Below are 55,607 nucleotides of genomic sequence, written 5' to 3' on the forward strand. Positions count from 1 at the left end.
CCAGGCTGATGCTCGTCGGCGCCAGCAACTGGTTGCCGGCCTTGTCCAGCACGCGGAAATTGATCGAATAGCCGAGCTGGTACTCTTGTACGCGGCCGCTGCTGTTCAGGGACAAAATGGTCTTGGTACGATTCCTCTCCGGATCGGTGAGCACCTCAAGGACGGCGTCGGCGCCATCCTTGGTATTGACCACCTCCGTGCTGCCGATGGCGCGGATATAGCGTTTCAGGCCGATCGCCAGCGGCGACGTGTCGGGCAAGCCGATGTACATCGTCGCGAACGGCAGCATGAAACTGCCGTTCGAACCGCGCAAATGAAAGCCGCAGGCCGACAGCAGGCCGGTCAGGCCCAACGCCAGCACGGCGCGGCGGCCCAACAGCGATATTTGAGAGGAAGTCGTCATGATTACACCACGATGCTGATTAACTTGCCTGGCACGACGATGATCTTCTTCGGCGTGGTCTCGACGTACTTCTGCACACTTTCGCACGCCAGCGCAGCCGCTTCGATGCTGGCCTTGTCCGCATCCTTGGCCACCGTGATCGAGCCGCGCAGCTTGCCGTTCACCTGGATCATCATCTCGATCTCGGACTGCTCCAGCGCTTGCGGGTCGACTTGCGGCCATGCCACGTTCAGCAGGTCGCCATGCACGCCTGCATAGCCCAGCTCTTCCCACAGCACATGGGTGATGTGCGGCGCGACGGGATTGAGCAGGCGCAGGAAGATGGAGAAGCCTTCGGCGATCAGGGCCTTCGACTGCGCGCTATCGTCCAGCTTGGCCGATTCCAGCGTGTTGAGCATCTTCATGCAGGCCGACACCACGGTGTTGTACTGGATGCGCTTCAAGTCGTAATCGGCTTGCTGCAGCAGCTTGTGCAATTCGCGGCGCAGGTTTTTCTGCGCGTCGCCCGTGGCAGGTGCGGCGCCGCCAGCCAGTGCGGCCTGGATCGTTGCCGACTGGGCGTAGCCGAAGTTCCACACGCGGCGCAGGAAGCGGTTCGCGCCTTCGACGCCGCTGCCCGACCATTCCAGCGTCTGTTCCGGCGGCGAAGCGAACATGGTGAACAGGCGGGCCGTGTCGGCGCCATACTGCTCGATCTGCGCTTGCGGGTCGATACCGTTGTTCTTCGACTTCGACATTTTTTCCGTGCCGCCGATTTCCACAGGCTGGCCGTCGGCCACCAGGACGGCGGACTGCGGACGGCCCTTGTCGTCGAGAGAAAGGCGCACGTCGTCCGGGTTGAACCAGGTGGTCTTGCCCGCGGCGTCCTTGCGGAAGTACGTTTCGTTGAGCACCATGCCCTGCGTCAGCAGGTTGACGAATGGCTCGTCGAACTTGACCAGGCCGAAGTCGCGCATGATCTTGGTCCAGAAGCGCGCGTACAGCAAGTGCATGACGGCGTGTTCGATGCCGCCGATGTACTGGTCCATCGGCATCCAGTAATCGTTGCGCGCGTCGACCATGGCGTCGTTCGAGCCTGGCGAGGTATAGCGCATGTAGTACCACGACGAATCGACGAAGGTGTCCATGGTGTCCGTCTCGCGGCGCGCCGGCTTGCCGCACTGCGGGCAGTCGCACTGGAGGAAGGCTTCATATTTGTTCAGCGGGTTGCCCGTGCCGTCCGGCACGCAGTCTTCCGGCAGCACCACCGGCAAGTCTTTTTCCGGCACCGGCACCACGCCGCAATCGGCGCAATGGATCATCGGGATCGGCGTGCCCCAGTAGCGCTGGCGCGAAATGCCCCAGTCGCGCAGGCGGAACGTGGTTTTCTTTTCGCCCAGGCCCAGCTCCGCCAGGTCGGCGGCCACCGCATCGACGGCGGACGCGAAATGCAGGCCGTCATATTTGCCGGAGGCGATGCAGACGCCGTCCTTGCTGCCATACGATTCCTGCCAGGCATCCGTCGAGAATTCCTGGCCCTTGACTTCGATCACTTGCTTGATCGGCAGATTGTATTTCTTGGCAAAGCCGAAATCGCGTTCGTCGTGCGCCGGCACGCCCATCACGGCGCCGTCGCCGTAGGTGATCAGCACGTAGTTGCCGACCCACACTTCCACCTGCGCGCCCGTCAGCGGATGCGTGACGAACAGGCCGGTCGGCATGCCCTTCTTCTCCATCGTCGCCATGTCCGCTTCGATCACGGAACCGAGCTTGCATTCGGCGTTGAACGCGGCCAGTGCAGGATTGGTTTGCGCGGCGTGGATGGCCAGCGGGTGTTCGGCGGCCACGGCGCAGAAGGTCACGCCCATGACGGTGTCCGGACGGGTGGTGAACACATACAGCTTGCCGTCGCCGATCAGGGCGCCGTTCGCGTCCTTGATCTCATGCGGGAAGGCGAAGCGCACGCCCGTCGACTTGCCGATCCAGTTGGTCTGCATGATGCGCACGCGCTCGGGCCAGCCCGGCAGCTTGTCATCGACATAGGCCAGCAGCTCTTCCGCGTAATCGGTGATGCGCGCGTAATACATGGGGATTTCGCGCTTTTCGATCAGCGCGCCGGAACGCCAGCCCTTGCCGTCGACCACTTGTTCGTTGGCCAGCACGGTCTGGTCGATCGGGTCCCAGTTCACGGTACCGGTCTTCTTGTAGATGATGCCTTTTTCCAGCATCTTGAGGAACATCCACTGGTTCCATTTGTAGTATTCGGGCTTGCAGGCGGTCATTTCGCGCGACCAGTCGATGGCCAGGCCCATCGATTCCATCTGCTGCTTCATGTGGGCGATGTTCGAATACGTCCATTGTGCGGGCGGCACGTTGTTGGCCATGGCCGCGTTTTCCGCCGGCATGCCGAACGCATCCCAGCCCATCGGCATGAGCACGTTGTAGCCGTTCATGCGCAGGTAGCGGTACATCACGTCATTGATCGTATAGTTGCGCACGTGACCCATGTGCAGCTTGCCCGAAGGGTAAGGCAGCATCGAGCAGGCAAAATACTTGCCTTTTGGGAAACGCGGGTCGTGTTCGACGGCTTTATAGGCGTCGATCGCCTTCCAGTGCGATTGGGCGGCTTGTTCGACGTCGGCGGGACTATATTTATCTTGCATGATGTGCGGCCAATAGTGGATATGAACCGAGCATTATACTGGTTGTCGCCGCCCGATAGCGCGGCGCGCTGGCAGCCCGGGCCGGCAAATTTTGGCAAGCGCACAATTATGCTGTGTAATATATGGGCAATCTTGTTCTTTGCATCAAAGCCGGCCATGATCGTCTATCAGGAATATCCGCCCCTCCCTGCCCTGCGGCCCTGGCTGGACTGCGTCTGGACCTGCCGCGTGCAGACGGGCGCCACGCCCCTGACGCACCAGGTCTTGCCCGACAATTGCATCGATATTTTGTGCCAGGACCAGCAGGACGCCAGCTTTGCCGTCGGCATGATGACGGCGCCGATTGCCGTCGTCAGCCGGGGCCTCGTGCAGACGGTGGCGGCGCGCTTCAAGCCGGGCGCGGCGGCCCGTTTCTTCCAGCTGCCCCTGTGCGAACTCAATGATGGACGTGCCGATCTGCGGCAGCTGTGGGGCCGCGAGCTGGCGGCACGCCTCGGCGACGCGCTGTGGAGCGAACCCCTGTCCAACGCGCAAAGAATTGCCATTTTGCAAGACTATCTGCTGCTGCGCCTGCGCGCCGCCCCGCCACGGCGCCAGGCCGGCGCGGCCGACCATGCCATCGCGGCCATCGAGGCAGCATCGGGCCAGGTGCGCGTGGATGGCCTGGCGCAGCAGCTGGGCGTGTCGCGCCAGCACCTGGCGCTGCAATTTCGCCAGCACGTGGGCATCAGCCCGAAACTGTTTGCCCGCATCTGCCGTTTCCGGGCCGCCAGCGCTGGCTTGAAAAGCCTGCCACAGCAGCCGGATTGGGCGCAAGTGGCCTTGCAATATGGTTATTTCGACCAGTCGCACCTGATCCACGACTTCCAGGATTTCGCCCGCAGCTCGCCCGAGGCATGGCTGACGGGCCGGCGCGCGTGAGCACCTTCCATTTTTCCAATCGCGCGGCGCGCGCCGGTGGCATGATGACGTTATTCTTCATTCACCAGGAGCAGAACATGATCAAGGGCTTGCGCACCGTCACCTATCCCGTCCCCGACCTGGACAAGGCCAAGGCCTGGTACAGCCAGGTGTTCGGCACGGCGCCGTATTTCGACCAGCCGTTTTATGTGGGGTTTGCCATCGGCGGCTTCGAGCTGGGCTTGCTGCCGGGCGGCGAGCCGGGCACGCAGGGCAGCGTGACGTACTGGGGCGTGGACGGCATCGAACAGGAAGTCGAGCGCATCATCAAGCTGGGCGGCACCCTGCACCACCCGATCACGGACGTGGGCGACGGCATCCGCACGGTGGAATTGCTCGACCCGTTCGGCAACCAGATCGGCCTGATCGACAATCCCCACTTCGATACGGCCAAGGTCGTCTAGGCCGCCTCGCCTTGCAGCCATAGCCGGAACTGCTGCAAGGCCAGCTTTTCATGCGCCGCCTCGGGCGTGATCAGGTAATACGCCCGCTGGCCGCGCAGTGGGCGCTCGCACACAATACATAGCTCGCCACGCGCCAGTTCCGCCTCCACCAGCATACGGGGCAGCAAGACCACGCCCTGCCCCTGCACGGCCGCCATGGCCAGCATGGAAAACAGTTCATAGCGGGCGCCGTAGCGCGCCAGCTCCCCGTCGACCTGCATGGCGTCAAACCACTGGCGCCAGGCGCCCGGGCGCGTACTTTGCTGCAACAAGGTCAGTTCCAGCAAATCCTGCGGCTGCCAGGCGCTGCGCGCCGCCAGCAGGCGCGGACTGGCGACGGGCACGATTTCTTCATGCATGAGCAAGGTGGCGCGCGTGCCGGGCCAGCGCGCCAGCTGCTCGGGCGTGCCCGCGTACAGGGCGCCATCGTATTCCGTATCGGCAAACATGAACGGTTTCGTGTAGGCATCGATATGCACGACGATGTCCGGGTGCAAGCCCGCCAGCGACGACAGCCGCGGCATCAGCCAGCGCGTGGCAAACGTGGGCACGGAAGCGAGCTGCAAGGCGCCGCCACCACCCTGGCGCGCCATGGTGTCGAGCGTGTCGCGCTCCAGGCCGTCGAGGCGGGCTGCGATCTGCCGCGCATACGCGGCGCCGGCGCTGGTCAGCAGCACGCCATGGCGCGTGCGCTGGAACAGTTGCACGCCGAGAAAGCTTTCCAGCGAAGATATCTGCCGCGACACGGCGCTTTGCGTCAGCGACAGTTCGCGCGCCGCATGCGTGTAGCTCTGGTGGCGCGCCGCCGCCTCGAAACAATTTAACGCTTGCAGCATGGGAATTTTGCGTGACATGGGGTATCCGGCCGGTGAAATGCCCCTAGTATGCCGCAAGATATGCGTCACACGCATGTCTGGGTGCGAAAAAATCGTTTGCGCAAGGCTAGGCAAGAACCTACCATGAGCCATATTCAATCTTGCGCCGATCACCGGCGCTCACCTGCGAGGCCTGTGATGAGCAAAACCGTATTCGACTGGAATTCCCCCCTGCTGCTGGAAGAACAACTGACGGGCGACGAACGCGCCGTGCTGGAAGCGGCCCGCGACTATTGCCAGGGCAGCCTGGTGCCGCGCGTGCTCGAATCGTTCCGCCATGGCCGCACGGATGCCGCCATCTTCCGCGAAATGGGCGAGCTGGGCTTGCTGGGCACGACCATTCCCGAAGCATACGGCGGCGCCGGCCTGAACTACGTCTGCTACGGCCTGGCCGCGCGCGAAGTCGAGCGCGTCGATTCGGGCTACCGCTCGATGATGAGCGTGCAATCGTCGCTGGTGATGGTGCCGATCAATGCCTTCGGCAACGAAGAAACCAAACAGAAGTACCTGCCGAAACTGGCGACGGGCGAATTCATCGGCTGCTTCGGCCTGACGGAACCGAACCACGGCTCCGATCCTGGCAGCATGGTCACGCGTGCGCGCAAGGTCCCGGGCGGCTATAGCTTGTCCGGCGCCAAGATGTGGATCACCAACAGCCCGATTGCCGACGTGTTCGTCGTCTGGGCCAAGGACGATGAAGGCGCGATCCGCGGCTTCGTGCTGGAAAAAGGCTGGAAAGGCCTGTCGGCGCCCGAGATCCACGGCAAGGTGGGCTTGCGCACCAGCATCACCGGCGAAATCGTCATGGATGAAGTGTTTTGCCCGGAAGAAAATGCCTTCCCCGACGTGCGCGGCCTGAAGGGTCCATTTACCTGCCTGAACAGCGCCCGCTATGGCATCGCCTGGGGCGCGCTGGGCGCGGCCGAAGACTGCTACCTGAAGGCACGCCAGTACACGATGGACCGCCAGCAATTCGGCCGCCCGCTGGCTGCAAACCAGCTGGTGCAAAAGAAACTGGCCGACATGCTGACGGAAATCACCATGGGCTTGCAAGGCTGTTTGCGCCTGGGCCGCATGAAGGATGAGGGTTCGCCGGCCGTGGAAATCACCTCCATCATGAAACGCAACAGCTGCGGCAAGGCGCTGGACATCGCCCGCATGGCGCGCGACATGATGGGCGGCAACGGCATTTCCGACGAGTTCGGCGTCATCCGCCACCTGGTCAACCTGGAAGTGGTCAACACCTATGAAGGCACGCACGATGTGCACGCGCTGATCATCGGCCGCGCCATCACCGGCATCGCCGCCTTCAGCAACTGATGGACGCCCTGGCTTCCACCCTGCGGCCCGCGCCGTTGAGCGGCTTGCGCGTGCTGGACCTGTCGCGCGTGCTGGCCGGCCCGTGGGCCGGGCAAATGCTGGCCGACCTCGGTGCCGACGTCGTCAAGGTCGAGCAGCCGGGCCGCGGCGACGACACGCGCTCCTGGGGTCCGCCGTATCTGAAGGACGAGGACGGCCGCGATACGGCCGAGGCCGCCTATTTCCAGTGCGCCAACCGCAACAAGCGCTCCTTGTGCATCGACCTGGCCGCCCCGGAAGGGCAAGCCCTGGTGCGCCAGCTGGCGCAAGAGGCAGACGTGCTGCTGGAAAATTTCAAGCTCGATGGTTTGAAGCAATATGGCCTGGACTCAGCCAGCTTGCTGGCGCTCAATCCGCGCCTCGTCTACTGCTCCATCACGGGTTTCGGCCAGGATGGGCCGTATGCGGCGCGCGCCGGCTACGACTTCCTGATCCAGGGTATGGGCGGCTTGATGAGCATCACGGGCGTGCCCGATGGCCAGCCTGGCGCCGGGCCGCAAAAAGTGGGCGTGGCGCAGACGGACATCATGACGGGCCTGTACGCCACCATCGCCGTGCAGGCGGCGCTGGCCGAACGGGAACGCTCGGGCCTGGGCCAGCATATCGACCTGGCCCTGCTCGACGTGCAAGTGGCGGCGCTGGGCAACCAGGCGGCGAACTACTTGTGCGGCGGCAAAGTGCCGCAGCGCATGGGCAATGCGCATCCGAACATTGTTCCCTACCAGGACTTTCCCACGGCCGATGGCGACATGATTCTGGCGATCGGCAACGACGGACAGTTTTCGCGTTTTTGCGCCGTCGCCGGCCACCCGGAATGGGCGCAGGATGAACGCTTCGCCACCAACCCGCAGCGCGTGGCGCACCGGGCAGTGTTGATACCGTTGATGCGCCAGACCACGGTCATGCGCACGACGGCAGAGTGGATCAGCGCGTTCGAGGCGCAAGCCGTGCCATGCGGCCCCGTCAACCGCATCGACCAGGTCTTTGCCGATCCGCAAGTGGTGGCGCGTGGCTTGAAAGTGGAGATGCCGCACCCGACGGCGGGCACGGTGGCGCTGGTGGCCAATCCCGTGCGCCTGTCCGGCTCGCCGGTGCAATACCGCTTGCCGCCGCCCTTGCTGGGGCAGCATACGGACGAGGTGTTGCAGCAATGGCTGGGCCTTGATGGCGGCCAGATCGACGGTTTGCGCGAACGCAAGGTCGTCTAAAGAAAAACGCCGGGCAGTGGCAACACTGTCCGGCGTTTTTTTATATCTTCAGCGTTACTTCAGCGTCAATTTCAGCGCCGGCTTTTCGCCATAGTCTTCATAGCGTTCATTGATGCCGGCGATGCAAAACGTGATTTCTTCCAGTAAATCAGGCACTTGCGCCTTCATCGCGTCAGCGTCCTGCACCACGATTTCCAGCACTTCGTTCGGTTTCAAACGGAACTGCGTCATGTTTTCATCGTCGCGCAGGTAGCTGAGGCAATCGACCCAGGCATCCATGCTGTTGCCATAGAACTCGGGGAAACCGAAGGCTTGCACGCATTGCGCGTGAAAACTCGCTGCGTCGGTGATGTCTTTTCCATTCAGGATGGCTGTGGCCATGGTCTTCCTCAGTTCTTCAGCGACAGCACGTCCTGCATGTCGAACAGGCCCGTCGGCTTGTCGGCCAGGAAACGCGCGGCGCGCAGGGCGCCGTGGGCATAGGTGACGCGGCTGCTCGACTTGTGGCTGATCTCGATGCGTTCGCCGATGCCGGCAAACAGCACCGTATGGTCGCCCACGATATCGCCGCCGCGGATGGTGGCAAAGCCGATGGTCGACGGGTCGCGTTCGCCCGTCACGCCTTCGCGGCCGTACACGGCGCATTCCTTCAGGTCGCGGCCCAGGGCGCCGGCCACCACTTCGCCCATTTGCAGGGCCGTGCCCGACGGCGCATCGACCTTGAAGCGGTGGTGCGCTTCAATGATTTCGATGTCGTAGCCTTCGGACAGGCTTTTCGCGGCCAGTTCCAGCAGCTTCATGGTGACATTCACGCCCACGCTCATGTTCGGCGCGAACATGATGGCCGTCTTTTCGGCGGCGGCGGCAATGGCGGCCTTGCCCGCGTCATCGAAACCGGTGGTGCCGATGATCATCTTGATGCCGTGCTCGGCGCAATACGCCAGGTGCTGCAAAGTGCCTTCGGGGCGCGTGAAGTCGATCAGGTAATCGGCGCCGGCCAGGCCGGTGGCCAGGTCGGACGCGATCAGCACGCCGGCAGGCTTGCCCAGGAAGGCCGCGGCATCCTGGCCGACGGACGGCGAACCGGCGCGGTCGAGGGCGCCCGCGAGAACGGCGTCGGGCGCGTTACTGACCGCTTCGATCAGGATATGGCCCATGCGGCCGCTGGCGCCAGCGATGGCAATTTTCAGTTCAGTCATTTTATTCTCTTACAGCAACTTATTTGGTGGGTTCGGCGGCAGGCGCAGGCGCTGGCTCGGCGGCAGGTGCAGGTGCAACGTCAGGCTTGCTCACAGGAATGGCAGGGGCGGCATCGGCCGGTACCGGCACGGCGCTTGGCGCCACGGGCGACGGCACGACGGCAGCAGGCACGTCGGCCTTGGCAACCTTGGCGAAGGGCGACGGACCGGCGATGCGGTCGATGTATTCTTTCTCCGTCGGCAAGTTGCCGCCTTCGAAACGGGACACTTTGCCCTCTTTGTCAAAGAACACGACCACGCGGCTGCTGGTGGTTTCGCCACTGCCCCGGGCCAGGCGGAATGGATAATCCCAGCGGTCGGCATGGAAGATATCGGTCAGCAGCGAGGTACCGAGAACGAAACGCACCTGGTCGCGGGTCATGCCTACTTTCAACTGGGCCAGCATCTCTTCGGAGACAAAGTTGCCTTGCTGAATGTCAGGACGGTAGGGCGAGAAAAACCACATGAATTTTTGCAGCGGCGTAATGGTGGTCGTTTGTGCGCCCTGTTCGGGGACCAGTTCCTTGCCTTCTTTTTGAGCAGCTGCCGGCTTTTCGCCAAGGATGCCACGGCTGGCGCAGCCGGACATGGCCAGCGCGACACACACCATGCCTGCCACGACTGGTGCTCGAAATGAAATACGGTGCCAGAGAGATGGCAATACAGCCGGTGTTACGCGCATAAATGACCTCAATTGGATGAACAAAACGCCAGGAGTGACCGGCCCGCCAAAAAAAAGCATATTTTGGCACTCCCCGACAAAACGCTATATGATAAAGCACCTGACCCACATACGAGCAACAAACATGAGTAACAATCCTAGTGATCTCAAGGCAAGCGGCCTGAAAGCCACCCTGCCACGGCTGAAGATACTCGATATCTTCCAGAGTAGCCCGGTACGCCACCTGACCGCGGAAGACGTCTACAAGATTCTGCTGGCCGACAATATGGATGTCGGCTTGGCAACTGTCTACCGCGTCCTGACGCAATTCGAACAGGCAGGCTTGCTCAACCGCAACCATTTTGAAACCGGCAAGGCGATTTTCGAACTCAACGAAGGCTCCCACCACGACCACCTGGTGTGCCTCGATTGCGGCCGGGTCGAAGAATTCTTCGACGAAGACATCGAAATCCGCCAGCAAAAAGTGGCGGAAGAGCGCGGCTTCAAGATCGCCGAACACGCGCTGGCCATCTACGGCAACTGCACCAAGACAGCTTGCCCGCACAAAACAGCCTGACCCACGCCGGCCGCTCCCGCAAGGGGCCGGCCGGCGCAGCATTGAACCGCATCAATGATGGCTGAGCGCGCTCGACAGTAATTTAGCCGTAATATCAACGATCGGAATCACGCGCTCGTACGCCATGCGCGTCGGTCCGATCACTCCCAACGTTCCCACGATCGTGCCGTTGACTTCATACGGCGCCGTCACCACGCTCATTTCATCCATCGGCACCAGGTTCGATTCGCCGCCGATAAAAATCTGCACGCCCGTCGCCTTGCTCGACACGTCGAGCAACTGCATCAAGCCCGTCTTTTGCTCGAACATGTCGAACATCTGGCGCAGCGAATGCATGTTCGATGACAGATCGCTCACGCTGAGCAAGTTGCGCTCGCCGGAAATCACCATGTCGTCGCTATGGTCGGCCATCGCTTCGCTGCCCGCTTCCACGGCCGCCTGCATCAGACTGCCCATGTCGTCGCGCAACTGGCGCAGCTCGCCCTGCAGGCGCACGCGCACGGCGTCGAAGGACAGGCCGCCATAATTCTGGTTGATATAGTTAGCCGATTGCACCAGTTGCGCCGGCGTATAGTCGGCTTCCGTCAGCAATAAACGGTTCTGCACGTCGCCGCCCGGGGCGACGATGACGAGCAGGATGCGTTTTTCGGACAGGCGCAGGAATTCGATTTGCTGGAACACGGATTCGCGGCGCGGGCTGAGCACGACGCCGGCGAATTGCGACAGCGACGACAGCATCTGCGCCGCGTTGGCGATGGTTTTTTGCGGCTGCGGCGTCTGCAGGCGCATGCGCGATTCCACCATGTGCTCGTCCAGGTGCCGGACGGTCAGCAAGGTATCGACAAAGATGCGGTAGCCGCGCGGCGTGGGGATGCGTCCGGCCGAGGTGTGCGGACTGGACACATAACCGAGCTCTTCCAGGTCGGCCATGATGTTGCGGATCGTGGCCGGCGACAGGTCGAGGCCGGAAATTTTCGACAAGGCGCGCGAACCGACCGGCAGGCCGTCGGCGATATATCGCTCGACCAGGGCTTTCAGCAGTGTTTGGGCACGTGTATCGAGTTGCATGGTGTCTTAGGTAAGCAAATATTCTTTAAACAAGCATATTGTTAAGCAAGCGGCAGCGAAAGCGGCCGAACGTGCATCAACAGCGCCTATTATGCACGTTCGCCCGGCCGGCGGCGATCAATCTTCCAGTTGCCCCTGCAGCCACAGCAGCAATTCATCAAAGTTGGCGCAGATGGCGTCGGGCCGCACGCCAGCGGCCAGGTGGGCGTCGCTGCCCTTGCGGTTCATCCACACGGCACGCATGCCCGCCCCTTGCGCTCCCGTCACATCGAAATACAGATCGTCGCCCACATACACGGCCTCATGGGGCGCCACGCCCAGCGCGGCGCAAGCGGCCAGGAAGATGCTGGCGTCGGGCTTGGCCACGCCGAAATCGCTGGCGGCAATCGACACCTTAAAATGCTGCGCCAGGCCGATAATTTCAAGGTCCGCATTGCCATTCGAGATCGAGCCGAGCAGCATGCGCTGGCCCATCCAGGCCAGGCCTGGCAAGACATCGTCATACGGCTGGACGCGATGGCGCGCGGCCAGGAACTGCGCGATGGCGCCGTCGACCAGGGCGGCATCCTCGCCAGCGGCCTCGAAGGCGGCCAGCAGGCCCGCGCGGCGCAACTCGATCAGATTGCCATGGAAATGCGGTTGTTCGTTCAGCATGGCCAGGCGGTGCTGGCGCAGCAGCTCGATGGAAAACTGCTGCGCCACCTTGGGCGCATGCGTGGCCAGCCAGTCGTGCAGCAGGGTTTCGGCGGCGGCAATCACGGGCGCGATGGGCCACAAGGTATCGTCGAGGTCGAACAGGATAGCCTTGGGCGGCACGGCAGGTTTTACAGGAGCAAGGGACATGGGACTCACGGTGGATGCCGCGCCACAGTGCGCAGCCTGCATCTATTGTCGCATTGATCGCCGCCGCCAGCATGGCTGCGCCCCCGTGAAATGGGGCCGGGCCAGCGCTTCCCGGCGAAAAATTGTTACAGGGTGATACAAGGCAAGATCATCGAGCTTGCCAGATAGACTAAAATAGGCGCCATTCCAATGCGGCGCCAGCGTCCGCGTTGCGCTACCCAACCTAATTCGTTTTGGAGAATGTATGAAAAATTTGTACCTGCGCTCGATGCTGGCGGCGGCTTGCGCCGTCACACTGGCGGCCTGCGGCGGCAGCGGCGGCAACCTGTATCTGAGCGGCCAAGTCTCCAATCTGGCAAAAAATGGCCTGATTCTGCTGAATAATGGCGAAAGCTTGCCGGTTTCCGCGGGCCAGACTTCCTTTGTTTTCACCAAGCTGGTCAGCACCGATGACCGCTACGATATCACCATCGCGCAACAGCCAAATGGCGCCGTCTGCACGATTACCAATGGCGCCGGCAAGGCATCGAGCTATACCGTGACCACGGCCTTCGTGAGCTGCGTGACCAATTCCTATCCGCTGAGCGGCGCCATCACGGGCTTGACCGCCGACGGCTTGACCCTGGCCATCGGCAATACCACCACCAGCCCGCTGAAAGGCAGCACCAGCTATACGTTCCCGAACGTCAATGACGGCATCGCTTACAACATTTCCATAGCGACGTATCCAACGGGCCAGACATGCAAGTTCGTGGGCTCTGCCAGCGCCAACGGCCGCGATGTCGTCGGCACCATGGGTTCAGCCGCCACGACCGGCGCCGCACTGAACTGCACGGCGCTGTAAGCCACGCGATTCGTCACCACTATATTGGATTGGAGAAATACATGAAGTTATCCTGCCTGCGCCCTCTCGCCGCGCTGCTGTTGACCCTGGGACTGGCTGCTTGCGGCGGCAAGGCCTCGTATGATGTCAGCGGCACCATCACCAACTTGAACACCAACGGCCTGGTCCTGGCCAACGGCGGCGTCAATCTCCCGATCAACGCGGGCCAGACCTCGTTTACCTTTGCCAAGCGCATCGACTATGGCACCGACTACAACATCACCGTGCAGACCCAGCCCGCGCACATGAATTGCACCGTCAGTGGCGGAACCGGTTCGGCCGGTCACTACCTGAGCATCCAGGCAGCGGTCATGTGCACGCAAAATACCTACACGGTAGGCGGTACGGTGACTGGCCTGACGGCCGACGGCCTGATCTTAATCTACGGCAATGCGCAAACCGCGGTGGCCAAGGACAGCACGACTTTCACTATGGGAATGCGTGTTCCCGATGGCGATACGTATGGCATCAGCGTCTTTACCCAGCCGACCGGATTGAAATGCGAAGTGTTAGGAGACACCGGCGTCGGCGTCATGGGCGAAGCGAACGTGACGACTGTAAAGATCGCCTGCAATCCGGGCTAACGCTGCGGCGCTGGCAGCCGCCGCGCGGCTGCCAGGAAGAGATATCATGGAAATCTATAGTTGATATTCCAAAGATAAATTGGAGTTATATGTGGCAATGCAGCATAATGCATCTGTCTCCTCCAACTCTTCCAAGAATTGGATTTAGCCCGCTTTCACCAGCGGGCTTTTTTTTGCCCAAAAATTCCTCAGGCGGCTTGATTCAAGCCCGGCTGCAGCATCTGCACGATGCTGGAGAAATCCTGCTGCGCATAACCGGCTTGCGCATGCATCTGGTACAACTGGCGCACCAGGCCGCCCAAGGGCGTGGGCGCGTTCGCAGACAGGGCCGACTGCTGCGCCAGGCCCAGGTCCTTCAGCATCAGCGCCGTACCGAAGCCGCCCGTGTAATTGCGCGACGCGGGCGTGCCATCCATGACGCCGGGCCACGGGTTATACACTTCCAGGGTCCAGTTGCGTCCCGAACTCTTGGCCATGATGTCGGACAACACTTTCGGATCGAGTCCATGCGCCACGCCCAGGTTCAGCGCCTCGGCCGTCCCCGCCATCAGAATGCCCAGCAGCATGTTGTTGCAAATCTTCGCTACCTGGCCCGCGCCCGCCTCGCCCGCATGGAAGATGTTCTTGCCCATCTTTTCCAGCAAGGGCCGGGCCTGCTGCAAAGCCGCTTCGCTGCCGCCGACGATGAAGGTCAGGGTGCCGGCCGCCGCGCCCGCCGTGCCGCCCGAGACGGGCGCATCGATCATGGCAAAGCCCCGCTCGCTGGCCGCCTGCGCCACCTGGCGCGCCACGTCGGCGGCGATGGTGCTGCAATCGATGAACAGGGCGCCGGGCTTGGCCGAGTCGAGCACGCCGCCGGCCGCCAGGTACAGTTCCTGCACGTGCTTGTTGGCCGGCAGCATGGTGATGACGGCGTCGGCCGTCTGCACGGCCGCGCTGGCGGACACAGCCGCCGTGGCGCCCGCCTCGACCAGCGATGCCACCGCCGCTGGCGCCAGGTCGAACACGGACACGTGGAAGCCGGCGGCGACCAGGTTGCGGGCCATCGGCGCGCCCATGTTGCCCAGGCCGATGAAAGCGATATGTTGCATAGTAAAAATCTCCTGTGGTTCTTTTAATGCAGGTCGCGCAAAGGATGGTTATCCCACGGCGCTGCAAAGTATTCATCGAGATACGCCGCGCTGACGTCGGCCAGGCTGGCCGGTTGCCACTGCGGCGCGTTGTCCTTGTCGATCAGCAAGGCACGCACGCCTTCGCTGAAGTCTGCATGGGCGCAGCATTGCACGGCCACGATCAGTTCCAGCTGGAACACTTGCGCCAGACTCATGTGGCGCGTGCGCTCGCGCATGGCCCACACCAGGGCGGCCGAGCTGGGTGCGCCCTTGTCGAGCGAGTGGGCGGCCTTTTGCAGCCAGGCCGAGTCGCCGGCATAGGCGGCAATGGCGGCCACCACTTCGGGCAGAGTGGGCGCTTGCGTCAGCGCGGCGATGGCGTCGAAGTTGGCGCGCACTTCGGAGACGGGCAGCATGGACGCCGGGGCCGAGAAACCGCGCAGCAAGCGGCTCAGCTGCTGGTGGTTCGCTTGCGGATTGGCTTGCCATTGCGCCAGCGCCAGCGCGTCGAGCACCATGGCGCGCTCTTCCTGGCGCAGGAAATAGTCGCCCAGGCCCGCGAACAGGGCGTCGGCCGCGTTCAGCGGCGCCCCCGTCAAGCCCAGGAACAGGCCGCTGCGTCCCGGCATGCGGCCCAGGAACCAGCTGCCGCCCACGTCGGGGAACAGGCCGATCGTGATTTCCGGCATGGCAATGCGCGTGCTTTCCGTCACCACGCGGTGGCTGGCGCCCGCCATCAGGCCCAGGCCGCCCCCCATGACGATGCCGCCGCCCCACACCAGCAGCGGTTTCGCATACGTATGGATGCGGTGGTCGAGCCGGTATTCCTCGGCAAAGAAGGCCAGCGCCTGCGGGTTCGGCACGACACCCGGTTGCTCGGCCACGGCCGAACGCAGGCTGCGCACGTCGCCGCCCGCGCAAAAAGCCTTGTCGGTCGACGATTGCAGCACCACGCAGGCAATCTGCGCATCACCGGCCCAGCGCACGAGGGCGCCGTCGATGGCGCGTATCATGTCCAGGGTCAGCGCGTGCAAGGACTTTGGCGCATCGAGCGTGATGACGCCCAGCTTCATGCCGCCGGGACAGTCGCGCTCCTCGATTTTCACGGTTTCAAGCAAAGTCTCAACCATTCTTCCACTCCGCCGGACGTTTTTCCAGGAAGGCCTGCACGCCCTCTTTCTGGTCTTGCGTATCGAACAAGCCGAGGAACAGGGTGCGCTCGTCGGGCAGGGAATCGACCAGCGGATGGCTGCGCGCGCCCTGGATCAGGGTCTTGCATGCCGTCACGCTGCTGGGGCTCTGGCGCGCCACTTTGGCAGCCAGTGCCAGCGCCGTGGCGGCAGCCTTGCCGGTTGGCACAACTTCCTCGACGAGGCCGATGGCCAGGGCCTTGTCCGCATCGACTCTCTCGCCACATAAAATCATGCGCTTGGCCCAGCCTTCGCCCACCAGCCACGGCAAGTGCTGCGTGCCGCCCGCGCACGGCAGCAGGCCGACCGAGGCTTCCGGCAAGGCCATCTGTGCATGCTCCTCGGCGATGCGGATGTCGCAGGCGAGCGCGCATTCGAGCCCGCCGCCCATGGCATAGCCATTGATGGCGGCGATGCTGACGCCGCGAAACGCGGACAGCGCCTCGAACGCCTCGCCAAACGCGGCGGCCATGGCGAACGCCGTGTCTTTGTTTCCGTCAGCAAACACCTTCAGATCGGCGCCGGCCGAGAAGAACTTCGCGCCGCCGCCCGTGATCACGAGCGCGTACACGTCGGCGTCCGCATTCAGGTCGGCCACCAGCTCCTTCAGGGCGTGCAGGCTGGCCAGGGTCCACGTATGGGCAGGCGGGTTGTCGAGGGTCACCAGGGCCGTGTGGCCACGGCGTTCCAGCAGCAGGTTGGTATACACTTTAGTCATCGTAAGGTCTCCGTGGCGCCGTCTTTCAGAATCGCTCGCGCGACGATCAGGCGCATGATTTCATTTGTCCCTTCCAGGATCTGGTGTACCCGCGTGTCGCGCACGTGGCGCTCGAGCGGGTATTCGCGGATGTAGCCGTAGCCGCCGTGCAACTGCAGCGCATCGTTGGCCACATTGAAACCCACATCCGTGGCGAAACGCTTTGCCATGGCGCAATATGCCGTCGCGTCCGGACTTTCCTGGTCCAGTTTCCAGGCAGCCAGGCGCACCATCTGGCGCGCCGCCACCAGCTCCGTCAGCATGTCGGCCAGCTTGAACTGCAAGGCCTGGAACTGGGCCAGCTCCCGGCCGAACTGCGTGCGCTCCTTCATGTACGCTTGCGCGCGCGTGAGGGCCGCCTGCGCCGTGCCCACCGAGCACACGGCGATATTGATGCGCCCGCCGTCGATGCCCTTCATGGCGATGGCAAAGCCTTCGCCTTCCGCGCCCAGCAAGTTACCGACAGGCACTTTCACCTGGTCAAAGCTGATGATGCGCGTGGGCTGGCTGTTCCAGCCCATCTTTTCTTCTTTCTTGCCATACACGATGCCGGGCAAATTCGCCGGCACGGCAAAGGCGGAAATACCGGCCGCGCCCTCGCCGCCCGTGCGCGCCATGACGATCAGCATATCCGTCTGGCCCGCGCCCGAGATAAACGCTTTCGTACCGTCCAACACGTAGAAATCACCGTCCTTGACGGCTTTCGTGCGCAACGATGCCGCATCCGAACCGGACTGCGGTTCCGTCAGGCAATAGCTGGCCAGCTTCTGGCCGGCGGCCAGGGCCGGCACCCACTCGTCGCACAGCGCTTCCTGCCCCCAGCGCGACAGCATCCAGGTGGCCATGTTGTGAATCGTGATATAGGCCGTGGTCGAGGTGCAGCCGCCGGCCAGTTCCTCGAAGACGATGGCCGCATCCTGACGGCTCAAGCCCAGGCCGCCCCAGCGCTGCGGCGTGTACAGGCCGCAAAAGCCCATCTCGCCCGCCTTGGCGATGGTTTCCACGGGGAAGATCGATTCCGCATCCCAGTGGGCCGCGTGCGGCGCCAGTTCGCCTTCGGCAAACGCGCGCGCCGCCTGCTGGAACTCGCGCTGTTCGTCGCTCAATTCAAAGTCCATGGCGGCTCCTTACTTGAGGCTGATGGTGGTGTTGACCTTGCCCACCGAGGCCGCATCCGTGAACCAGCGCTGGGTGATCGTCTGCGTCTGCGTGTAGAACAGCACGACCTGCTTGCCGAACGGGCCCAGGTCGCCTAGCTTGGAGCCGCGCGAACCCGTAAAGCTGAACAGGGGCACGGGCACGGGAATGGGGACGTTGATGCCCACCTGGCCCACGTCGATTTCTTCCTGGAAGTAGCGCGCGGCGGCACCGCTTTGCGTGAACAGGGCCGTGCCATTGCCGTTCGGATTCGCGTTTACCAGCGCAATCGCTTCATCGAGCGTGTCGACTTCGACGACGATCAGGACGGGGCCAAAAATTTCCTGGTCATACACGACCATGCCGGGTTTCACGCCGGACAGGATCGTCGGCCCGACGAAGTTGCCGTTCGGATAGCCATCAACCTTCACGTCGCGGCCATCGAGGGTCAGCACGGCGCCCTGCTCGATGCCCTTGGCAACCAGGCTGTGCACGCGCTCTTTTGCCGCGCACGAGATGACAGGGCCCAGGTCCGGGTTGTCCTTGCCGGCGCCCACCGTCAGGGTTTGCGCCTTGGCGGACAATTCCGGCAGCCATTCGCGCGCTTCGCCCACCAGCACGGCGACGGAAGCGGCCATGCAACGCTGGCCGGCCGCGCCGAAACCGGCGCCCAGCAGCTGGTTCAGGGTCTGTTCTTTATTTGCGTCCGGCAAAACGACGGCGTGGTTCTTGGCGCCCATCATGCATTGCGCGCGCTTGCCGTTCAGGCTGGCGCGCTGGTACACATGCGTGCCCACCTTGCTCGAGCCGACGAAGGAAATCGCCTTGATGTCCGGATGGTCGCACAGGGCGTTGACGACGTCCTCGCCGCCGTGAATGACGTTCAGCACGCCGGCCGGAATGCCCGCCTGCAAGGCCAGGCGCACGAGTTTTTCCGTCACCAGCGGGTCTTGCTCCGATGGTTTCAGCACGAAGGTATTGCCGCAGGCAATCGCCATCGGGAACATCCACAGAGGGATCATGGCGGGAAAGTTGAACGGGGTGATGCCGGCGCACACGCCCAGCGGCTGCATCACGCTGTAGGTATCGACGCCGCCGGCCACGTTTTGCGCATATTCGCCCATTTGCAGGGTGCCGATATTGGCCGCATGCTCGACCACTTCCAGGCCGCGGAACACGTCGCCTTCCGCGTCGAGCAGGGTCTTGCCCTGTTCCATCGTCAAGGTGGCGGCCAGGTCGGCCATGTTTTCGCGGATCAGCTGCTGCAGCTTGAGGAAAATGCGGGCACGGGCGCCGATCGGCGTCTTGCGCCAGGTTTTGAAGGCGCGCTGGGCCGAGGCGATGGCCGCGTTGACCTCATCGGGCGTGGCGAACGGTACCTTGGCCAGGACTTCCTGCGTGGCGGGGTTGACGACGTCGCGCCAGACGGTGGTGCGGGATTCAACCCATTCGCCGTTGATCAACAGTGAAACGGTCGGAATTGCAGTTTGCGTGGTCACTCGGTGTCTCCTCGTTGGGGTATAGGTCTGTTTGCATTATTCGCACAATCCAGCCTGCAAACAAGGCGTGAAAATGCGAGATAATGCAAAGACGAATCTGTTAATCTGCAAAGATTGTAAATTTGCAGACTCCACAAACCGGGGAAGAGGAAACGCGATGGCAAAGGTTTTCATGGGCGTGCGCCTGCAGCGGCTGCGCGAGGAACGGCGCATGACGCAGGTGGCGCTGGCCAAGGCCCTGGGCATCTCGCCCAGCTATCTGAACCAGATGGAGCGCAACCAGCGCCCGCTGACGGTGCCGATCCTGCTGCGCATCGGCAGTGTTCTCGGTGTCGATCCGCAAATCTTTTCCGAACACGACAGCGCCAGCCTGGTGGCCGACGTGCGCGACGTGTTCGGCGAATTGCCCGACGCGCCGCCCACCTCGATGGCGGAATTGAAAATGCTGGTGGAAAACATGCCGGAACTGGCACGCTCGATTTTGCTCTTGCAGCGGCGCTACCGCGTGATGGCGGAACGGGCCGATACCTTGGCCGCACGGCTCGACGACGGCAGCCGCGGCGCCAGCTCGGCGGCGCCCTCCACGGACGAGGAAGTGCGCGAATACCTGAACCGGCGGCAAAACTATATCGATGAGCTGGACCGGGCGGCCGAACGGGTGGCGGGCGAACTCGATCCGGCCCTGCGCACGCTCGACGCGCTGCAAAGCCGGCTGCTGGAGCGCCACGGCATCCAGGTGCGGCTGTCCGATGGCGACGCGGGCATGGTGCGCAAGCACCGCTTTGATGCACAACAACACATCCTGTTTCTGCCCGACACCCTGACGGGCGGCCAGCGCGCCTTCCAGATGGCGGCGCAAATCAGCCTGCTCGAGCACAGCGACCTGATCGATGCCCTGGTGCTGGCGGCGGGATTGTCCGGCGCGGCCGCGCAAACGGGCGCGCGCCTGGCCTTCTCCAATTATTTCGCGGGCGCCCTCTTGATGCCCTACCAGCGTTTTTTACAGGCGGCGGAAACGCGCGCCTACGATATCGAGCGCCTGGCGCACCAGTTCGGCGTGGGCTTCGAAGCCGTATGCCACCGTTTGAGCACCATGCAGCGCCCCGATGCGGCGGGGCTGCCCTTCTTTTTCGTGCGCGTCGACCGCGCGGGCAATGTCTCGAAGCGCCAGTCGGCCACGGATTTTCACTTTTCACGGGTGGGCGGCACCTGCCCCCTGTGGATCGTGTACGACGCCTTCAGCCATCCGGGCCAGGTGCTCACGCAAGTGGCCAGCATGCCCGACGGCTGCACCTATCTGTGGATCGCGCGCCAGGTGAGCACGGCGTCGCCCGGCTTCCGCGCGCCGGGCAAGACGTTTGCCGTGGCGCTGGGCTGCGACATCTCGCAGGCGCACCGCTTGATCTATTCGAAGGGACTCGATCTGCACGACCCTTCCAGCGCCACGCCCATCGGCACGGGCTGCAAGGTGTGCGAGCGCCAAAGCTGCCCGCAGCGGGCGTTTCCGTCGCTGCTGGCCCCACCACCGGCATCGGCCTGATTTACTCGACGACTCTTGCCCGCAGCGCGTCGAATGCGCGCGTAAATTCCGCGCGCCAGTCGCGCCGCGTGGACTCGTCTATCCAGGCCGCGTCGAGGCCATTCAACATGAAGCCGCGCATGTCGTCGAGGCCGAAGCCGAATTCGCGCATCATCATCCAGGCGCCTGTCGGCGTCACGTGGTGCAGGGTCGGATCGTCCGTATTCGGATGCAGTTTCAGGCCCAGCTTGGCCATGGCGCGGATCGGGTGATCGAGCGCCCAGCGTTCGGGCGCCAGGGTGCGCAGGTAATACGAATTGGTGGGCACGACGGTGAACACCAGGCCCCGCTCCACGCAGCGCTGCGCCAGCTCCGGGTTGTCGACGATCGTGTAACCATGGTCGACCCGGTCCACCTGCAATTCGTCTATCGCCGTCGCCACGTTCATCCACGGCATGCCGAATTCGCCCGCGTGGGCCGTGCACTTGAAACCGGCCTCGCGCGCGGCGCGGTAGGCTTCGATGAACAGTTCGGGCGGACGGTCGTTTTCGCGGTAGTCGATGCCGATGCCGATCACTTCCGGCGCGCGGTAGGCCTTCATCCATTCCACCATCTGCACGGCTTCGGCGGGAGCCGCTTCACGGTCGATGCTGGGGATCAAGCGGCCAATCACGCCGAAATCGCGCTGCGCGTCGCGGATGGCGGCCACGATGGCGTCTTGCGCCGACTCGTAGCGGATGCCCGAGACGCGCACGGTGCCGGTCGGATTCCAGAAGAACTCCGCGTAGCGCACGCCATGGCCATGCACGTCTTCCAGGTATTCGTAGGCGAGGCAATACAGGTCCGTCGGCGAGACGATCAGGTGCGCGTCGAGCGCGCGCAACACGCGCAGCACGCCGACGGGCTTGTCGCCGCGCGTGTAAAACGCGTCGATTTCCTCGGGGGTGACGACATTGCCCGTCTTGGCGGCCAGCGCGCGAAAAGTGGCCTGGCGCACCGTGCCGAACAGGTGGCAATGCAGCTCCACTTTCGGCATGGCGCGTAAAAACTGTTCGATGCTCAGGGAGGAATTAGACATGAAGCTCGTTTCGTAGTGAAGTGGGTCAGACGAGAATGGCGGCCAGGCGGCGCATCAGGCGCTCGATGGCGGCCGGGCCATCGGCCAGCATCGCCACCTGCGTGTTGATGGCGGCGCGGCGCGGCACGCGGAATTCGCACACCGTCATGCCGCGCGTCAGTTCGCCCGTCAATTCGATGGCCACGTGAGCCGGCTGGAACTGGAACAGCTGCGGCGCTTCCAGGTACAGGGCCACCACGGGATCGTACATGGGCATGGGCACGGAACCGTCGCTGCTCCGGATGCGCACATACGCTTCCAGGTAGCCGGCCAGACGCTGCGCGCGCGGCGTGCCGATGGCGCGCAGGCGTTCCACTTCCGCATTCGTCACCAGGAGCTGGCGGCACAGGTTCAAGCCGAACATGCGCAGCGGGATGCCGGCCTTGAACACTTGGGCGGCCGCTTCCGGGTCCGCATAGATATTGAATTCGGCCGCCGCCGTATGGTTGCCCTGGTCGGTCGAGCCGCCCATGAGGATGATCTCGACGATTTTCTCGGCGATATCGGGCGCGCGCGTCAAGGCCGTGGCCAGGTTCGTCATCGGCGCGATCGCCATGATGGTGATCTGGCCAGGATGCTTGCGCACGGCGGCGATCAGCGCGTCGACGGCATGGCCCGCCGCATCGCTGGCGGCGCCGGGCGGCAGGATGTCGCCCGTGGTCGGCATGCCGCTGTCGCCGAGGATGCGCTGCGCCGTTTCGATGACGCCGGCCAGCGGTTCTTCGCAGCCGCGGTAGATCGGCACCGTCAAGCCGTCATGGGCCTTGATGCGCAAGGCATTGTCGTAGGTGATGTCGACGGGCGCATTGCCGGCCACCACGCTCACACCCAGCCACTCGATATCGGGATTGCTGCCCAGCAGCAACATCGTCAGCCAGTCGTCGAAACCGGGGTCGGTGTCGAGCCATATCTTTTTCAAGGCTTGGGTCATGATGGTCTCAGGTTAAAAAATCAGGCAGCCAGCCACAGGGCGCTGTCGGACGGCAGCACGAACGAGACGGCCGTGCCTTCGCGCCAGGCGGCGCCGCCGGCCGCGCAAATGCCCTTGACCTGGCCCAGCGGCGTTTGCAGCAGGTATTCGACGGTGTCGCCCAGGAAGCCGCGTGCCAGCACGGTGCCAGGGTAGTTACCTGCCGTGTCGTCGGCGGCACAGACGCGCACCTTGTCCGGACGCCAGCCCAGCACCGTGGTGCCGGCAGCGACGGGAGACGTGTACGGCAGGCTGGCGCCGGCGTGGTGCAGCGCGCCGTCGCGGTAGTCGAACAGGTTTTCGAAGCCCATGAAGTTGGCGACGAAGCGCGTCGACGGCGTATTGAAGACGGCTTCCGGCGCGGCCAGCTGCTCGATGCGCCCGCCATTCATGACGACGATGCGGTCGGACAGGGCCAGCGCTTCTTCCTGGTCATGCGTCACGTACAGCATGGTGATGCCCAGTTCGCGCTGGATGCGGCGCAGCTCGGCGCGCATCTGCACGCGCAGCTTGGCGTCCAGGTTCGACAACGGCTCGTCCAGCAGCAGCAGGGCCGGTTCGACGACGATGGCGCGCGCCAGCGCCACGCGCTGCTGCTGGCCGCCGGACATCTGCGCCGGCAGGCGCGTCTCGAACCCCGTCAGGCCCACGGCGGCGATCACGGCTTCCACTTTCGTTTTCAGCAGGGCCGGCGCCACCTTGCGCAGGCGCAGGCCGAAGGCGATGTTGTCGTACACGTTCAGGTGCGGGAACAGCGCGTACGACTGGAAGACCATGCCGATATTGCGCTTGTTCGGCGCCAGCTTGCCGATTTCGCGGCCGTCGAGCACGATGCGGCCCGACTGCAGCGGCATCAGGCCGGCGATGGCGCGCATGGTGGTGGTCTTGCCGCAGCCGCTGGGGCCCAGCAGGGAAATCAGCTCGCCCTGCTCGACGTGCAAGTCCAGGTCTTTCACGGACGTCGTGTTCTTGGCGTAGCCGAGGTTCAGCTTGTGCAGTTCCAGATAACTCATCGTGTGTTGCCTCTTACATGTATTTAGAAATGCCCAGCACCTTCTCGGTCACCATCACGAAGGCCATGGTGAACAAGACCAGCAAGGTCGACAGGGCAGCGATCGACGGATCGAAACTGTTTTCCATATGGCCCAGCATCTCGATCGGCAAGGTGCTGATGCCGGGGCCCGTCAGGAACAGCGAGACGGGCACCTGATTGAACGAGGTGACGAAGGCGAGGAAGAAGGCGGCGATCACGGCGTTGCGGATATTCGGCAGCACGATCATGAAGAACGCGCGCAGGCGCGACGCGCCCAGGGTGATGGCGGCATCCTCGATATCCACGCGCAGGTTGACCAGGCTGGCGTACACGACGCGCACCGAGTACGGAATCAACAACGCGATATGGCCGATCAGCAGGCCCACGTACACGGGCGCATTGATCGTCAGCACCAGGTGGTGCAGCAAGCCCAAACCGACCAGGATGGCGGGAATGATCAGCGGCGACGTCAGGATCTGGCGGATGGCGCCGATGCCGGGCGGGGGCATGCGCGAAAACGCATACGCGACGGGTATGCCCAGCAACAGGGCGATGACGGTGGCGATCAGGCCGATTTCCAGGCTGGTCTGGAAGGCGCGGCGGAACTCGGGCGCAGCCCACACTTCGAGGATCCAGCGCAGCGAATACGACTCGGGCGGGAAGGCCAAGGTTTCGCCACCGGAAAAGCCGGCCAGCACGACGATGGCGAAGGGCCCCAGCAGGAACAAAAACACCAGCCATAAAACGGCACGTGAAAACAAGCTTTCTTTCATACGGAACTCCGGCTCGAGGAAATACGTTTAAGGCCGGCATTCACCAGCAGGGTCATGCAGACGAGGATGACGGCGATGACGTTGGCCGCGCCGAAATCGCTCTCCACGCTGACCTTCTGGTACAGCAGCGTTTCCAGCATCAGCACCTTGGTGCCACCCAGGAGGGCCGGCGTCACGTAGGCCGTCACGCAGCCCGTAAATACCAGGGTGCCGCCGACGACCAGGCCTTCCTGCGTCAGCGGCAGGGTGACCTTGCAAAACACTTGCCATGGATTGGCGCCGAGGGTGGCGGCGGCCGGTTCCACGTCGCGCGGCAGGTTTTCCAGCGCGCCCGCCAGCGACATCAGCATCAAGGGCAGCAGCAGTTGCAGCAGGCCGACAAACACGGCGAACTCGCTGAACAGCAGGCGCAGCGGCTCGTCCGTGAAACCCATGTTGACGAGCGCCGCGTTGAGGGCGCCGTTACGGCCCAGCAGCACGATCCACGCATAGGTACGCGCGATCGGCGAGACCATCAGCGGCAGGATCATCATGCCGACCACCAGCCCGCGCCACTTGGGCGACACGCGCGCCACGGCTTGCGCGGCCGGATAGCCGAGGATGATGGACGCCAGGGTCACCAGCGCGGCGATGCGCAAGGTGCGCCAGAAGATGGTGCGGTTGAATTCCTGCGAAAAGAATGCGACGAAGCGCTCAACACCCCACTGCATACCGTCGCCGACGCGGAAGGCGTCGACCAGCAAGGCCAGCACGGGCAGCAGGAAGCAGACGACGATAAAGATCAGCGCGGGCAGGACCAGCAGCAGTCCCAGGCGCTTTTTTGGATCAGCAAACATGGTGTTTTCTCCTCGTCACCACTATTTGCTCATGGCCTTGTTCCACTGCGTCATCCAGTTGCTGCGCTGTTTGATGATGGTTTCCGGCTTGACGAATTTCAGCGAACTGATCTGGTCGGCGCCATAGGTATTGAATTGCGCGGCGGCCACGGACAGGCGCACATCCTTGTTGACGGGCGAGTCGACCAGATTGGTCGCCAGCTGCGTCTGCACTTCCTTGGACAGCCAGAAATCCATCAGCTGGTAGGCCAGGTCCGCATTCTTCGAACCGGCGACGATGCCCATCACGTTCATGCCGGCCGCCTGGCCTTCGGCCGGGATGCTCCATTTCAGGGGCAGCCCCGTCTTGAGCATTTGCGACCAGGTAAAGCGCGCCACGGGCGCGGCCCAGATTTCATCCTGCGCGAACAATGCCGCCAGCTGCGCGCTGTTCTTCGAGAACGTGACGACGTTGCCCTTCATGCCGACGATCTTCGCAAAGCCCGTGGCGTAGTCGTCCGTCTTGCCGCCCCAGGCCGCGTCGGCCATGCGCAGCATCAAGGGGCCCTGCGTGGTGCTCACGTCGGGGAAGGCCACGCGGCCCTTCAGTTCGGGGCGCCACAGGTCCTTCCAGGACGTCAGCGGGGCAACCTTGTCGCTGCGGTACACCAGGCCCACCGAGTACAGCGTGTAACCGACGGCGAAGTTGCCGCCGATAGGGTTTTTCGCCACGTCGTACAGGGCCTTGTAATTGCTCAGCTTGGAGTAATCCATGGGCTGGATCACGCCCTTTTGCGCCGCTTCCAGCATGCCGGAATCGGACAGCAGCACCAGGTCGATGACCGGGTTCTTGGCATGTACCACCAGCTTGGCGATGCGGTCCGCGTTATTCCCCGTTTCCACCTTGATGTCGCAACCGCATTTGGCCTTGAACGGCTCGTACACATACTTCATGAACAAGGGCTGGGCAATCGGATAGGCCGAAATGACCAGCTCGCGTTTTTCCGCGTGGGCGGCGTTGGCCAGCAAGCCTAGGCTCAACGCCAACATGAGGTGCTTTTTCAAGATGCTTCCTTTCAGGGGGCGGCGCTGCGGGACAGCGCCTGTAAAGATGAATCAGACTCAGAAATAATGTCGCATGCCGACGATCAGGACACTTTGCGTCTTGCCGGCAGAGGCACCGAAACCGAACACGCGGGCGAACGTCGCATCGCCGGCCGCTTTCTGGTAGCTCCAGGTGACGGCGACATCGGTGCGCTTGGACAGGAAGTAATCGGCCTGGAAGTTGACCTGATGCCATTTCGGCGTCTTGTTGATCACATCATATTTACCGGTGGTATAGAAATACGATGCGCCCAGGTTCAGCGCTTCCGTCAGCTTGTGGTTCACGTTCAGATCCACGTTTTGCAAGGTCAGATTGCTTTGATCCAGGTAGTGGTAGCGCACGTTGGTGTACAGCGCGCCAAACTTGGTCCTGCCCACATTATAAAAGCCTCCCGTGCCGACGATGGCCTGGCTATCCACGCCGGCGCCCTTGACGGCGCTCTTGTTGAAGATCAACAGGGAACTGCCATAGTCATTGCCGATGGCGCCATTCGGCGCGTCCGGGCTGTTCGGGTGATCCATCTTGGTGTAGGCGACGGCCCAGCTGAAGGCATCGACCTTGTAGCCGGCGCCCATGCTGTAGACGCGGTTGCGGTTGGAATCCGCCGGATTTTCGCTGAAGCCATACAAACCCGTAAACGACAGGTTGCTGATGTTCGGGCTGACATACTTGACGGCATTTTGCACACGCAGGTTGTTGTAGCCATTGTCGTTGTCGCCAATGTGCACGCCGTTACTGGCGATCACTACCGGGCCCAGCAGGTCCTTGACGGCTTCGTACTGACGGCCCAGGGTCAGGGTGCCCTTGTCGTTGCTGGACAAGCCCACATACGACTGGCGGCCGAACAGGCGGCCGCTTTGCGACGCCGTGCCCGTCATCACATTAAAACCGTTTTCCAGCACGAAGACGGCCTTGGTGCCATCGCCCAGGTCTTCCTGGCCGCGGAAACCGATGCGGGGATTCTGGTTCGTGCCGCTCAGCGCATGCGTGCGGCTGCCGTTACCCTCATCCGAGACATAGCCGATACCGGCCGACAGCAAGCCGTACACTTGCACGCTGCTTTGCGCCTGCGCCGCGCCCTGCGCCGCCAGCAAGCCACCCACTACCATCGTTCCCGTCATCCATTTGTTCATCGCCGCCACCCTAAAAAGAATAAACCCTGAGTTTTTTTGGAATTATTTTATTGATGCATCCCTTGCATGGCGCGCCGCCGTACGTCCCGGCACCGCATTCCAGGCTCTTTCCCTGAAGATTGTTGCTTTCAAGGCAAGTAAGGACCAGTCCAGAATATGGTAAATTGCGGGATAAGAAAATTTGTTTATTTTTATAAATCCATTATTTTTTCTAATAAGCAAACTCATGCATGAACTGAGCAAGAAGATTTCCTTACGACATTTGCAAGCGTTTGCCACCCTAGCCCGGGTAAACAGCTTCAGCAAGGCTGCACAGGAATTGTGCGTGACCCAGCCGGCCCTCAGCGCGTCGATCAAGCTGCTGGAAAATCAGCTGGGAAAAAAGTTGTTTAACCGCACAACCCACCAGCTGGAACTGACGCGCGAAGGCAAGCTGGCGCTCGATTACGCCACGCATTTATTGAATACGGCGAGCAACACTTTTGCCGATATCCAGCGCGCCATCGGCAGCGGCCGGCACCGTATCCGCATCGGCGCCATCCCCTCTGCCATGGCGATGACGGCCGTGGTGGTGGCGCGCTACTGCGAGCAGCATGGCGATGAAGTGGAAATCGTCCTGTCGGACATGCCCAACGACGGCTTGCTGCATGCGCTGCATTCGGGCCAGCTGGACTTTTGCGTGGGCATCGAGGTGCCCGGTTCCGTGTCGCTGGAAAGCGTGGGCTTGTTCGAGGATGAGCTGGTCCTGGTGACGGCGGGACGCCATGCGCTGGCGCCGCTCAAGGAAGTGCGCTGGGAACAGCTGGCGGGCCAGGAAATCGTCGTGTTTACCAAGGGCAGCATCTGGGAATTCGCCTCGAGCGCCCTGCGCCAGCATGGCTTGAGCCCGTCGAGCCTGTACCAGATGATCCACAGCGAGTCGCTGTACGGCGTGGTGCGCGCCGGCATCGCTGTGGGCATCATGCCCAGCCTGTACACGACCTTCCTCAACGACGAGGATCTGCATGTGGCGCCGCTGCGCCAGCCCACCTGCAAGCGCAAGATCGCCTTGATGCGGCGCAATGAAATCAGCCGCAACCACCATGTGGACGACTGTTTTTCAGCGTTGCGCCAGGATTTGCAGCAGGTCGATCAGTGGTTTTAAGTTAAAACTCAAGCAGGCGCCTTCAGCAGGTTCGCCAGGGCAACATACTGCTCCAGGCCCACGGTTTCCGGACGCAGGGTCGGGTCGATGCCGGCCGCCTTGATCTGCTCTTCCGTAAACATGCCGGCCAGGCAATTGCGGATCACCTTGCGGCGCTGCGAAAACGCCTTCATGACGACGGCTTCCAGCGTGGCCTGGTCGCAGGCGAGGCGCTCGACCACGGGAATCATGCGCACGATGGCCGATTCCACTTTCGGCGGCGGATCGAAGGCCGTCGGCGGCACGATGAACAGCAAGGACATGTCATAGCGCCATTGCAGCATCACGGACAAACGGCCATACGCCTTGCTGCCCGGTTCGGCCACCATGCGTTCGACGACTTCCTTTTGCAGCATGAAATGCTGGTCTTTTACCAGCGGCGCGAAGTCCGCCAGGTGGAACAGCAGCGGGCTGGAAATGTTATATGGCAAGTTGCCCACGATGCGCAGCTTCTGGCCGGCCGGCACGGGGATTTGCGCAAAATCGAATTTCAGCGCGTCGCCCGAGTGGATCGTCAGCTTGGCTGGATTGAAGGTCTTTTCCAGGCGCACGATCAGGTCGCGGTCCAGCTCGACCACATGCATCTGTTTCAGGTGGCGCAGCAGCTGCTCCGTCATGGCGCCCAGGCCGGGGCCGATCTCGACCATGGCATCGTCCGGCTGCGGCGCGATGGCGGCCGTGATGTCGTCGAGGACGAAGCGGTCATGCAGGAAGTTCTGGCCAAAGCGTTTGCGGGCAACGTGTTTCATAATGTGTTTTCTATCAATGCGGTAAAGCCGGCACAGGCCGGCGGGATCGGTTGAGCAAGCAGCGTCGGGTTAGGCCGTGCGGGCCAACCCGACCTGCGCTCTATGCTCTGGTCGGGGTACTCGCGCGCAGCATGTCGAGCGCCGTTTGCAGCGCTTGCTCCATGCTGTGGCAATCGGCCAGGCCCAGCCCTTGCGCGGCCAGGTCCAGCGCCGTGCCATGGTCGACCGAGGTGCGTATCAGCGGCAAGCCCAGGGTGATATTGATGCCGCGCCCGAAGGTCGCGTATTTCAGCACGGGCAAGCCCTGGTCGTGGTACATGGCCAGCACGCAGTCGGCATCGGCCAGGTACTTGTGCTGGAACAAGGTGTCGGCCGGGTACGGTCCGCGCGCATCGATGCCGCGCGCTTGCGCCGCGGCAATCGCGGGGCCGATCACCTCGATTTCCTCGCGTCCCAGATAACCACCCTCGCCCGCGTGCGGGTTCAGGCCGGTGACCAGGATGCGCGGCGCGGCGATGCCGAATTTCTGTTGCAGGTCCGCCTGGATGATATCCAGGGTGACGGCCAGGCTGTCCATCGTGATGGCAGTGGACACGTCCTTCAAGGGCAGGTGCGTGGTGGCCAGCGCAACGCGCAGGGTCGGCTCACCGTGACCCGGTTCGCCGGCCAGCATCATCACCACTTGCGGCGTGCCGGTTTTTTCTGCCAGGTATTCCGTATGGCCGGAAAACGCCACGCCCGCGTCGTTGATCGTGCTCTTTTGCAAGGGCGCCGTCACCATGGCGCCAAACCAGCCGGCCTGGACACCTTCCACGGCCGCGTCCAGGGTGGCCAGCACGGAGCGGCCATTTTCCTTGTCCAGCACGCCAGGGATGACATTGTTCACAGTGGGAATGTCGATCACGGCCAGGCGGCCGGGACCGAACTGGGGCAAGCCGCTGTTGCGCACGGCTTGCAGCGACAGCGCCGCCAGGCGGATCTCCGGATCGATCAGGCTGGCCGTCAGCGCCAGGAAAGCGGCGTCGCCCAGCAAGATGCAGTTGACTTCATTGCGCATGGCCCAGGCTGCGCGTATGGAGATTTCCGGGCCGACACCGGCCGGTTCGCCACAGGTAATGGCGATGGCCGGGCGGCGTGCAACAGGCAAGTTACTCATGCGCAATGAATCAGCAGCATTACTGGTCGTCCGCGCGGAATTCGACGTAAGCACGGTCGCGCACTTCGCGCGCCCAGTTTTCCGTCGCTTCTTCCAGCTTGCGTTCGCGCAAGGCATTGCGTGCGGCGGCGCGCTGCTTCTCTTTCGAGACGTCGTCGCTCTTGCGTTCCAGCACTTCGATCAGGTGGAAGCCAAAGCTCGATTCGATCGGCTGGCTCACCTCGCCCGGTTTCAGCGCATTCATCGCCGTTTCGAATTCCGGCACGGTGTCGCCTGGATACAGCCAGCCCAGGTCGCCGCCCTTGGCCGCGGAACCGTCGTTCGAGAACAAACGGGCCAGGTCTTCGAACTTGGCGGCCTTGTTGTCGAGACGCTCTTTCAATTCCAGCAGTTTGCGCTTGGCTTCGGCCGCCGACAGGGTCGGCGTCACTTTCAGCAGGATGTGGCGGGCATGCGTTTGCTGCACGGCGGCCACGGCTTGCGCCTCGGCAGCGCTACGGCGGTCCACCAGCTTCAGGATATGGAAGCCCGTGTTGCTCTTGATGATAGGCGTGATCTGGCCTGGCTTCAATTTCAGCAACTGTTCCGTGAACAGGGGCGGCAGGCGGTCGCTCTGGCGCCAGCCGATATCACCGCCGCTCAGCGCATCGCTGGCGTCGGAATAGGTGGCGGCCATCTTGGCGAAATCGGCGCCCGTGCGCAGCTGGCGGCTGACTTCTTCGGCGCGCGCGCGGCGTGCGGCGATTTGTTCGGGGCTGGAGTTTTCCGGAATGCGCACGAGAATTTGCGCCAGGTTCATCTCCACCTGTTCGCTGGCTGCCGCTTTTTCCGCTTCCAGGAAGTTATCCACTTCGGAATCGGAAATCTGGATCTTGGCGTCGACTTCGTGCTCGCGCAGGCGCTGCATGATGATTTCATCGCGGATTTCTTCGCGGAAGGTCGCAAACGGCGTGCCTTCTTTTTCCATCTGGTTGCGCAGCTCTTGCACCGTCATCTTTTGCTGTTCAGCAATACGGCCAATCGCGCGGTCCAGGGTCAGGTCATCCACGCGCACGCCCATTTCCTTGGCCAGCTGCATTTGCGCGCGCTCGACAATCATGCGCTCGAGCAATTGGCGGCGCAGGTCGGCAGGGTCGGGAAGCGGGATATTCTGCGCCTTCATGCGCTGCTCCACGCTCTTGATACGGGCCGCCACTTCATTGCGCGTGATCACATCGTCATTGACGACGACGGCGATGGAGTCGATGGTCTGGCCACTGCTCGAGGCGGGGGGAGTGAAGCCCTTGACCGGCGCTGGAGCAGCGGCAGCGGGCTTGGCTGCAGGCGCTGGCGCAGCCTGTTGCGCCCAGACACTACTGGTCGTGGCGCCGGAAATGGCGCACAACAAGACCGTTGCAATTTTGAGTTGGTGCATACTGGCATTACGCATAATGTGTAGAGCGCTCATGAGTTCAGGTGAATAAAAAAACCGGTTTGTGCCAGCGCCGGGAACACCGGCGGCGGCAACGGTGCCTATCTTAACGGAGTGGCTGGCTCAGTGTCTGGTAACCAGGGATGGTTTTTGTAAAAGTTTCCAGGCCATTCGCGCCCAGACCCAGGCCACTCGACAAGCCCGTCAATTCCAGCTGGAAGAAGATCGGCGTCGAGACGGTCTTGTTCGTCGTCACGAAACGCTGCGCCCCCATGCGGAACACCCAGCAATCGCCCTTGTATTCCAGGCCGACCAGGCTTTCCAGCATGCTGCGATCCTTCACGGAGTAGCTGATGCGTCCCACGCCATACAGGCGGTCCGTCAACGGCCATTGGGACGACACTTCCACATTGCGCCAACCAGCAGCCCCACGCTGGAAACGATTGCCAAAATTCAATACTTTCTTGGCACCGGGCTGATATTGCAAGGTGTAGTTGTAGCTCACCAGTTGACGGTCGCTGGGATTGTACTGCACCAGGCTGTCGGCGGTCCAAGTCTCGGACACGCGGCCCGTCGCCGCCAGCAGGATGTCCGAACGCGACTGATTGACGGGCGTGCTCGAATTGAGCTGCACGCGCTGATCGGCAAAGTAGAAACGCTGGCCGAAGGTCAGGCGCATGCGCTCCGTCCCGTCCGCCTGCAGGAAACGCGATACCAGGGCGGCCGTCACCTGGTTGGCGTCGCCGATGCGGTCGCTGCCGACAAAACGGTTTTCCGTGAAGATCTGCGTCAGGTTGAACGTGCCAGCGGCCGTATCGAAGTTCGGAAACTGCGACTGGTCGCGGTACGGCGTGTAGACGTAGAACAGGCGCGGCTCCAGGGTTTGCGTGCCGCCCTTGGCGCCAAACAGATTCGTGTCGCGTTCAAACACCAGCCCGCTGTCGACCGAGAACGTCGGCACGGCGCGCGTAAACGAGGTCGACGGGAACAACGCCTTGGTCCTGGCGTCATTGTCGAGCTGATACGCGCTGGCATTGAGCATCAGCTTGGGCGTGATGAAGTAGCCAGGACGCAGGATGGGGAAACTCACTTGCGGCACGGCCACGAGGCGCGAGCCTTGCACCAGAGTCGGATGCGCGAAGCGCGTCGCTTCCGCGTCGAAGGTCCAGTCGAAGCCGCCCCAGACATCGTATTTGCCAGCATGAAAGTTCACCGCCGGCAAGCGGTCATACGGACGCGTGACGGTCAGGCCGGGATTGTTGACCGCATCGGGATCCTGCAGCACCTGGTAATTCTGCACGCGCGCCGTCAGGCTCCAGTCCTCGGTGCGGTAATCGGTACGCAATTCGCGCAGCAACTGGCGCTCGGTGGCGGTGGCGACGGTTTTCGAAAAATCGTTCGGGTAATTATTGTCGGACGCTTCGCGCAGATCCCAGCTGTAACTCCAGTCCTTGGCCAGCGCCTGCTCATGCTTGGACTTGATCATGTAGCGGTTGGTCTTGGTCTGTTTGTCGTTGGGCAAGAACTCAAACGACGTTTCGCCCTGGTACAAGCCTGCATCCGTCTCGCCCATGTAGCGGCCCGTCGCACCGAGCTGGATGCCGCGCCGCTGGATGTAACGGGGGTACAGGGTCAGGTCGCGGTTCGGCGCGATGTTCACGTAATACGGCATCAGCAGCTCGAAACCGTTCTTCGAGGCAAAGCCCGGCGTGGGCGCCAGCCAGCCCGAGCGGCGCGCACCCGACAGCGAAAACGAGATGCCCGGCGTGCCCAGGATAGGCACGTCCTTGAAATAGATGATGGTCTTGCTGCCCGTGCCCACGTCGCGGCCCGTGTCGAGGTTCAAGGTGCTCGATTTCAGGTACCAGTCCGGATTCGGTCCCTCGCAAGTACTGTAGGTGCCGTCGATAACATTGGCTTCGTCGGGATTGATGAAGTCGACGCGCTCGGCCTTGCCCTGGCCGCCGCCCACTGCGAAGCGGTAAGTCGGGTTGAGCAGGAAACCCTTGCCGGTTTCCATGTTCAGCTTCAGGACGTCGCCCGTATAGTAATCGCCGAAACGCCACATCTTGATATGGCCCTCGGCATCGAACTGATCTTCAACTTGTTTGTAACAAGCTGTATCGGCCGTCATTTTTGTGGTTTTTCCGCGCTCAATCACGACATTCTGGTCGAGATTGATCTCCCGTTCCGGGCGTCCGTTCATGCTGTTCGCCGTCATGACGGTGGGCGCGTCAGGATCTTCCACATGAACCGGACGCGGTGCTTTCTGGGCGTGGACAGGCACCGTCGTAGCGGCGACGAGCGCGCTGATGGCGAAAGCCCAGCGCTGCGAAGGGGGGGAGGCCGAAAACCAGCTCATGAATTGGAAGGGGCAAGCACCATTGACAGGCGATTTTTTGATTTGAATCCCTTATTATATGGGAATCTGTGCGACACGCCTTAAAGCTCGGGTAGCTGGCCCCGGTCGCAACGTGGCAGTAACGGCTAGCAGCGCAGGAACTGCGCAGGCAAATCCCTGGTTTACCAGTGATAAAACAGTGAGGGGCTCCCCGGAGTACCCATTCTTGGCAAGACAAGACACGCTACGAGAAGGTGCCTTGTCAGTCTTATACGTCCGCCGAATCACCGGCGAGTCGCTATTCCTTTGCCTGATTTGTTTACATAAAACATTGAAACTGTAGTTTATTTGCAAAGCTTGTGGATATTTTACATTTGCTTACAATTTTCTATATTTCAACAGTTCTCTGCAAGACTCGGTTTTCTCTCAGCTGAGTCATACCCGAGTGAAACTCTTCGATATCTTGTCATGCTTCAGTGTTGCAACTGCTGCCATGACTAGATGTACGACCATCTGTCACCTACTTGAGTGCGCGTCGCCGGTAACGGCGGGGTGCAAAGCCTCAGGGACAACGTACCCCCATTCTTTTCCGGCAGCCCGGCGTGCGAACGCCTGGCTGGAGACTGCGAGCAGCGATGCGGTCCAGGGGCTAGGTGAGTGCTGCAAGGGCAATGTGATGTGAACCATCGTTTGAACCCTCGTAAATATTAATAGGCCAAAGCTGCTGGCAGGCCTAAACCAAACGGTATGTGGCTGGTTATCTCCGTGGATTCTGGGGATACGTCGTCATTCAGCCACCGGGGGAAAGATGGGCCCTAAACAGCCAGTCGCGATGTAGCTGTCGCGTCGATATCGTTGGGAACGTGGTAAGCCCGATTCCCTGCCGCTCGATCAACGAACCGAGATAGCGGCAAGCAAACCGCAAGGCACGCCCTTGGGGGAGCGGGTAGAGGAGGATGGAGAAAGCGAATGCCGGGCTGTAATGGTCCGGATAGGGATTCAAGATTTGTCCCGGCCTGAAAGGGTGCCCACTTCCATCTGGTGTAATAGTCGTCATACGACTGTACTGGCTCCAGGCAGTCATCATTTTCAACCACCCCGAAGGGAGGCAGCTCACCCTTCGGGGTGCGCTGTGTCTCGTCGGAACAACTACACGAGGTTCAGCATGAAAGTAACCGCTAGCAGTCTTGCCGGTTCTGCGTCCTCGCACGTGCCAACTGAATGGGTCGCCATCAACTGGCGGCTCGTACAACGCAACGTGAGAGCCATGCAGCATCGATTAACGAAGGCGATACAGGAAGGCGACTGGCGCAGGGCGAAAGCGCTGCAAAGGTGGCTAACCCACTCGTTCAGCGCGAAAGCGCTGGCAGTCAAACGAGTGACAGAGAATCAAGGCAAACGAACCGCAGGCGTGGACCAGCAGTTGTGGGACTCAGCAACGCAGAAGTTCGCTGCCATTGCGCAGTTGAAGAAACAAGGCTATCGGCCCCTGCCATTACGGAGGGTCTTTATTCCCAAGTCAAATGGAAAGATGCGCCCACTGGGCATCCCTACCATGCGGGACCGGGCGATGCAGGCGCTTCACCTGCTGGCCTTGGATCCGGTCTTGGAAACGCTGAGTGATCCCAACTCATACGGGTTTCGCAAAAATCGCTCAACGGCCGATGCGATGTCGCAAATTTTTCTCCAGACCTGCCGGAAAGTGTCGGCAACCTGGGTGTTAGATGCGGATATCGAAGGTTTTTTCGACAATATCAACCATCAATGGCTGGTCGACAATGTCTTCATGGATAAGTTGATCCTATCTAAATGGCTGAAATCCGGGGTAGTTGACCGGAAGCAATTGATGGCAACCACAGCTGGAACGCCACAGGGCGGCATCATCAGCCCTGCCCTTGCGAATTGGACGTTGAACGGGCTGGAGACTGAACTGATTGCGCACCTCGGTGCGAAATTCGGCAAGTCAAAGGCAGGCAAGCTCAAAGTCGGTGTCGTGCGATATGCGGACGATTTTGTCGTTACCAGTGGATCGAAGGAACTGCTGGAGACGGAAATCAGGCCTTGGATCGAAGCATTTCTTGCAGTCAGAGGATTGCGACTGTCCAGTGTCAAAACCAAGATCGTGCACATCGATGAGGGCTTCGACTTCCTGGGGTGGAACTTCCGAAAATATTCCGGGACACTACTCATCAAGCCAAGTAAGAAGAACATGAAAGCATTCTATGAAAAGCTGAGGAAGACGATCAGCGAAAACATCGGGGCGAAGCAGGAGAATCTCATTCGATTGCTGAACCCCATGCTGCGGGGCTGGGCGCAATATCACAGCCCTGTCGTCGCCAAGGAGGCGTTTTCGACGATGGAGTCGCTGCTGTACTGGCGGCTTCGTCGCTGGGCAATGCGCAGGCATCCGAAGAAAACCGACAGTTGGATACGCGACCGATACTGGCGCCCAACCGAAAGTGGAAATCAGGTGTTTGCAGCGGACGTTGTCACAAAAAATGGCAATAAGGCCATGAAGGAACTGTACTCGTTACCAGGTACAGCGATTCTGCGTCACACGAAGATCAAGGGCGGCTATCACCCCTACGATCCGCAATGGGAACTGTACGGCGAAACCCTTCGGCAGGAACGCATGTTGAAAAACATGTCTTACCGGCGTGAGTGGGCCAAGCTCTACCTCGACCAACGTGGCTTGTGCGCTCTGTGTGGATACGAGATGAACATGGAAACCGGATGGCATGACCACCACATGGAACACCGTGTGGCAGGAGGTTCCGACGCCCTTGGAAATCGCGTATTATTGCACCCAAATTGCCATATAAATGTGCACGCAAACGATTTACACGTTGCGAAGCCGGTCCCTGCATAGGGACTTTTATTATGCTTGAGCCGTGTGCGGTGAAAGTCGCACGCACGGTTCTTAGGGGGGAGAGCTTCCAGCAATGGGGTTCTCCTACCCTCCGCACCATCAACCCGATTCCACAGGCCGCTTAATGTCATTCTCCCCCAATTCCCCTGCCGCGCCGGCATCCGCCGACGCTCGCCTGACCCTGTTGAAAGCCTGGTTGACCTCGCTTAACCTCGTTTCGCCCGATTCCGCCCGCCCCGCTTCCAGCGATGCCAGCTTCCGCCGCTACTACCGCCTCGATGTGCTGCCTGGCAATACAACATTGCCAGGAAGTACACTAATCGCCATGGATGCGCCGCCCGAGCGCGAAAACGTGCCCGCCTTTGTCAAGGTGGCCGGCTTGCTGAAAGGCGCCGGCGTGTCCGTGCCCGACATCATCGCGCAAGACCTGGAGCAGGGCTTCCTGCTGCTGTCCGACCTGGGCACGACCACCTATCTCGATGCCCTGAACCACGACAACGCCAGCGTGCTGTACGCCGAAGCGCTGGAATCCTTGATGAAAATCCAGCTGGCCAGCCAGCCCGACGTGCTGCCCGAATTCGACCGCGCCTTCATCCTGCGCGAAATGAATTTGTTCCCGGAATGGTTTATTGGCAAACACCTGGGCGCTACCTTGACGGATGTGCAACAAACCCAGCTGGACAAGGTCTTCGAAGCCATCACGGCGAATATCTTGTCGCAGCAGCAAGTATTCATGCACCGCGACTACCATTCGCGCAATTTGATGCACATCAACGATGGTTCGATCCCCAATCCCGGCATCCTCGACTTCCAGGACGCCGTCTTCGGTCCCGTCACCTACGACATCGCCTCGCTGCTGCGCGACGCCTATATCCAGTGGGACGAGGAACTGGTACTGGACTGGGTGATCCGCTACTGGCAGCGCGCCAAGCAGCTGGGCTTGCCGGTGAATCCCGACATCGACGCCTTCTACCGTGATTTCGAATTCACGGCCCTGCAGCGCCACCTGAAAATCCTCGGCCTGTTCGCGCGCCTGAACTACCGCGACGGCAAGGATCTGTACATGGGCGACCTGCCGACCGTGCTCGACTACGTGCGCAAGACGGCCAACCGCTACACGGAACTCAAGCCGCTGGTGCGTCTGCTCGATGCCCTCGAAAACAAGACGCCGCAAGTCGGCTACACTTTTTAATCGGCGCACCTGACCCGTCCGCTGCGGGGCCAAGGCCCCGCCTTTCACTTATTGCACAGAAAACGAATTCCACCATGAAAGCCATGATCTTTGCCGCAGGCCGCGGTGAACGGATGCGTCCGCTTACCGATACCTGCCCCAAACCGCTGCTGAAAGTACGCGGCCGTCCGTTGATCGTCTGGCATGTGCTGAACCTGGTGCGCGCCGGCATCACGGACATCGTCATCAACCATTCCCACCTGGGCCATCTGATCGAGGAAACCCTGGGCGACGGCAGCGCATATGGCGCGCGCATCGCGTACTCGCCCGAGACCACCCCGCTGGAAACGGCGGGCGGCATCGCCCAGGCGCGTCACTTGCTGGGCGAGGAACCGTTCCTGGCCATTTCCGGCGATATCTATTGCCCCTACTTCGATTTCAAGCAAGTGCTCGACGTGCTGGCCGACAAGGATGTGCTGGGCACGCCGTATCCGGCCGACCAGCGCGACATCGCCTGGACCTACCTGGTGCCCAATCCCGACTTCCACCCACAAGGCGACTTCGGCCTGACCCTGTTCTCGATCAGCAATACGGACGAGACCAAGTGGACCTTCGCCAATATCGGCGTGTACCGCCCTGAAATGTTCGATGGCATCACGCCGGGCAGCCACGCCAAACTGGGCGATTTGCTGCGCCGGTACGCGGACCAGGGCCGCGTGGGCGGCGAAGTCTATACTGGCGAGTGGACGAATGTGGGCACCCCAAAGCAGCTCGACGCGCTCAACGGGTTGACGGCCAAGGCCAGCGCAACATGATGGCCAATTACGCGGCACGGCGCGCGGCGCTGCTGGCACAGATGCTGCCGGGCAGCGTGGCCATCCTCGCCACGGCGCCCGAAGTGCCGCGCAACAGCGATTGCGATTATCCGTACCGCCACGACAGCTATTTCTATTACCTCAGCGGTTACACGGAACCCGACAGCGCTGTGGCGCTGGTGGCCGCCAGTGCCACGGCGCCCGCGCGCGCCATCCTGTTTTGCCGCGCCAAGAATACGGAGCGCGAAATCTGGGACGGTTTCCGCCATGGCCCCGAGGCGGCGCGCATCAGCTTCGGTTTTGACGCCGCCTTCCCCATCGAGGAACTCGACGTGGAAATGACGCGCCTGCTGGCCGACTCCCCCGCCATTTACTATGCGCTGGGCGGCAGCCTCGATGCGCAGGTGAAGCTCTGGCGGCACAATGTGCGGCAAAAGGCCCGCAGCGGCGTCACGGCACCCGCCATGGCAATTGAGCTCAACGGCATGCTCGACGCCATGCGCCTGCTGAAAGAGCCAGAAGAACAGCAGCTGATGCGCCGCGCCGCCGCCATTTCCAGCGCCGCCCACGCGCGCGCCATGCGCGCCACGCGGCCCGGCCTGCACGAATATGCGCTGGAAGCGGAACTGCTGTACGAATTCCGCCGCAGCGGCGCGCAGTTCCCCGCCTATTCCTCCATCGTGGCCGGCGGCGGCAACGCCTGCATCCTGCACTACAGCGCCAACAACGCGGTATTAAAAGACGGCGAGCTGGTCTTGATCGACGCCGGCTGCGAATTCGATGGCTACGCCTCGGACATCACGCGCACCTGGCCCGTCAACGGCCGTTTCAGCGGCCCGCAAAAGGCGCTGTACGAGCTGGTGCTGGCGGCGCAGCAGGCGGCGCTGGACATGGTGCGCCCCGGCTTGCCGCACAGCGCCATCCACGAGGCGGCCGTGCAAGTGCTGGCGCAGGGCATGCTGGACCTGGGTTTGCTGGAGCGGCAAAAAAACGGCGGCGCGCAAGACGTCATCGCCGAGAAGGCCTATATGCCCTTCTACATGCACGGCACCAGCCACTGGCTGGGCATGGACGTGCACGACGTGGGCGCCTACCGCGACACGGATGCGCCCGGCAAGCCTTGGCGCGCTTTGGAAGCGGGCATGGTGCTGACGGTGGAACCGGGCATCTACGTGCGCCCCGGCGCGGGCGTGCCGGAGCAGTTCTGGCACACGGGCATCCGCATCGAAGACGATGTGCTGGTCACGCCGCAAGGCCATGAAGTCTTCAGCTCGGCGCCCAAGAGCGTCGCTGAAATCGAACAACTGATGTCACAGGATTAACGCCGCCGCATGCATACACCGTCCACTTTCGATCTCGCCATCTGCGGCGCCGGCCCCGTCGGCATGGCGCTGGCCGCCCTGCTGGTGCAGCGTGGCAGCCGCGCCGCCGGCATCGCCCTGCTCGACGCCAAATCCATCGAACAGGCCCGGCGCGACCCGCGCACCATCGCCCTGTCGCACGGCAGCCGCCAGATACTCGAGGAGGCGGGCGCCTGGCCCGTGGAAGCGACGCCTATTCACCAGATCCACGTCTCGCGCCGCGGCCAGTTCGGGCGCAGCCTGATGGACCGCGGCGAGCATGGCGTCGAGGCGCTCGGTTACGTGGCGCGTTACGGCGCCGTCGTCAGCGCGCTGGCCGACGTGTGCGAGCGCCTGGGCGTGGCCAGCCTGCGCCCGGCCCTGGTGACGGGCAGTGAGGAAGACGCCGACGGCGTGTCCGTGCAGATCGACCAGGCGGGCGCCCCGTCGAGCTTGCGCGCCAGCCTGCTGGTGCAGGCCGAGGGCGGCCTGTTCGGCCAGCAGACGGAACGCGCCGTCAGCCGCGATTATGGCCAAAGCGCCATCATTGCCCATGTGCGCACGAGTGCTCCCATCGCGCACCGCGCGTATGAGCGCTTCACCGACGAAGGTCCGCTGGCCCTGCTGCCGCAAGACGACGGCTACGCGCTGGTGTGGTGCGTGCCGCCCACGCGCGCCGAACAATTGCTGGCCCTGGACGACGCTGCCTTCCTGGTCCGCCTGGGCGCCGCCTTCGGCAGCCGCCTGGGACGCTTTACGCACACGACGGCGCGCCTGGCCTATCCGCTGGGCCTGAACGCGCAGGCGAACGGCACGGCGCGCACGGTCGCCATCGGCAACGCCGCGCAAACCCTGCACCCGGTGGCCGGACAAGGCTTGAACCTGGGCTTGCGCGACGCCGCCGTGCTGGCCCGCGTGCTGGCGCAGGACAGCAGCCCCGCAGCGCTGGAACGCTACGCCAGCCTGCGCCAGGCGGACCGGGGCTTGACCGTGCGCGTGACCGACACCATGGCGCGCATCTTCACGGGCAGCGCCCCCGCGCAAGGCTTGCTGGGCCTGTCGCTAGGCTTGCTGGACGCCTTCCGCCCGGCGCGCAAAAGCCTGGCGGAACTGATGATGTACGGCCGCCGCTGAGCCTTAGCAATAAGCAAAGAGCACGGGCGAAAAAGAAACAGGGAACATATCCGGCATGGAGTAAACGGCCCGCGGATGCGACAATGGCTGTCACCTGGTTTTTGGCGACCGCTCCATGACAGATGCATTGCCCGCAGCACCGCCTGCAGCGCTTCCCGAAGTGCTTTTTTCCCGTCTGCTGGAAGACGCCCTCGACGCCGTCATCATCATCGATGAGCAGTGCCGCATCCGCTATATCAATGGCGCCATGCAGGCGCTGTCGGGCTATGCCAGCGGGGAACTGCTGGGCCAGACCCTGAACGGCCTGCTGCCCGATGCCGTCGGCGCGCAGCACGACAACCACGTGATCAATTACATCCGCAGCTCGCGCACGTCCAGCGTGCTGGGCAAGATACGCGAATTCGCCATCCGCCACCGCGACACGCAGATGATTCCCATCGAAATGAAGGCGCTGGACCTGGGCGTGGTCGACGGCATGCGCTATTTCGGCGCCTTCTTGCTCGACGTGCGCGAACGGCGCGAACTGGCGGCAAAGAACGCCAGCCTGCTGGCGCAGCTGGAACAGCAGGCGCTGCACGATGCGCTGACGTCGCTGCCCAACAGGCGCGCCTATGAAGCGCAAGCCACGCAGGCGATGGCGCGCGCGGCGCGCAGCGGCGCCGCCCTGACCGTGGGCGTGGCCGATCTCGACCATTTCAAGAAGATCAACGACCGCTATGGCCATGCCGTGGGCGACGCCGTGCTGCGCACGGTGGCGCAGGCGCTGCGCGACACGGGACGCATCACCGACGTGGCGGCGCGCCTCGGCGGCGAGGAGTTCGGCCTGCTGTTCCCCGACGCCAGCCTGCGGCAGGCGCACCAGGTGGCCGAACGCATCCGCGCGGCCGTGGCCGCCGCCATCACGCCTTTGCCCGATGGCGGCGAACTGCAGGTGACCATCAGCATCGGCGTGGCGTCCCTGACGGCCGGCGCCAGCCTGGACGCGGCCATGTCGGAAGCGGACAAGGCCCTGTACGCGGCCAAGCACCAGGGACGCAATAAAGTCGTGGCCGCAGCGGCCGCCCAATAAAAAACGGCCCGCGCAAGGCGGGCCGCTCCTTCGGCACCGGGAGACTTTACTCGATGGCCTTGACCATATCCTCGATCACCTTCTTGGCGTCGCCAAACACCATCATCGTGTTCGGCTGGTAGAACAGGTCGTTGTCCAGACCCGCATAGCCGGACGCCATCGAGCGCTTGTTGACGATGATGCTCTTGGCCTTATAGGCTTCCAGGATCGGCATGCCGGCGATCGGCGATTTCGGGTCCTTCGCCGCCGGGTTGACGACGTCGTTCGCGCCCAGCACCAGCACCACGTCCGTCTGGCCGAATTCGCCATTGATGTCTTCCATCTCGAAGACCTGGTCGTACGGCACCTCGGCTTCGGCCAGCAGCACGTTCATGTGGCCCGGCATACGCCCCGCCACAGGGTGGATCGCGTACTTGACGGTGATGCCCTTGTGCGTGAGCTTTTCCACCAGTTCTTTCAGCGAGTGCTGCGCGCGCGCCACGGCCAGGCCGTAGCCGGGCACGATGATGACGGTTTCCGCATTGCTCATGATGAAGGCGGCATCGTCGGCCGAACCGGATTTGACCGGACGCTGTTCCTGCGCGCCGGCTGCGCCTGCCGCCGGCGCATCGCCGCCGAAGCCGCCCAGGATGACGTTGAAGAACGAGCGGTTCATGGCCTTGCACATGATGTACGACAGGATCGCGCCGGACGAACCGACCAATGAGCCGGCGATGATCAGCATCGAGTTATTCAGCGAAAAGCCGATGCCGGCCGCGGCCCAGCCCGAGTAACTGTTGAGCATCGACACCACCACCGGCATGTCGGCGCCGCCGATGGGGATGATGATCAGCACGCCCAGCGCGAAGGCGATGAGGGTCATGATGACGAACGGCGTCCACGCCGGTTCGACGCCATCGGCGAAGCAGAACGCCAGGCCCAGGCCCACCATCACCAGCGCCAGCACCAGGTTGAGCATGTGCTGGCCCTTGAAGCTGACGGGCGCGCCCTGGAACAGGCGGAACTTGTATTTGCCCGACAGCTTGCCGAAGGCGATCACGGAACCGGAGAACGTGATGGCGCCGACGAAGGTACCGATGAACAGTTCGAAGCGGTTACCGATGGGCAGCGCCTCGCCGTGTTTCGCGATATTGAAGGCCCACGGTTCCGACACGGCCGCCACGGCGATGCAGACGGCCGCCAGGCCGATCAGCGAGTGCATGGCCGCCACCAGTTCCGGCATCTTCGTCATTTCCACGGTTTTCGCCAGGTAGGCGCCGATGGCGCCGCCCGTGACGATGCCGATGAGGACGAGGGTCAGGCCCATGCCGCCCGTCTGCTGCTCCTTCAGTTTCAGGATCAGCGCCACGGTGGTGACGGCGGCAATGGCCATGCCGCTCATGCCGAAGGCATTGCCGCGGCGCGCCGTCGATGGCGACGACAGGCCTTTCAGGGCCTGGATGAAGCACACCGAGGCGATCAGGTACATCATCGTCACCAGGTTCATGGTGACGAAGCTCATGGCGTGACTCATTCTTTTGCTCCTTGCTTGGCCTTCGGTTCTTTTTTACGGAACATCTCGAGCATGCGCTGCGTGACGAGGAAGCCGCCGAACACATTGACGGCGGCCAGCGCCACGGCCAGGGTGCCGGCCACTTGCGCCAGCGGGCCATCGGTCAGGCCGGCCGCCAGCATGGCGCCGACGATGATGATGGCGGAAATGGCGTTGGTGACGGCCATCAGCGGCGTATGCAGCGCGGGCGTGACGGTCCAGACGACGTGGTAGCCGACATAAATGGCCAGCACGAAGATGATCAGGTTGGTGATGGTGTGACTGATTTCCATGATGTTGTTTTCTCCCTGTGCCGCATTATTTTCGTAACTTATTTACGCAAGATCACGCTGTCCGCGCAAACCAGGCTGGCCTTGATGATTTCATCCTCGCGGTCGATCAGCAATTGATCGTCCTTGTCGATGATGAGCTTTAAAAAGTCCAGCACGTTGCGCGCATACAGGGCCGAGGCATCGGCCGCCACCAGGGTCGCCAGGTTCGGCTCGCCCACGATGTAGACGCCGTGCTTGACGACCGTCTTGCCCAGCTCGGACAGCGGGCAGTTGCCGCCCTGCTCCACGGCCAGGTCGACGATGACGGAACCCGGCTTCATGGCCTTCACCGTCTCTTCGGAAATGAGCACGGGCGCGGCGCGGCCGGGAATCAGTGCCGTGGTGATGATGATGTCGGCCAGTTTCGCCCGTTCGTGCACCAGTTCGGCCTGGCGGCGCATCCAGTCGGCCGGCATGGCGCGCGCATAGCCGCCCGAACCCTTGGCGATTTCCTTTTCTTCCTCCGTGAGGAAGGGCACGTCGAGGAACTTGGCGCCCAAGGATTCCACCTGCTCCTTGACGGGCGGGCGCACGTCGGACGCCTCGATGACGGCACCGAGGCGCTTGGCCGTGGCGATCGCCTGCAAACCGGCCACGCCCACGCCCATGATCAGCACGCGGGCCGCCTTGACGGTACCGGCCGCCGTCATCAGCATGGGCATGAAGCGCTGGTAGGTATTGGCCGCCACCAGCACGGCCTTGTAGCCGGCGATGTTCGCCTGCGACGACAGCACGTCCATCGACTGCGCGCGCGTGATGCGCGGCACGGCTTCCAGGGCGAAGGCGGACAGCCCGGCCGTGGCCATGGCGGCGATGTTGTCCGCGTCAAACGGGTTCAACATGCCGATCAGCACCGTGCCGCTGGCCATCAGGGTCCGTTCTTCGGCATCGGGTGCGCGCACCTTGAGCACGATGGCGCAGCCATAGGCTTCCTGGGCAGTGCCGATCTGTGCGCCGGCGGCGGCAAAGGCGTCGTCGGGAATCGAGGCTTGCAGGCCCGCTCCCGACTGCACGACGACCTGATGCTTGGCTGCCAGCTTCTTGACTGTCTCGGGCGTGGCTGCCACCCGGGTTTCACCAGGCCGTGTTTCGGCCGGTATGCCTATCCTCATGATGCCTCCGCTAATTGATAAACTGACTAGAATCTAACACGGAAAGCAGCGCGTTAAACGTTTGTGAAGCAGCAACTTTTAGTCGTACGACACTAATTTCATCCGCATCCATGATTTGTTTCACCATGCGGCGCGGCGCCCATATTGTGGGAAAGGTGTGTCAATCTCACCACAGTCGAGCAAGCGTGCGCGCTTGTTTTGACCACAGGGAAAGCCTATATTAGCGGGCGCTTCCTGCCATCTTGCCAACTCAGCCCCCATGCTAGTGTGCTCCCCGGGAAAGACGTAAGTACCTCCCACCGCTATTTGCTAAAACGTTGTCATTTATCAATATGTCCGCGCAACAAAAGGCCGGCTTCAAACCGCGCGCGCAGAACAAGATAAAATGTCGGCTCTTTCAAGGATGGAATCATGCCGAGAATCTGGAAACCCTCTGTCACCGTGGCCGCCATCGTCGAGCGCGATGGCCTGTTTTTACTGATTGAAGAAGAGACCAGCGAAGGCATCAAGCTCAACCAGCCAGCCGGCCACCTCGACCCGTTCGAGTCGCTGGAGCAGGCGGTGATCCGCGAAACGCTGGAAGAAGCGGCCTACGATTTCATTCCCACGGCACTGGTCGGCATGTACATGTCGCGCTACCAGTCACTGCGCACGGGCGAGGACGTGACCTATCTGCGCTTCACCTTTTGCGGCACGGCCGGCGCCGAACACGACCGCCCGCTGGACGAAGGCATCATTCGCACCCTGTGGATGACGCGCGACGAACTGGCGGCGTGCCAGGAGCGCCACCGCAGTCCGCTGGTGCTGCAGTGCGTGGACGAATACCTGGCCGGGCGGCGCGCGCCGCTGGCCCTGCTGCACACGCATGCGTCCGTTTTCAATAGCGCATAGCAATATTATCTAAAGTACACTGGAAAGCAAGATGAGCAAGAAGAAAGTCGTGATCGGCATGTCAGGCGGGGTCGATTCCTCAGTCGCGGCATGGATGCTGAAGGAACAAGGCTATGAAGTCATCGGCCTGTTCATGAAAAACTGGGAAGATGACGACGATTCGGAATACTGCTCCACGCGCCAGGACTGGATCGACGCGGCCAGCGTGGCCGACGTCATCGGCGTCGATATCGAAGCCGTCAATTTCGCCTCCGAATACAAGGACCGCGTGTTCGCCGATTTTCTGCGCGAATACCAGGCCGGCCGCACGCCGAATCCGGACGTGCTGTGCAACGCCGAAATCAAGTTCAAGGCCTTCCTCGACCACGCCATGACCCTGGGCGCCGACCTGATCGCCACCGGCCACTATGCGCGCGTGCGCCAGGCGCCGACCGACGCGGGCCGTTATGAACTGCTCAAGGCCGTCGACGCCAGCAAGGACCAAAGCTACTTCCTGCACCGCCTGAACCAGGCGCAGTTGTCCAAGACTTTATTTCCGCTCGGTGAAATCCCGAAGACGCAGGTGCGCCAGATCGCCGAGAAGCTGGCCCTGCCGAACGCGCAAAAGAAGGATTCGACGGGCATCTGTTTTATTGGCGAGCGCCCGTTCCGCGAATTCTTGAACCGCTACCTGTCGTACAAGCCGGGCCCGATGAAGACGGCCGACGGCAAGACGGTGGGCGAACACGTGGGGTTGAGTTTTTATACCCTGGGCCAGCGCAAGGGCATCGGCATCGGCGGCGTGAAGTCATACCAGAATGCGGACGGCAGCAGCGACGCCTGGTATGTGGCGCGCAAGGATATCGCCAACAACACCCTGTGGGTGGTGCAGGGCCACGACCACCCGTGGCTGCTGTCGCCGGCCTTGAGCGCCGATCAGGCCAGCTGGGTCGCCGGCACGGCGCCGCAGGCGGGCGCCTTGAGCGCCAAGACGCGCTACCGCCAGGCCGACGTGGCTTGCCAGCTGCTGCCGGATGGAAATGAACACTTCGGCCTGGCCTTCGACCAGGCGCAATGGGCCGTCACGCCAGGCCAGTCGGCCGTGCTGTACGACGGCGACGTGTGCCTCGGCGGCGGCATCATCGCCAGCGCGACGGGCCTGGCCTAAAGTTAACTTGGTTAAGTAGATTTTTACCAATCCAACTCAATAACAACACCTGAGAAAATCGTAGCGAGCGGCAGTGAGTTGTGGCCGAGAAGCGCAACTGTACTTTTAGTACAGTGAGCATCGCCGGCCGCAAATCGCGACGCGCAGTAGATTTTATCAGGTGTCTTTCGCAGCGGCAGCAAGCGCCTGCTGCTGCTTGCGCACCATCGCGATCACCGTATTGCGCACGGTTTTCAGGACCGTGTCGGCCATGAAGGGTTTCACGATGAAGCCCGACACGCCCATCGCGTGGGCCGCCTGCAGCGAGGCGGCGTCGATGCCGCCCGAGACCATGAAAATGAGCGTCTTCGGATACTGGGCGCGGATGGTTTGCACCACATTCGTCCCATCTTCCACCTGCTCGCGCGCGATGCAGACGAAATGCGGGTGGTGCTTGACCAGCAGCGCCAGCCCCAGCGCGCTCGTATGCGTCTGCCCGCAGACATCGTAGCCGCCATCGGTCAGGACCGTGTTCAGCAGGCCGCGCGCCACGGCGCTGCTATCGATCAGGACTGTCTTTAACATCATGATTACTTCCCTTGCTTGATTTTCTATTGCGAGTTCCACTCAGAGAGCGCCCATCAAAATGCTCAGGGCTAGGCGCGTTGCCGAAGGCAGTACGAATGTACGACGAGGCAAGGCAACAACGCCATGAGCTTTTTTTGGGCACTCTACTTTTCCCACGCCAGCTTGTTCCAGGTCACGCCCAACGTCACGTCCGTCTTGAGTTCTACTAACTTTCTTGAAAGATACAGTATTTCCCGCTCTTTTCGCAGGCTTTCACCGAGCGCGCCGGGCAAAATCCCCGCGCCAGCCATCACGGCGTCGATATTGCCGTAGGCGCGCAACAGTTTCGCGCCCGTCTTCAGGCCGATCTTCGACACGCCGGGGATGCTGTCGGTGACGTCGCCCATCAGCGCCAGCAGGTCGGGCAGCAGTTCCGGCGGCACGCCGAACTTTTTCTCGACCCAGGCGTGGTCGTGCCAGACGCCCTTGAAATGGTCCCACACCAGCGCGCCGTGGGCGATCAAGCCATGTAAATCCTTGTCGGTGGTGGCGATGACGGCCGCGCCGCGCCCCTCGTGCAGCCAGCGCATGACGGCCGTGCCGATCACGTCGTCGGCCTCGACCTCGGGGATGCTGACCACGTGCATGCCGAAGCTGGCCAGGGTGGCGTAAAAGCCGGGCAAGGCGTCGCGCAGCACCTGCGGCATGGGCTGGCGCCCTTCGCGGTAACCGGCATACAGGGCGTGGCGCCAGGTGGGTCCGCCAAAGTCGAAGGCCGGCAGGATGTGCGTCGGCTCGTGGTCGTTGATGAGGGTGCGGAACGACGACAGCGCATGGCGCAGCGCGATCTCCGCCTTCAGGTCGGAATCGGGTTCAGGACTGGCTTCGTAGACGCGGCGTACGATATTCAAGCCGTCGATAGCGAGGAGTCTGGCCATGCGGTAAATGGATACTGGTTGAATCGATCATTTTACCGTATGGTTCCCCGCACATCGGCCTCGAATACCCCTTATTTGGCGAAATCATAAGGGCCACCGCGTTCCAGCGCCCGCTGGTAGGCCGGCCGCGTGTGGATGCGCTGCAGGAAGGCCGTCAGCTTCGGCTGGCGCTCGTCGAGCCCGCCGCGCGAGGCGGCCGCTTCCAGCGAAAAGCTCATCTGGATGTCGGCCGCCGTGAATTCATTGCCGGCAAACCATTTGCTTTTCTCCAACTCCGCTTCCATATAGGCCAGCTGGCTGTTGATATTGGGCATGATGAAGCTGCTCTTGACCTTGCCGGCGATGCCGCGCGCGATCGGCTTGACGAAAAACGGCATCGGCGACGATTCGATCTTGTCGAACACCAGTTTCAGCAGCAGCGGCGGCATGGCCGAGCCTTCCGCGAAATGCAGCCAGTAGGTCCAGCGCAGCTTCTCGGGCGTGCCGGCCGCCGGGATCAAACGGCCATTACCGTAGCGCTCGACCAGGTACTCGATGATGGCGCCCGATTCGGCGATGGTGTTGGCGCCGTCCGTGATCACGGGCGACTTGCCCAGCGGATGCACGGCCTTCAGCGAAGCGGGCGCCAGCATGGTTTTCGGGTCGCGCTGGTAGCGCTTGACCTCGTAGTCGAGGCCCAGTTCCTCGAGCAGCCATAGCACGCGCTGCGAGCGCGAATTGTTCAGATGGTGGACGACGATCATGGCGATTTCCGTTGGCAATGGTTGAGTCCCAGTATAGCCGGGATGGGAAAATCGCGGCCGCAGGGGCCGCGCACCAAAAATAATTGCGAAAAACACTATTTTCAATTGATAACTTTTCAATCTTCCCTTATCTTGTTTTGTTTCCAATAAGTAAGGAAACTCCCCTGTGGATTTCGACACCAACAACACCACGCCCAAGCGTGAAGCCATTACCTTCAGCGCCACCGGCAGCGAATACTTCCGTATCTGGATCGTCAACCTGCTGCTGAGCATCGTCACCCTGGGCATTTATTCCGCCTGGGCCAAGGTACGGCGCAACCGCTATTTCTATTCCAGCACCCACTTGGCTGGCAGCAGCTTCGAATACCACGGCAATGCCGTCGCCATCCTGAAGGGCCGCATCGCGGCCGTGGTATTGATCGGCGGCTACAACATCGCCTTCCAGATCTCGCCCATCGTCGGCCTGATCATGCTCGTGCTGATGATGGCCGTGCTGCCATGGCTGGTCTGGAAAAGCCTGCAGTTCAAGCTCTACAACACCAGCTACCGCGGCATCCGCTTCGGCTTCGACGGCAGCGCCAGGGAAGCCTACAAATACTTCCTGTGGCTGCCCATCCTGAACACCTTCACGGCTGGCCTGATGACGCCGTTCCTGCACCAGCGCCTGAAGCGCTTCCAGCACACGCAAAGCCGCTTCGGCAGCAGCAATTTCAGCTTTGATGCCTCGGTTGGCAGCTTCTACAAGACCTATTTGCTGTTCTTCGCCCTGCTGCTGGCCGGTTTCCTGGTCCTGATCTTTGTCGTCTTCGCCAGCGTCTTCGCCACCTTTGCCAGCAACGCCAACGATGTCACCAAGGCCGGCAGCATCTTCGGCGCCGTGGCCGCCCTGTATGCGTGGGCCTTTATCGTGCTGCCGCTGTTCCTGACCATGATCCAGAACCTGATCTGGAACCACACGCGCCTGCAGCAGCACCAGTTCCAGTCGCAGCTGACCTGGGGCCGCACCACCTTCGTCATGCTGACCAACCTGCTCGGTATCGTCGTCACCCTGGGCCTGTTTTCGCCATTCGCCCAGGTGCGCTGGCTGAAGTACCGCCTGGAAGCGACGTCGATGCTGGTGCACGGCAGCCTGGACGCCTTCGTCGCCGCCACCGGCGAGCAAGTCTCTGCCACGGGCGAAGGCATGGTCGATCTGCTGGACTTCGACCTGTCGCTGTAGCATGACGCTCGATCACCACGCGCCGGGCGCGGCCCCCGTGCCCGCGCGCTATTTCGACGGCCAGACCTCGCGCCTGTACCACGTCACACTCAGCGTGCGCGATGGCACGGCCGTGCTGGCCGGCGATATCGAGCGCAGCTGCCCGCTGGGCGAGCTGCATGTGTCCGAACGCAGCAGCCACGCCGTGCGCAAGGTCAGCTTTCCCGACGGCGCCTACCTGGAGATCGCCGACCAGGCGGCCTTCAACGACGTGCTGCATGAGACGGGCCACCGCGACGGCTGGGTCGTGCGGCTGCAGCAAAGCTGGCGCGGCGCGCTGCTGGCCACGGTCGCCACCGTGCTGGCCCTGTGGCTCAGCTATCAGTACCTGCTGCCCGTGGTGGCGAAGGGCGTCGCGTATGCGATTCCCCAGTCCGTCGAGCGCCAGCTGGGCCAGGGCGTGCTCGATTTCCTCGACGGTCACGTGTTTGAAGCAAGCAAGCTCGATGGCGCGCGCCAGCAAGCCTTGCGCGCCCGGTTCGCGCGCCTGGCCACGCCCGGCGACAGCGCGCCCGCGCACCGCATCGCTTTTCGCAAGAGCAAGATCGGTCCGAACGCGTTCGCCCTGCCGTCCGGCGACATCGTGCTGACCGATGAAATGGTGGCACTGATGCCGGACGACGATGCCATCATGGGCGTGCTGGCGCATGAACTGGGGCATCTGCAGCAGCGCCACCTGACGCGCCGCCTGATCCAGACCTCGGCCGTGGGCGCCGGCGCGGCACTGCTGTTCGGCGATGTCTCGACCGTGGTGGCGACCTTGCCGCCGCTGCTGCTGGACTTGAAGTATTCGCGCGATGTCGAGCGCGAGGCGGACGACTACGCGATCGCCATGCTGCGTCAGAACGGCATCGCGCTGGAACACCTGGCGCAGGTGTTTGTCGCCCTGGGCAAGCTGGACCATGGCACGCCCTACCTGTCGAGCCATCCGGCCAGCGCCGAACGCATCGAGCGCATCAGAGCGGCACAGCGTTAAATACCGTGCGCGGCGTCCTCTGGGCGCCGCGTTCTTTCCCACCAGCACGTTCCGCGAATCGAAGGTAGACTCATCAGTTATCAGTCTGACTTCCCCGGAGTGCCCATGCATCTAGTACCATTTCGCTACCTGACCTTCATTGCGACGGCAGCCATCTTTGTCCTGTCCCTGTTTTACTATGACCATTACTGGCTGCCCGTGCTGGCCGGTGCGCTGACCCTGGTCGGCATCAGCGACCTGCTGCAAACCAAGCGCGCCCTGCGCCGCAACTACCCCATCCTCGCGCATTTCCGCTTCTTTTTTGAGAGCATCCGTCCCGAAATCCGCCAGTATTTCCTGGAAAGCGACAGCGAGGCGACGCCGTTTTCGCGCAGCCAGCGCAGCATCGTCTACCAGCGCGCCAAGGAGCAGACGGACAAGCGCCCGTTCGGCACCCAGCTCGACGTGTATGAAGCGGGCTACGAATGGATCAACCATTCCATCGCCCCCGCCAAGGTCACGGGCCACGACTTCCGCATCGAGATCGGCAACCACCCGGACTGCCCGCGCAATAAGCCGTATTCGGCCAGCGTCTTCAATATCTCGGCGATGAGCTTTGGCGCCCTGTCGGCCAACGCCATCCTGGCCCTGAACGGCGGCGCGCGCAGCGGCGGCTTCATGCACGATACGGGCGAAGGCAGCATCAGCCCCTACCACCGCGAAAACGGCGGCGACCTGGTATGGGAAATCGGCTCAGGCTACTTCGGCTGCCGCAACCAGGACGGCACGTTTTCGGAAGAGCGCTTCATCGCCAACGCCAGCTCCGAGCAGGTCAAGATGATCGAGCTGAAAATGTCGCAGGGCGCCAAGCCGGGCCACGGCGGCGTGCTGCCCGGCCCGAAAGTGACGATCGAGATCGCCACCACGCGCGGTGTGATGGTGGGCGAGGATTGCGTCTCGCCGGCGGCGCACAGCGCCTTTTCCACGCCGCTGGAAATGCTGCACTTTATCGACCGCCTGCGCACGCTCTCGGGTGGCAAGCCGACGGGCTTCAAGCTGGCCATCGGCCATCCGTGGGAATTCTTCGCCATCGTGAAAGCCATGCTGGAAACGGGCATCACGCCCGACTTCATCGTCGTCGACGGCAGCGAAGGGGGAACGGGCGCGGCGCCCCTGGAATTTACCGACCACGTGGGCACGCCGCTGCAGGAAGCGCTGGTACTCGTGCATAACACCCTCGTGGGCGCCAACCTGCGCGACAGGATCAAGATCGGCTGCTCGGGCAAGATCATCACGGCCTTCGACATCGCCCGCTTGCTGGCGCTGGGCGCCGACTGGTGCAATTCGGCGCGCGGCTTCATGTTCGCGCTGGGCTGCATCCAGTCGCAAAGCTGCCACACGGACCGCTGCCCCACGGGCGTGGCCACGCAAGACCCGCAGCGCCAGCGCGCGCTGGTGGTATCCGACAAAATCGCCCGCGTGGCGCACTTCCACCAGAACACCATGAAGGCGCTGGCCGAACTGATCGCCGCCGCCGGCCTGGCGCATCCGCAGGAACTGCGCCCGCACCACCTGGTGCGGCGCATCTCGCCGAACCAGGTGAAACTGGCGTCGGCCCTGCTGCCCTTCCTGGAAGCGGGCCAGCTGCTCGACCCGAGCCAGCTGCCGCAGCTGCCGCCCGTGTTCGGCCTGTACTGGCCCAAGGCACAATCGGCATCGTTCCAGCGCCTGGATTAAACCCGGCCTTGCGCAAGTGGAGCAATACCACTTAATAACCACTTGCGCAAAAACCCAAATCCAATACAATACCAAAACAAGTACAAAACCAGGGCAGCTTTTCCGGTGACCGCCACGATGCGCCACCACGGTGCCAGAATACGTATGCCGTCATCACAATACATACCGGAGGAGTTGCAGCATGGAGCAGGGTTTGCGCGAGAAAATAGGACAGTTGTTCATGGTGGGCTTCGACGCCCTGCAGGCGGACGAGCATATCAAGACCTTGATACGCGAAAAGAAGGTAGGCGGCGTGATCCTGTTCCGCCGCAATGTGCACACGCCCGCACAAGTGTCGGCCCTGTGCCGCGAACTGCAGGAGATCAATGCGGAAGTGTCCGACATCCCGCTCTTGATCTCCATCGACCAGGAAGGCGGCATGGTGATGCGCATCGAGCAGGGCGTCACGCCGATTCCCGCGGCGATGGCCTTCCAGGCGGCCGGCTCCATCGAAGACTGCGAACGCATGAACCAGATCAGCGGCGATGAGATGCGCCAGGTGGGCATCAATATGCTGCTCGCGCCCGTGCTGGACGTGAACAACAACCGCAACAACCCCGTCATCGGCGTGCGCGCCTATGGCGAGGATGCCGCCACCGTCATCGACTACGGCATGGCGGCCATGCGCGGCCAGCGCGCCAGCGGCGTGGCCGTCACCGCCAAGCACTTCCCCGGCCACGGCGACACGGCCATCGACACGCACTACGCCATGGCGCTGGTCGCGCACGACAAGGAACGCCTGCGCGCCGTGGAACTGGCGCCCTTCCGCGCGGCCATTGCCGGCGGCGTGGACGCCATCATGACGGCGCACGTGGTCTTCCCCGCCTTCGAAGCCGACACCAGCGTGCCGGCGACGCTCTCAAAAGGCGTGCTGACGGACCTGCTGCGCGGTGAAATGCAATACAAGGGCGTGGTCATCACCGATTGCCTGGAAATGGCGGCCATCGCCGACGGCATCGGCATCGCCCGGGGCGCCATCGCCACCTTGCAGGCGGGTGCCGACATCGTCCTCATCTCGCACCGCGAAGCGCAGCAGACGGCCGCCATCGAGGCCGTCATCGCCGCCGTGGAACGGGGCGACATTGCCATCGCCCGCATCGACGCGGCTTGCGCGCGCGTGGCGGAACTCAAGCGCAACCGCGCCGTGCGCGACTGGCGCGAACGCCCCGTCACGCCGCCGGCGCTGATGCAGCCGGCCGCCATGGCCCTGTCGCAGCTGCTGCAAAAGGCGGCCTT

The 55,607-nt window shown here is 62.5% G+C and carries 51 protein-coding genes (2 of these 51 running past the window's edge); 21 read left to right on the plus strand and 30 right to left on the minus strand.

Going from position 1 to position 55,607, the window contains the following annotated elements:
- Nucleotides 1–403, minus strand: partial view of an LPS-assembly lipoprotein LptE gene (locus tag ACQ4WQ_RS22455; RefSeq protein WP_436500111.1) — the 5' portion only. The gene continues 188 nt to the left of window position 1, outside the view; 403 of the gene's 591 nt are visible here — the first part of the coding sequence; the start codon lies at nucleotides 401–403; its stop codon lies beyond the left edge, outside the window.
- 2 nt (nucleotides 404–405) lie between these two features.
- Nucleotides 406–3,045 (minus strand): leucine--tRNA ligase, encoded by a 2,640-nt coding sequence (leuS, locus tag ACQ4WQ_RS22460; protein WP_326459802.1) that lies wholly within the window; start codon nucleotides 3,043–3,045, stop codon nucleotides 406–408.
- 156 nt (nucleotides 3,046–3,201) lie between these two features.
- Here leuS and ACQ4WQ_RS22465 point away from each other — a divergent pair, with 156 nt between their 5' ends.
- Together ACQ4WQ_RS22465 and ACQ4WQ_RS22470 are read left to right on the plus strand one after the other, a co-directional pair.
- Nucleotides 3,202–3,966, plus strand: a complete 765-nt coding sequence (locus ACQ4WQ_RS22465; protein ID WP_436500113.1) for a DUF6597 domain-containing transcriptional factor — start codon at nucleotides 3,202–3,204, stop codon at nucleotides 3,964–3,966.
- A 41-nt stretch (nucleotides 3,967–4,007) separates the two neighbouring features.
- Entirely contained in the window at nucleotides 4,008–4,409 is a 402-nt protein-coding gene (locus ACQ4WQ_RS22470; protein WP_436500115.1) for a VOC family protein, read from the plus strand.
- Here ACQ4WQ_RS22470 and ACQ4WQ_RS22475 read toward each other — a convergent pair.
- Nucleotides 4,406–5,302, minus strand: a complete 897-nt coding sequence (locus ACQ4WQ_RS22475) for a LysR substrate-binding domain-containing protein (protein ID WP_326459805.1) — start codon at nucleotides 5,300–5,302, stop codon at nucleotides 4,406–4,408. The genes ACQ4WQ_RS22470 and ACQ4WQ_RS22475 overlap by 4 nt on opposite strands.
- Before the next feature lie 159 nt (nucleotides 5,303–5,461).
- On the opposite strand from ACQ4WQ_RS22475, the gene ACQ4WQ_RS22480 reads away from it, so the two are divergent.
- Nucleotides 5,462–6,643, plus strand: a complete 1,182-nt coding sequence (locus tag ACQ4WQ_RS22480) for an acyl-CoA dehydrogenase (RefSeq protein ID WP_436500117.1) — start codon at nucleotides 5,462–5,464, stop codon at nucleotides 6,641–6,643.
- Nucleotides 6,643–7,890: a CaiB/BaiF CoA transferase family protein gene (locus ACQ4WQ_RS22485; protein WP_436500119.1), complete on the plus strand. Its 1,248-nt coding sequence runs from the start codon at nucleotides 6,643–6,645 to the stop codon at nucleotides 7,888–7,890. The genes ACQ4WQ_RS22480 and ACQ4WQ_RS22485 overlap by 1 nt, the downstream gene beginning before the upstream one ends.
- 54 nt (nucleotides 7,891–7,944) lie before the next feature.
- Here ACQ4WQ_RS22485 and ACQ4WQ_RS22490 read toward each other — a convergent pair whose 3' ends face one another.
- From ACQ4WQ_RS22490 to ACQ4WQ_RS22500, 3 genes are read right to left on the minus strand one after another with little or no spacing between them, the layout of a single operon-like run.
- Nucleotides 7,945–8,271, minus strand: coding sequence for a barstar family protein (locus ACQ4WQ_RS22490; RefSeq protein ID WP_436500121.1), 327 nt, complete (start codon nucleotides 8,269–8,271; stop codon nucleotides 7,945–7,947).
- Nucleotides 8,272–8,279: 8 nt separating this feature from the next.
- Nucleotides 8,280–9,089 carry a 4-hydroxy-tetrahydrodipicolinate reductase gene (gene dapB, locus ACQ4WQ_RS22495; protein WP_070281773.1) on the minus strand — a complete coding sequence of 270 codons (810 nt, stop codon included), beginning with the start codon at nucleotides 9,087–9,089 and terminating at the stop codon, nucleotides 8,280–8,282.
- Nucleotides 9,090–9,108: 19 nt separating this feature from the next.
- Complete coding sequence (locus ACQ4WQ_RS22500) at nucleotides 9,109–9,738, minus strand: outer membrane protein assembly factor BamE (RefSeq protein WP_326459842.1); 630 nt, start codon at nucleotides 9,736–9,738, stop codon at nucleotides 9,109–9,111.
- A 196-nt stretch (nucleotides 9,739–9,934) separates the two neighbouring features.
- On the opposite strand from ACQ4WQ_RS22500, the gene fur reads away from it, so the two are divergent.
- Nucleotides 9,935–10,366, plus strand: coding sequence for a ferric iron uptake transcriptional regulator (gene fur / locus ACQ4WQ_RS22505; protein ID WP_219308375.1), 432 nt, complete (start codon nucleotides 9,935–9,937; stop codon nucleotides 10,364–10,366).
- A gap of 51 nt (nucleotides 10,367–10,417) precedes the next feature.
- On the opposite strand, the gene hrcA is transcribed toward fur, so the two are convergent.
- Together hrcA and ACQ4WQ_RS22515 are read right to left on the minus strand one after the other, a co-directional pair.
- Nucleotides 10,418–11,434, minus strand: a complete 1,017-nt coding sequence (gene hrcA / locus ACQ4WQ_RS22510; protein ID WP_436500123.1) for a heat-inducible transcriptional repressor HrcA — start codon at nucleotides 11,432–11,434, stop codon at nucleotides 10,418–10,420.
- Nucleotides 11,435–11,551: 117 nt separating this feature from the next.
- Complete coding sequence (locus ACQ4WQ_RS22515; RefSeq protein ID WP_326459808.1) at nucleotides 11,552–12,277, minus strand: HAD family hydrolase; 726 nt, start codon at nucleotides 12,275–12,277, stop codon at nucleotides 11,552–11,554.
- A gap of 244 nt (nucleotides 12,278–12,521) precedes the next feature.
- Between ACQ4WQ_RS22515 and ACQ4WQ_RS22520 the strand changes: the two genes are divergently transcribed.
- Together ACQ4WQ_RS22520 and ACQ4WQ_RS22525 are read left to right on the plus strand one after the other, a co-directional pair.
- Nucleotides 12,522–13,121, plus strand: coding sequence for a hypothetical protein (locus ACQ4WQ_RS22520; protein ID WP_436500126.1), 600 nt, complete (start codon nucleotides 12,522–12,524; stop codon nucleotides 13,119–13,121).
- 41 nt (nucleotides 13,122–13,162) lie between these two features.
- A complete protein-coding gene (locus tag ACQ4WQ_RS22525; protein WP_436500128.1) occupies nucleotides 13,163–13,744 on the plus strand; it encodes a hypothetical protein in 582 nt (193 codons plus the stop codon).
- A gap of 188 nt (nucleotides 13,745–13,932) precedes the next feature.
- On the opposite strand, the gene mmsB is transcribed toward ACQ4WQ_RS22525, so the two are convergent.
- Genes mmsB through ACQ4WQ_RS22550 form a run of 5 tightly spaced genes read right to left on the minus strand, consistent with a single transcriptional unit; the run spans nucleotide 13,933 to nucleotide 19,439 of the window.
- A complete protein-coding gene (mmsB, locus tag ACQ4WQ_RS22530; RefSeq protein WP_436500130.1) occupies nucleotides 13,933–14,835 on the minus strand; it encodes a 3-hydroxyisobutyrate dehydrogenase in 903 nt (300 codons plus the stop codon).
- A 23-nt stretch (nucleotides 14,836–14,858) separates the two neighbouring features.
- Complete coding sequence (locus ACQ4WQ_RS22535) at nucleotides 14,859–15,986, minus strand: enoyl-CoA hydratase/isomerase family protein (RefSeq protein ID WP_436500132.1); 1,128 nt, start codon at nucleotides 15,984–15,986, stop codon at nucleotides 14,859–14,861.
- The gene (locus ACQ4WQ_RS22540) at nucleotides 15,979–16,764 is read right to left on the minus strand and encodes an enoyl-CoA hydratase (RefSeq protein WP_326459813.1); all 786 of its coding nucleotides are present in this window, start codon (nucleotides 16,762–16,764) and stop codon (nucleotides 15,979–15,981) included. The genes ACQ4WQ_RS22535 and ACQ4WQ_RS22540 overlap by 8 nt, the downstream gene beginning before the upstream one ends.
- Nucleotides 16,761–17,921, minus strand: coding sequence for an acyl-CoA dehydrogenase family protein (locus tag ACQ4WQ_RS22545; protein ID WP_436500134.1), 1,161 nt, complete (start codon nucleotides 17,919–17,921; stop codon nucleotides 16,761–16,763). Before ACQ4WQ_RS22545 ends, ACQ4WQ_RS22540 begins: the two co-directional genes overlap by 4 nt.
- A 9-nt stretch (nucleotides 17,922–17,930) precedes the next feature.
- The gene (locus ACQ4WQ_RS22550) at nucleotides 17,931–19,439 is read right to left on the minus strand and encodes a CoA-acylating methylmalonate-semialdehyde dehydrogenase (protein WP_436500136.1); all 1,509 of its coding nucleotides are present in this window, start codon (nucleotides 19,437–19,439) and stop codon (nucleotides 17,931–17,933) included.
- 157 nt (nucleotides 19,440–19,596) lie between these two features.
- Here ACQ4WQ_RS22550 and ACQ4WQ_RS22555 point away from each other — a divergent pair, with 157 nt between their 5' ends.
- A complete protein-coding gene (locus ACQ4WQ_RS22555; protein WP_326459815.1) occupies nucleotides 19,597–20,979 on the plus strand; it encodes a short-chain fatty acyl-CoA regulator family protein in 1,383 nt (460 codons plus the stop codon).
- Nucleotide 20,980: 1 nt separating this feature from the next.
- Here ACQ4WQ_RS22555 and ACQ4WQ_RS22560 read toward each other — a convergent pair whose 3' ends face one another.
- The 7 genes from ACQ4WQ_RS22560 to ACQ4WQ_RS22590 are packed head-to-tail and all read right to left on the minus strand — an operon-like array spanning nucleotide 20,981 to nucleotide 27,904.
- Entirely contained in the window at nucleotides 20,981–22,036 is a 1,056-nt protein-coding gene (locus ACQ4WQ_RS22560; protein WP_436500139.1) for an adenosine deaminase family protein, read from the minus strand.
- Nucleotides 22,037–22,061: 25 nt separating this feature from the next.
- Entirely contained in the window at nucleotides 22,062–23,006 is a 945-nt protein-coding gene (locus ACQ4WQ_RS22565; RefSeq protein ID WP_436500141.1) for a nucleoside hydrolase, read from the minus strand.
- 20 nt (nucleotides 23,007–23,026) lie between these two features.
- Nucleotides 23,027–24,058, minus strand: coding sequence for an ABC transporter ATP-binding protein (locus ACQ4WQ_RS22570; RefSeq protein WP_436500142.1), 1,032 nt, complete (start codon nucleotides 24,056–24,058; stop codon nucleotides 23,027–23,029).
- 13 nt (nucleotides 24,059–24,071) lie between these two features.
- On the minus strand, nucleotides 24,072–24,851 hold the full coding sequence (locus ACQ4WQ_RS22575) for an ABC transporter permease (RefSeq protein ID WP_070290842.1): 780 nt from the start codon (nucleotides 24,849–24,851) through the stop codon (nucleotides 24,072–24,074).
- The gene (locus tag ACQ4WQ_RS22580; protein ID WP_230501731.1) at nucleotides 24,848–25,687 is read right to left on the minus strand and encodes an ABC transporter permease; all 840 of its coding nucleotides are present in this window, start codon (nucleotides 25,685–25,687) and stop codon (nucleotides 24,848–24,850) included. Before ACQ4WQ_RS22580 ends, ACQ4WQ_RS22575 begins: the two co-directional genes overlap by 4 nt.
- Nucleotides 25,688–25,708: 21 nt before the next feature.
- Nucleotides 25,709–26,731 (minus strand): ABC transporter substrate-binding protein, encoded by a 1,023-nt coding sequence (locus ACQ4WQ_RS22585; protein WP_230501729.1) that lies wholly within the window; start codon nucleotides 26,729–26,731, stop codon nucleotides 25,709–25,711.
- A gap of 57 nt (nucleotides 26,732–26,788) precedes the next feature.
- Nucleotides 26,789–27,904, minus strand: coding sequence for a porin (locus ACQ4WQ_RS22590; protein WP_436500145.1), 1,116 nt, complete (start codon nucleotides 27,902–27,904; stop codon nucleotides 26,789–26,791).
- Between the two features lie 226 nt (nucleotides 27,905–28,130).
- Here ACQ4WQ_RS22590 and ACQ4WQ_RS22595 point away from each other — a divergent pair, with 226 nt between their 5' ends.
- Nucleotides 28,131–29,048, plus strand: a complete 918-nt coding sequence (locus tag ACQ4WQ_RS22595; protein ID WP_034778821.1) for a LysR family transcriptional regulator — start codon at nucleotides 28,131–28,133, stop codon at nucleotides 29,046–29,048.
- 8 nt (nucleotides 29,049–29,056) lie between these two features.
- Here ACQ4WQ_RS22595 and rsmA read toward each other — a convergent pair whose 3' ends face one another.
- The 4 genes from rsmA to ACQ4WQ_RS22615 form a co-directional block, all read right to left on the minus strand.
- Nucleotides 29,057–29,836, minus strand: a complete 780-nt coding sequence (gene rsmA / locus ACQ4WQ_RS22600) for a 16S rRNA (adenine(1518)-N(6)/adenine(1519)-N(6))-dimethyltransferase RsmA (protein ID WP_436500147.1) — start codon at nucleotides 29,834–29,836, stop codon at nucleotides 29,057–29,059.
- A 100-nt stretch (nucleotides 29,837–29,936) separates the two neighbouring features.
- Complete coding sequence (pdxA, locus tag ACQ4WQ_RS22605; RefSeq protein ID WP_436500149.1) at nucleotides 29,937–30,992, minus strand: 4-hydroxythreonine-4-phosphate dehydrogenase PdxA; 1,056 nt, start codon at nucleotides 30,990–30,992, stop codon at nucleotides 29,937–29,939.
- A 19-nt stretch (nucleotides 30,993–31,011) separates the two neighbouring features.
- On the minus strand, nucleotides 31,012–32,406 hold the full coding sequence (locus tag ACQ4WQ_RS22610) for a peptidylprolyl isomerase (protein WP_232731233.1): 1,395 nt from the start codon (nucleotides 32,404–32,406) through the stop codon (nucleotides 31,012–31,014).
- Nucleotides 32,407–32,509: 103 nt separating this feature from the next.
- Complete coding sequence (locus ACQ4WQ_RS22615; protein ID WP_436500151.1) at nucleotides 32,510–34,765, minus strand: LPS-assembly protein LptD; 2,256 nt, start codon at nucleotides 34,763–34,765, stop codon at nucleotides 32,510–32,512.
- 1,144 nt (nucleotides 34,766–35,909) lie between these two features.
- Here ACQ4WQ_RS22615 and ltrA point away from each other — a divergent pair.
- The 6 genes from ltrA (at nucleotide 35,910) to ACQ4WQ_RS22645 (ending at nucleotide 43,142) form a co-directional block, all read left to right on the plus strand.
- Complete coding sequence (gene ltrA, locus ACQ4WQ_RS22620) at nucleotides 35,910–37,613, plus strand: group II intron reverse transcriptase/maturase (RefSeq protein WP_436500153.1); 1,704 nt, start codon at nucleotides 35,910–35,912, stop codon at nucleotides 37,611–37,613.
- Between the two features lie 124 nt (nucleotides 37,614–37,737).
- A complete protein-coding gene (locus ACQ4WQ_RS22625) occupies nucleotides 37,738–38,805 on the plus strand; it encodes an aminoglycoside phosphotransferase family protein (RefSeq protein WP_326459825.1) in 1,068 nt (355 codons plus the stop codon).
- Nucleotides 38,806–38,879: 74 nt separating this feature from the next.
- Nucleotides 38,880–39,599, plus strand: a complete 720-nt coding sequence (gene murU / locus ACQ4WQ_RS22630; protein ID WP_436500155.1) for an N-acetylmuramate alpha-1-phosphate uridylyltransferase MurU — start codon at nucleotides 38,880–38,882, stop codon at nucleotides 39,597–39,599.
- Nucleotides 39,599–40,921, plus strand: coding sequence for an aminopeptidase P N-terminal domain-containing protein (locus ACQ4WQ_RS22635; RefSeq protein ID WP_436500270.1), 1,323 nt, complete (start codon nucleotides 39,599–39,601; stop codon nucleotides 40,919–40,921). Before murU ends, ACQ4WQ_RS22635 begins: the two co-directional genes overlap by 1 nt.
- 9 nt (nucleotides 40,922–40,930) lie before the next feature.
- Nucleotides 40,931–42,073: a UbiH/UbiF/VisC/COQ6 family ubiquinone biosynthesis hydroxylase gene (locus ACQ4WQ_RS22640; RefSeq protein ID WP_326459827.1), complete on the plus strand. Its 1,143-nt coding sequence runs from the start codon at nucleotides 40,931–40,933 to the stop codon at nucleotides 42,071–42,073.
- A 115-nt stretch (nucleotides 42,074–42,188) separates the two neighbouring features.
- The gene (locus ACQ4WQ_RS22645) at nucleotides 42,189–43,142 is read left to right on the plus strand and encodes a GGDEF domain-containing protein (RefSeq protein ID WP_436500157.1); all 954 of its coding nucleotides are present in this window, start codon (nucleotides 42,189–42,191) and stop codon (nucleotides 43,140–43,142) included.
- 46 nt (nucleotides 43,143–43,188) lie between these two features.
- Here the strand turns inward: ACQ4WQ_RS22645 and ACQ4WQ_RS22650 are convergent, their stop codons facing one another.
- From ACQ4WQ_RS22650 to ACQ4WQ_RS22660, 3 genes are read right to left on the minus strand one after another with little or no spacing between them, the layout of a single operon-like run.
- Nucleotides 43,189–44,643 carry an NAD(P)(+) transhydrogenase (Re/Si-specific) subunit beta gene (locus ACQ4WQ_RS22650; protein WP_326459844.1) on the minus strand — a complete coding sequence of 485 codons (1,455 nt, stop codon included), beginning with the start codon at nucleotides 44,641–44,643 and terminating at the stop codon, nucleotides 43,189–43,191.
- Nucleotides 44,644–44,651: 8 nt separating this feature from the next.
- A complete protein-coding gene (locus ACQ4WQ_RS22655) occupies nucleotides 44,652–44,966 on the minus strand; it encodes an NAD(P) transhydrogenase subunit alpha part 2 (RefSeq protein WP_034745644.1) in 315 nt (104 codons plus the stop codon).
- Between the two features lie 38 nt (nucleotides 44,967–45,004).
- Entirely contained in the window at nucleotides 45,005–46,117 is a 1,113-nt protein-coding gene (locus ACQ4WQ_RS22660) for a Re/Si-specific NAD(P)(+) transhydrogenase subunit alpha (protein ID WP_326459829.1), read from the minus strand.
- Nucleotides 46,118–46,528: 411 nt separating this feature from the next.
- On the opposite strand from ACQ4WQ_RS22660, the gene ACQ4WQ_RS22665 reads away from it, so the two are divergent.
- Both ACQ4WQ_RS22665 and mnmA read left to right on the plus strand, forming a co-directional pair.
- Nucleotides 46,529–47,008, plus strand: coding sequence for an NUDIX hydrolase (locus ACQ4WQ_RS22665; RefSeq protein WP_010401817.1), 480 nt, complete (start codon nucleotides 46,529–46,531; stop codon nucleotides 47,006–47,008).
- A gap of 31 nt (nucleotides 47,009–47,039) precedes the next feature.
- Complete coding sequence (gene mnmA, locus ACQ4WQ_RS22670) at nucleotides 47,040–48,155, plus strand: tRNA 2-thiouridine(34) synthase MnmA (RefSeq protein ID WP_326459830.1); 1,116 nt, start codon at nucleotides 47,040–47,042, stop codon at nucleotides 48,153–48,155.
- 156 nt (nucleotides 48,156–48,311) lie between these two features.
- On the opposite strand, the gene ACQ4WQ_RS22675 is transcribed toward mnmA, so the two are convergent.
- The 3 genes from ACQ4WQ_RS22675 to ACQ4WQ_RS22685 all read right to left on the minus strand — a co-directional run bounded on the left by ACQ4WQ_RS22675 (nucleotide 48,312) and on the right by ACQ4WQ_RS22685 (nucleotide 50,382).
- On the minus strand, nucleotides 48,312–48,719 hold the full coding sequence (locus ACQ4WQ_RS22675) for a response regulator (RefSeq protein ID WP_086144753.1): 408 nt from the start codon (nucleotides 48,717–48,719) through the stop codon (nucleotides 48,312–48,314).
- A 146-nt stretch (nucleotides 48,720–48,865) separates the two neighbouring features.
- A complete protein-coding gene (locus ACQ4WQ_RS22680) occupies nucleotides 48,866–49,639 on the minus strand; it encodes a 5'-3' exonuclease (protein WP_070220600.1) in 774 nt (257 codons plus the stop codon).
- Between the two features lie 71 nt (nucleotides 49,640–49,710).
- Nucleotides 49,711–50,382, minus strand: coding sequence for a glutathione S-transferase (locus tag ACQ4WQ_RS22685; protein WP_436500160.1), 672 nt, complete (start codon nucleotides 50,380–50,382; stop codon nucleotides 49,711–49,713).
- Nucleotides 50,383–50,548: 166 nt separating this feature from the next.
- Here ACQ4WQ_RS22685 and ACQ4WQ_RS22690 point away from each other — a divergent pair, with 166 nt between their 5' ends.
- The 4 genes from ACQ4WQ_RS22690 to nagZ form a co-directional block, all read left to right on the plus strand.
- The gene (locus ACQ4WQ_RS22690; protein WP_436500162.1) at nucleotides 50,549–51,601 is read left to right on the plus strand and encodes a YjgN family protein; all 1,053 of its coding nucleotides are present in this window, start codon (nucleotides 50,549–50,551) and stop codon (nucleotides 51,599–51,601) included.
- Between the two features lies 1 nt (nucleotide 51,602).
- Nucleotides 51,603–52,616, plus strand: coding sequence for a M48 family metallopeptidase (locus ACQ4WQ_RS22695; RefSeq protein ID WP_436500164.1), 1,014 nt, complete (start codon nucleotides 51,603–51,605; stop codon nucleotides 52,614–52,616).
- 105 nt (nucleotides 52,617–52,721) lie between these two features.
- On the plus strand, nucleotides 52,722–54,332 hold the full coding sequence (locus ACQ4WQ_RS22700; RefSeq protein ID WP_326459834.1) for an FMN-binding glutamate synthase family protein: 1,611 nt from the start codon (nucleotides 52,722–52,724) through the stop codon (nucleotides 54,330–54,332).
- A gap of 181 nt (nucleotides 54,333–54,513) precedes the next feature.
- On the plus strand, nucleotides 54,514–55,607 hold the 5' portion of the coding sequence (gene nagZ / locus ACQ4WQ_RS22705; protein WP_436500166.1) for a beta-N-acetylhexosaminidase. 448 nt of this gene lie beyond the right edge of the window; 1,094 of the gene's 1,542 nt are visible here — the first part of the coding sequence; its start codon is at nucleotides 54,514–54,516; the stop codon falls past the right edge of the window.

Source organism: Janthinobacterium goodfellowi, assembly GCF_051380695.1.
Lineage (GTDB): Bacteria > Pseudomonadota > Gammaproteobacteria > Burkholderiales > Burkholderiaceae_D > Janthinobacterium.

What these genes read in the sequence shown, in the direction of transcription:
- ACQ4WQ_RS22485 (WP_436500119.1), top strand. Translation starts at nt 6,643, where the DNA reads ATGGACGCCCTGGCTTCCACCCTGCGGCCCGCGCCGTTGAGCGGCTTG.
- ACQ4WQ_RS22700 (WP_326459834.1), top strand. Translation starts at nt 52,722, where the DNA reads ATGCATCTAGTACCATTTCGCTACCTGACCTTCATTGCGACGGCAGCC.
- ACQ4WQ_RS22475 (WP_326459805.1), bottom strand. Translation starts at nt 5,302, where the DNA reads ATGTCACGCAAAATTCCCATGCTGCAAGCGTTAAATTGTTTCGAGGCG.
- ACQ4WQ_RS22560 (WP_436500139.1), bottom strand. Translation starts at nt 22,036, where the DNA reads ATGTCTAATTCCTCCCTGAGCATCGAACAGTTTTTACGCGCCATGCCG.
- ACQ4WQ_RS22655 (WP_034745644.1), bottom strand. Translation starts at nt 44,966, where the DNA reads ATGGAAATCAGTCACACCATCACCAACCTGATCATCTTCGTGCTGGCC.
- ACQ4WQ_RS22555 (WP_326459815.1), top strand. Translation starts at nt 19,597, where the DNA reads ATGGCAAAGGTTTTCATGGGCGTGCGCCTGCAGCGGCTGCGCGAGGAA.
- ACQ4WQ_RS22540 (WP_326459813.1), bottom strand. Translation starts at nt 16,764, where the DNA reads ATGACTAAAGTGTATACCAACCTGCTGCTGGAACGCCGTGGCCACACG.
- ACQ4WQ_RS22500 (WP_326459842.1), bottom strand. Translation starts at nt 9,738, where the DNA reads ATGGTGTGTGTCGCGCTGGCCATGTCCGGCTGCGCCAGCCGTGGCATC.
- ltrA (WP_436500153.1), top strand. Translation starts at nt 35,910, where the DNA reads ATGAAAGTAACCGCTAGCAGTCTTGCCGGTTCTGCGTCCTCGCACGTG.
- ACQ4WQ_RS22470 (WP_436500115.1), top strand. Translation starts at nt 4,008, where the DNA reads ATGATGACGTTATTCTTCATTCACCAGGAGCAGAACATGATCAAGGGC.
- ACQ4WQ_RS22675 (WP_086144753.1), bottom strand. Translation starts at nt 48,719, where the DNA reads ATGTTAAAGACAGTCCTGATCGATAGCAGCGCCGTGGCGCGCGGCCTG.
- ACQ4WQ_RS22615 (WP_436500151.1), bottom strand. Translation starts at nt 34,765, where the DNA reads ATGAGCTGGTTTTCGGCCTCCCCCCCTTCGCAGCGCTGGGCTTTCGCC.
- ACQ4WQ_RS22665 (WP_010401817.1), top strand. Translation starts at nt 46,529, where the DNA reads ATGCCGAGAATCTGGAAACCCTCTGTCACCGTGGCCGCCATCGTCGAG.
- ACQ4WQ_RS22680 (WP_070220600.1), bottom strand. Translation starts at nt 49,639, where the DNA reads ATGGCCAGACTCCTCGCTATCGACGGCTTGAATATCGTACGCCGCGTC.
- ACQ4WQ_RS22545 (WP_436500134.1), bottom strand. Translation starts at nt 17,921, where the DNA reads ATGGACTTTGAATTGAGCGACGAACAGCGCGAGTTCCAGCAGGCGGCG.
- mmsB (WP_436500130.1), bottom strand. Translation starts at nt 14,835, where the DNA reads ATGCAACATATCGCTTTCATCGGCCTGGGCAACATGGGCGCGCCGATG.
- ACQ4WQ_RS22635 (WP_436500270.1), top strand. Translation starts at nt 39,599, where the DNA reads ATGGCCAATTACGCGGCACGGCGCGCGGCGCTGCTGGCACAGATGCTG.
- murU (WP_436500155.1), top strand. Translation starts at nt 38,880, where the DNA reads ATGAAAGCCATGATCTTTGCCGCAGGCCGCGGTGAACGGATGCGTCCG.
- ACQ4WQ_RS22650 (WP_326459844.1), bottom strand. Translation starts at nt 44,643, where the DNA reads ATGAGCTTCGTCACCATGAACCTGGTGACGATGATGTACCTGATCGCC.
- ACQ4WQ_RS22535 (WP_436500132.1), bottom strand. Translation starts at nt 15,986, where the DNA reads ATGGTTGAGACTTTGCTTGAAACCGTGAAAATCGAGGAGCGCGACTGT.
- ACQ4WQ_RS22520 (WP_436500126.1), top strand. Translation starts at nt 12,522, where the DNA reads ATGAAAAATTTGTACCTGCGCTCGATGCTGGCGGCGGCTTGCGCCGTC.
- ACQ4WQ_RS22480 (WP_436500117.1), top strand. Translation starts at nt 5,462, where the DNA reads ATGAGCAAAACCGTATTCGACTGGAATTCCCCCCTGCTGCTGGAAGAA.
- ACQ4WQ_RS22695 (WP_436500164.1), top strand. Translation starts at nt 51,603, where the DNA reads ATGACGCTCGATCACCACGCGCCGGGCGCGGCCCCCGTGCCCGCGCGC.
- ACQ4WQ_RS22565 (WP_436500141.1), bottom strand. Translation starts at nt 23,006, where the DNA reads ATGACCCAAGCCTTGAAAAAGATATGGCTCGACACCGACCCCGGTTTC.
- ACQ4WQ_RS22610 (WP_232731233.1), bottom strand. Translation starts at nt 32,406, where the DNA reads ATGCACCAACTCAAAATTGCAACGGTCTTGTTGTGCGCCATTTCCGGC.
- ACQ4WQ_RS22685 (WP_436500160.1), bottom strand. Translation starts at nt 50,382, where the DNA reads ATGATCGTCGTCCACCATCTGAACAATTCGCGCTCGCAGCGCGTGCTA.
- ACQ4WQ_RS22580 (WP_230501731.1), bottom strand. Translation starts at nt 25,687, where the DNA reads ATGTTTGCTGATCCAAAAAAGCGCCTGGGACTGCTGCTGGTCCTGCCC.
- ACQ4WQ_RS22515 (WP_326459808.1), bottom strand. Translation starts at nt 12,277, where the DNA reads ATGTCCCTTGCTCCTGTAAAACCTGCCGTGCCGCCCAAGGCTATCCTG.
- hrcA (WP_436500123.1), bottom strand. Translation starts at nt 11,434, where the DNA reads ATGCAACTCGATACACGTGCCCAAACACTGCTGAAAGCCCTGGTCGAG.
- rsmA (WP_436500147.1), bottom strand. Translation starts at nt 29,836, where the DNA reads ATGAAACACGTTGCCCGCAAACGCTTTGGCCAGAACTTCCTGCATGAC.
- ACQ4WQ_RS22525 (WP_436500128.1), top strand. Translation starts at nt 13,163, where the DNA reads ATGAAGTTATCCTGCCTGCGCCCTCTCGCCGCGCTGCTGTTGACCCTG.
- mnmA (WP_326459830.1), top strand. Translation starts at nt 47,040, where the DNA reads ATGAGCAAGAAGAAAGTCGTGATCGGCATGTCAGGCGGGGTCGATTCC.
- ACQ4WQ_RS22595 (WP_034778821.1), top strand. Translation starts at nt 28,131, where the DNA reads ATGCATGAACTGAGCAAGAAGATTTCCTTACGACATTTGCAAGCGTTT.
- ACQ4WQ_RS22575 (WP_070290842.1), bottom strand. Translation starts at nt 24,851, where the DNA reads ATGAAAGAAAGCTTGTTTTCACGTGCCGTTTTATGGCTGGTGTTTTTG.
- ACQ4WQ_RS22645 (WP_436500157.1), top strand. Translation starts at nt 42,189, where the DNA reads ATGACAGATGCATTGCCCGCAGCACCGCCTGCAGCGCTTCCCGAAGTG.
- leuS (WP_326459802.1), bottom strand. Translation starts at nt 3,045, where the DNA reads ATGCAAGATAAATATAGTCCCGCCGACGTCGAACAAGCCGCCCAATCG.
- dapB (WP_070281773.1), bottom strand. Translation starts at nt 9,089, where the DNA reads ATGACTGAACTGAAAATTGCCATCGCTGGCGCCAGCGGCCGCATGGGC.
- ACQ4WQ_RS22660 (WP_326459829.1), bottom strand. Translation starts at nt 46,117, where the DNA reads ATGAGGATAGGCATACCGGCCGAAACACGGCCTGGTGAAACCCGGGTG.
- ACQ4WQ_RS22490 (WP_436500121.1), bottom strand. Translation starts at nt 8,271, where the DNA reads ATGGCCACAGCCATCCTGAATGGAAAAGACATCACCGACGCAGCGAGT.
- fur (WP_219308375.1), top strand. Translation starts at nt 9,935, where the DNA reads ATGAGTAACAATCCTAGTGATCTCAAGGCAAGCGGCCTGAAAGCCACC.
- ACQ4WQ_RS22640 (WP_326459827.1), top strand. Translation starts at nt 40,931, where the DNA reads ATGCATACACCGTCCACTTTCGATCTCGCCATCTGCGGCGCCGGCCCC.
- ACQ4WQ_RS22625 (WP_326459825.1), top strand. Translation starts at nt 37,738, where the DNA reads ATGTCATTCTCCCCCAATTCCCCTGCCGCGCCGGCATCCGCCGACGCT.
- ACQ4WQ_RS22465 (WP_436500113.1), top strand. Translation starts at nt 3,202, where the DNA reads ATGATCGTCTATCAGGAATATCCGCCCCTCCCTGCCCTGCGGCCCTGG.
- ACQ4WQ_RS22570 (WP_436500142.1), bottom strand. Translation starts at nt 24,058, where the DNA reads ATGAGTTATCTGGAACTGCACAAGCTGAACCTCGGCTACGCCAAGAAC.
- ACQ4WQ_RS22590 (WP_436500145.1), bottom strand. Translation starts at nt 27,904, where the DNA reads ATGAACAAATGGATGACGGGAACGATGGTAGTGGGTGGCTTGCTGGCG.
- pdxA (WP_436500149.1), bottom strand. Translation starts at nt 30,992, where the DNA reads ATGAGTAACTTGCCTGTTGCACGCCGCCCGGCCATCGCCATTACCTGT.